General features: G+C 67.9%; 53 protein-coding genes (2 of these 53 cut by a window edge). 34 read left to right on the top strand and 19 right to left on the bottom strand.

The window, feature by feature from the left end; genetic code table 11:
* Window positions 1-516: the 3' portion of an amino acid ABC transporter permease gene (locus AB0B96_RS00515; protein WP_362895252.1), read on the top strand. The gene continues 333 nt to the left of window position 1, outside the view; only the last 516 of its 849 coding nucleotides appear in the window; the start codon falls outside the window, past its left edge; its stop codon occupies window positions 514-516.
* A 2-nt stretch (window positions 517-518) separates the two neighbouring features.
* Window positions 519-1,307 carry an amino acid ABC transporter ATP-binding protein gene (locus AB0B96_RS00510; RefSeq protein ID WP_350948200.1) on the top strand — a complete coding sequence of 263 codons (789 nt, stop codon included), beginning with the start codon at window positions 519-521 and terminating at the stop codon, window positions 1,305-1,307.
* A gap of 294 nt (window positions 1,308-1,601) precedes the next feature.
* Here the strand turns inward: AB0B96_RS00510 and AB0B96_RS00505 are convergent, their stop codons facing one another.
* Window positions 1,602-1,946, bottom strand: a complete 345-nt coding sequence (locus tag AB0B96_RS00505; RefSeq protein WP_362895818.1) for a hotdog fold thioesterase — start codon at window positions 1,944-1,946, stop codon at window positions 1,602-1,604.
* 146 nt (window positions 1,947-2,092) lie between these two features.
* On the opposite strand from AB0B96_RS00505, the gene polA reads away from it, so the two are divergent.
* From polA to AB0B96_RS00440, 13 genes are all read left to right on the top strand, one after another.
* Complete coding sequence (polA, locus tag AB0B96_RS00500; protein ID WP_362895249.1) at window positions 2,093-4,828, top strand: DNA polymerase I; 2,736 nt, start codon at window positions 2,093-2,095, stop codon at window positions 4,826-4,828.
* 475 nt (window positions 4,829-5,303) lie between these two features.
* Window positions 5,304-6,422, top strand: a complete 1,119-nt coding sequence (locus AB0B96_RS00495; RefSeq protein WP_362895247.1) for a polysaccharide deacetylase family protein — start codon at window positions 5,304-5,306, stop codon at window positions 6,420-6,422.
* Window positions 6,423-6,643: 221 nt separating this feature from the next.
* A complete protein-coding gene (rpsA, locus tag AB0B96_RS00490; protein WP_350948203.1) occupies window positions 6,644-8,152 on the top strand; it encodes a 30S ribosomal protein S1 in 1,509 nt (502 codons plus the stop codon).
* A gap of 134 nt (window positions 8,153-8,286) precedes the next feature.
* Window positions 8,287-8,736 (top strand): GNAT family N-acetyltransferase, encoded by a 450-nt coding sequence (locus AB0B96_RS00485; protein WP_362895816.1) that lies wholly within the window; start codon window positions 8,287-8,289, stop codon window positions 8,734-8,736.
* A gap of 153 nt (window positions 8,737-8,889) precedes the next feature.
* The gene (gene coaE / locus AB0B96_RS00480) at window positions 8,890-9,489 is read left to right on the top strand and encodes a dephospho-CoA kinase (RefSeq protein WP_362895244.1); all 600 of its coding nucleotides are present in this window, start codon (window positions 8,890-8,892) and stop codon (window positions 9,487-9,489) included.
* A gap of 58 nt (window positions 9,490-9,547) precedes the next feature.
* Window positions 9,548-10,726 (top strand): SLC13 family permease, encoded by a 1,179-nt coding sequence (locus AB0B96_RS00475; protein WP_362895242.1) that lies wholly within the window; start codon window positions 9,548-9,550, stop codon window positions 10,724-10,726.
* Window positions 10,727-10,875: 149 nt separating this feature from the next.
* Window positions 10,876-11,028 (top strand): hypothetical protein, encoded by a 153-nt coding sequence (locus tag AB0B96_RS00470; RefSeq protein WP_362895240.1) that lies wholly within the window; start codon window positions 10,876-10,878, stop codon window positions 11,026-11,028.
* Between the two features lie 727 nt (window positions 11,029-11,755).
* Window positions 11,756-17,242, top strand: coding sequence for a LamG-like jellyroll fold domain-containing protein (locus tag AB0B96_RS00465; RefSeq protein WP_362895238.1), 5,487 nt, complete (start codon window positions 11,756-11,758; stop codon window positions 17,240-17,242).
* A gap of 93 nt (window positions 17,243-17,335) precedes the next feature.
* The gene (locus AB0B96_RS00460; RefSeq protein WP_362895236.1) at window positions 17,336-17,548 is read left to right on the top strand and encodes a hypothetical protein; all 213 of its coding nucleotides are present in this window, start codon (window positions 17,336-17,338) and stop codon (window positions 17,546-17,548) included.
* Window positions 17,549-18,857: 1,309 nt separating this feature from the next.
* Window positions 18,858-20,174, top strand: a complete 1,317-nt coding sequence (locus AB0B96_RS00455; protein ID WP_362895234.1) for a cellulose binding domain-containing protein — start codon at window positions 18,858-18,860, stop codon at window positions 20,172-20,174.
* A 361-nt stretch (window positions 20,175-20,535) separates the two neighbouring features.
* Window positions 20,536-21,762 carry a cellulose binding domain-containing protein gene (locus AB0B96_RS00450; RefSeq protein WP_362895232.1) on the top strand — a complete coding sequence of 409 codons (1,227 nt, stop codon included), beginning with the start codon at window positions 20,536-20,538 and terminating at the stop codon, window positions 21,760-21,762.
* Between the two features lie 157 nt (window positions 21,763-21,919).
* On the top strand, window positions 21,920-23,305 hold the full coding sequence (locus AB0B96_RS00445) for an endo-1,4-beta-xylanase (RefSeq protein WP_362895230.1): 1,386 nt from the start codon (window positions 21,920-21,922) through the stop codon (window positions 23,303-23,305).
* 315 nt (window positions 23,306-23,620) lie between these two features.
* On the top strand, window positions 23,621-24,478 hold the full coding sequence (locus AB0B96_RS00440) for an SAM-dependent methyltransferase (RefSeq protein WP_362895228.1): 858 nt from the start codon (window positions 23,621-23,623) through the stop codon (window positions 24,476-24,478).
* A 128-nt stretch (window positions 24,479-24,606) separates the two neighbouring features.
* On the opposite strand, the gene AB0B96_RS00435 is transcribed toward AB0B96_RS00440, so the two are convergent.
* Entirely contained in the window at window positions 24,607-24,825 is a 219-nt protein-coding gene (locus tag AB0B96_RS00435) for a DUF397 domain-containing protein (protein WP_362895226.1), read from the bottom strand.
* A complete protein-coding gene (locus tag AB0B96_RS00430; protein ID WP_362895224.1) occupies window positions 24,807-25,634 on the bottom strand; it encodes a helix-turn-helix transcriptional regulator in 828 nt (275 codons plus the stop codon). The genes AB0B96_RS00435 and AB0B96_RS00430 overlap by 19 nt, the downstream gene beginning before the upstream one ends.
* 252 nt (window positions 25,635-25,886) lie before the next feature.
* On the opposite strand from AB0B96_RS00430, the gene AB0B96_RS00425 reads away from it, so the two are divergent.
* Complete coding sequence (locus tag AB0B96_RS00425) at window positions 25,887-26,306, top strand: ATP-binding protein (protein ID WP_362895222.1); 420 nt, start codon at window positions 25,887-25,889, stop codon at window positions 26,304-26,306.
* Window positions 26,303-26,521, top strand: a complete 219-nt coding sequence (locus tag AB0B96_RS00420; RefSeq protein WP_362895220.1) for a hypothetical protein — start codon at window positions 26,303-26,305, stop codon at window positions 26,519-26,521. Before AB0B96_RS00425 ends, AB0B96_RS00420 begins: the two co-directional genes overlap by 4 nt.
* A 290-nt stretch (window positions 26,522-26,811) precedes the next feature.
* Here AB0B96_RS00420 and AB0B96_RS00415 read toward each other — a convergent pair whose 3' ends face one another.
* From AB0B96_RS00415 to AB0B96_RS00370, 10 genes are all read right to left on the bottom strand, one after another.
* Window positions 26,812-27,609, bottom strand: coding sequence for a hypothetical protein (locus AB0B96_RS00415; protein WP_362895218.1), 798 nt, complete (start codon window positions 27,607-27,609; stop codon window positions 26,812-26,814).
* A gap of 130 nt (window positions 27,610-27,739) precedes the next feature.
* The gene (locus AB0B96_RS00410; protein WP_362895216.1) at window positions 27,740-28,558 is read right to left on the bottom strand and encodes a DUF4259 domain-containing protein; all 819 of its coding nucleotides are present in this window, start codon (window positions 28,556-28,558) and stop codon (window positions 27,740-27,742) included.
* A 109-nt stretch (window positions 28,559-28,667) separates the two neighbouring features.
* Complete coding sequence (locus tag AB0B96_RS00405) at window positions 28,668-29,555, bottom strand: alpha/beta hydrolase (RefSeq protein WP_362895214.1); 888 nt, start codon at window positions 29,553-29,555, stop codon at window positions 28,668-28,670.
* A 6-nt stretch (window positions 29,556-29,561) separates the two neighbouring features.
* Window positions 29,562-30,020 (bottom strand): Clp protease N-terminal domain-containing protein, encoded by a 459-nt coding sequence (locus tag AB0B96_RS00400; protein ID WP_362895212.1) that lies wholly within the window; start codon window positions 30,018-30,020, stop codon window positions 29,562-29,564.
* A gap of 7 nt (window positions 30,021-30,027) precedes the next feature.
* Window positions 30,028-30,231: a hypothetical protein gene (locus AB0B96_RS00395; RefSeq protein ID WP_362895210.1), complete on the bottom strand. Its 204-nt coding sequence runs from the start codon at window positions 30,229-30,231 to the stop codon at window positions 30,028-30,030.
* Between the two features lie 163 nt (window positions 30,232-30,394).
* Window positions 30,395-30,937 (bottom strand): dihydrofolate reductase family protein, encoded by a 543-nt coding sequence (locus AB0B96_RS00390; protein WP_362895208.1) that lies wholly within the window; start codon window positions 30,935-30,937, stop codon window positions 30,395-30,397.
* A gap of 63 nt (window positions 30,938-31,000) precedes the next feature.
* The gene (locus AB0B96_RS00385) at window positions 31,001-32,182 is read right to left on the bottom strand and encodes a sigma-70 family RNA polymerase sigma factor (protein WP_362895206.1); all 1,182 of its coding nucleotides are present in this window, start codon (window positions 32,180-32,182) and stop codon (window positions 31,001-31,003) included.
* 55 nt (window positions 32,183-32,237) lie between these two features.
* The gene (locus AB0B96_RS00380; RefSeq protein WP_362506650.1) at window positions 32,238-33,011 is read right to left on the bottom strand and encodes a sporulation protein; all 774 of its coding nucleotides are present in this window, start codon (window positions 33,009-33,011) and stop codon (window positions 32,238-32,240) included.
* A gap of 30 nt (window positions 33,012-33,041) precedes the next feature.
* Entirely contained in the window at window positions 33,042-34,292 is a 1,251-nt protein-coding gene (locus AB0B96_RS00375; protein ID WP_362895204.1) for an SPFH domain-containing protein, read from the bottom strand.
* Entirely contained in the window at window positions 34,292-35,917 is a 1,626-nt protein-coding gene (locus tag AB0B96_RS00370; RefSeq protein WP_362895202.1) for an SPFH domain-containing protein, read from the bottom strand. Before AB0B96_RS00370 ends, AB0B96_RS00375 begins: the two co-directional genes overlap by 1 nt.
* Window positions 35,918-36,116: 199 nt before the next feature.
* Between AB0B96_RS00370 and uvrB the strand changes: the two genes are divergently transcribed.
* Complete coding sequence (uvrB, locus tag AB0B96_RS00365) at window positions 36,117-38,228, top strand: excinuclease ABC subunit UvrB (protein ID WP_362895200.1); 2,112 nt, start codon at window positions 36,117-36,119, stop codon at window positions 38,226-38,228.
* Window positions 38,229-38,487: 259 nt separating this feature from the next.
* Window positions 38,488-39,129, top strand: coding sequence for a hypothetical protein (locus AB0B96_RS00360; protein ID WP_362895198.1), 642 nt, complete (start codon window positions 38,488-38,490; stop codon window positions 39,127-39,129).
* Window positions 39,130-39,183: 54 nt separating this feature from the next.
* On the opposite strand, the gene AB0B96_RS00355 is transcribed toward AB0B96_RS00360, so the two are convergent.
* The 4 genes from AB0B96_RS00355 to AB0B96_RS00340 all read right to left on the bottom strand — a co-directional run bounded on the left by AB0B96_RS00355 (window position 39,184) and on the right by AB0B96_RS00340 (window position 42,072).
* Window positions 39,184-39,765, bottom strand: a complete 582-nt coding sequence (locus AB0B96_RS00355) for a Uma2 family endonuclease (protein ID WP_362895196.1) — start codon at window positions 39,763-39,765, stop codon at window positions 39,184-39,186.
* A 178-nt stretch (window positions 39,766-39,943) separates the two neighbouring features.
* Entirely contained in the window at window positions 39,944-40,558 is a 615-nt protein-coding gene (locus AB0B96_RS00350; RefSeq protein ID WP_362895194.1) for a hypothetical protein, read from the bottom strand.
* 76 nt (window positions 40,559-40,634) lie between these two features.
* Window positions 40,635-41,228, bottom strand: coding sequence for a DUF4126 domain-containing protein (locus AB0B96_RS00345; protein ID WP_362895192.1), 594 nt, complete (start codon window positions 41,226-41,228; stop codon window positions 40,635-40,637).
* Window positions 41,229-41,256: 28 nt separating this feature from the next.
* Window positions 41,257-42,072 (bottom strand): acyltransferase, encoded by an 816-nt coding sequence (locus tag AB0B96_RS00340; protein WP_362895190.1) that lies wholly within the window; start codon window positions 42,070-42,072, stop codon window positions 41,257-41,259.
* Window positions 42,073-42,258: 186 nt separating this feature from the next.
* On the opposite strand from AB0B96_RS00340, the gene AB0B96_RS00335 reads away from it, so the two are divergent.
* The 11 genes from AB0B96_RS00335 to der all read left to right on the top strand — a co-directional run bounded on the left by AB0B96_RS00335 (window position 42,259) and on the right by der (window position 54,021).
* Window positions 42,259-43,929: a CTP synthase gene (locus tag AB0B96_RS00335; protein ID WP_350948231.1), complete on the top strand. Its 1,671-nt coding sequence runs from the start codon at window positions 42,259-42,261 to the stop codon at window positions 43,927-43,929.
* Window positions 43,930-44,021: 92 nt separating this feature from the next.
* Window positions 44,022-44,633, top strand: coding sequence for an NUDIX hydrolase (locus AB0B96_RS00330; protein WP_350948286.1), 612 nt, complete (start codon window positions 44,022-44,024; stop codon window positions 44,631-44,633).
* Between the two features lie 12 nt (window positions 44,634-44,645).
* On the top strand, window positions 44,646-45,572 hold the full coding sequence (locus AB0B96_RS00325; protein ID WP_362895814.1) for a tyrosine recombinase: 927 nt from the start codon (window positions 44,646-44,648) through the stop codon (window positions 45,570-45,572).
* Between the two features lie 99 nt (window positions 45,573-45,671).
* Entirely contained in the window at window positions 45,672-46,619 is a 948-nt protein-coding gene (locus tag AB0B96_RS00320) for a ParA family protein (RefSeq protein ID WP_350948232.1), read from the top strand.
* A 30-nt stretch (window positions 46,620-46,649) separates the two neighbouring features.
* Window positions 46,650-47,483: a segregation/condensation protein A gene (locus AB0B96_RS00315; RefSeq protein ID WP_350948233.1), complete on the top strand. Its 834-nt coding sequence runs from the start codon at window positions 46,650-46,652 to the stop codon at window positions 47,481-47,483.
* Window positions 47,476-48,195 carry an SMC-Scp complex subunit ScpB gene (scpB, locus tag AB0B96_RS00310; protein WP_362895187.1) on the top strand — a complete coding sequence of 240 codons (720 nt, stop codon included), beginning with the start codon at window positions 47,476-47,478 and terminating at the stop codon, window positions 48,193-48,195. The genes AB0B96_RS00315 and scpB overlap by 8 nt, the downstream gene beginning before the upstream one ends.
* Entirely contained in the window at window positions 48,195-50,129 is a 1,935-nt protein-coding gene (locus AB0B96_RS00305) for a pseudouridine synthase (RefSeq protein ID WP_362895185.1), read from the top strand. The genes scpB and AB0B96_RS00305 overlap by 1 nt, the downstream gene beginning before the upstream one ends.
* Window positions 50,130-50,204: 75 nt before the next feature.
* Window positions 50,205-50,564: a chorismate mutase gene (aroH, locus tag AB0B96_RS00300; protein ID WP_362895183.1), complete on the top strand. Its 360-nt coding sequence runs from the start codon at window positions 50,205-50,207 to the stop codon at window positions 50,562-50,564.
* Window positions 50,565-50,598: 34 nt separating this feature from the next.
* Window positions 50,599-51,681 carry a prephenate dehydrogenase gene (locus AB0B96_RS00295; RefSeq protein WP_362895181.1) on the top strand — a complete coding sequence of 361 codons (1,083 nt, stop codon included), beginning with the start codon at window positions 50,599-50,601 and terminating at the stop codon, window positions 51,679-51,681.
* 262 nt (window positions 51,682-51,943) lie between these two features.
* The gene (gene cmk, locus AB0B96_RS00290) at window positions 51,944-52,600 is read left to right on the top strand and encodes a (d)CMP kinase (RefSeq protein WP_362895179.1); all 657 of its coding nucleotides are present in this window, start codon (window positions 51,944-51,946) and stop codon (window positions 52,598-52,600) included.
* On the top strand, window positions 52,597-54,021 hold the full coding sequence (der, locus tag AB0B96_RS00285) for a ribosome biogenesis GTPase Der (RefSeq protein WP_350948239.1): 1,425 nt from the start codon (window positions 52,597-52,599) through the stop codon (window positions 54,019-54,021). The genes cmk and der overlap by 4 nt, the downstream gene beginning before the upstream one ends.
* A 55-nt stretch (window positions 54,022-54,076) precedes the next feature.
* Here der and AB0B96_RS00280 read toward each other — a convergent pair whose 3' ends face one another.
* Together AB0B96_RS00280 and AB0B96_RS00275 are read right to left on the bottom strand one after the other, a co-directional pair.
* A complete protein-coding gene (locus tag AB0B96_RS00280) occupies window positions 54,077-54,772 on the bottom strand; it encodes a response regulator transcription factor (protein ID WP_350948241.1) in 696 nt (231 codons plus the stop codon).
* Window positions 54,769-55,773 carry a histidine kinase gene (locus tag AB0B96_RS00275; RefSeq protein ID WP_350948242.1) on the bottom strand — a complete coding sequence of 335 codons (1,005 nt, stop codon included), beginning with the start codon at window positions 55,771-55,773 and terminating at the stop codon, window positions 54,769-54,771. Before AB0B96_RS00275 ends, AB0B96_RS00280 begins: the two co-directional genes overlap by 4 nt.
* 173 nt (window positions 55,774-55,946) lie before the next feature.
* Between AB0B96_RS00275 and AB0B96_RS00270 the strand changes: the two genes are divergently transcribed.
* The 4 genes in view from AB0B96_RS00270 to AB0B96_RS00255 are tightly spaced (at most 44 nt apart) and all read left to right on the top strand, a layout consistent with a single transcriptional unit that may run on beyond the window.
* Entirely contained in the window at window positions 55,947-56,291 is a 345-nt protein-coding gene (locus AB0B96_RS00270; RefSeq protein WP_362895176.1) for a hypothetical protein, read from the top strand.
* 34 nt (window positions 56,292-56,325) lie between these two features.
* Window positions 56,326-56,628 carry a hypothetical protein gene (locus tag AB0B96_RS00265; RefSeq protein WP_350948244.1) on the top strand — a complete coding sequence of 101 codons (303 nt, stop codon included), beginning with the start codon at window positions 56,326-56,328 and terminating at the stop codon, window positions 56,626-56,628.
* A 44-nt stretch (window positions 56,629-56,672) separates the two neighbouring features.
* A complete protein-coding gene (locus AB0B96_RS00260) occupies window positions 56,673-57,134 on the top strand; it encodes a CBS domain-containing protein (protein ID WP_350948245.1) in 462 nt (153 codons plus the stop codon).
* Window positions 57,131-57,303, top strand: partial view of an ArsB/NhaD family transporter gene (locus tag AB0B96_RS00255; protein ID WP_362895173.1) — the 5' end (the start) only. It continues 1,114 nt past the right edge of the window; the window shows 173 of its 1,287 coding nt (coding positions 1-173); its start codon is at window positions 57,131-57,133; its stop codon lies off the right edge, out of view. The genes AB0B96_RS00260 and AB0B96_RS00255 overlap by 4 nt, the downstream gene beginning before the upstream one ends.

Here is a 57,303-nt window from a genome sequence, read left to right as displayed (position 1 = left end):
ATCGCGGTCGCCTACATCGAGATCTTCCGCGGCCTGCCCGCGCTGTTGATCTTCCTGCTCATCCTGTTCCTGCCGCTCGCCATCACCGGCCTGGAGATCCCCGGCGGCACGTACGGCCAGGGCATCCTGGGCCTGACGATCGTCGGCTCGGCCTACATGGCCGAGACGCTCCGCGCCGGACTCCAGGCGGTGCCCAAGGGGCAGATGGAGGCGGCGCGCTCGCTGGGCATGTCGTACACGCGGGCCATGGTCTCCATCGTCATCCCGCAGGCCGTTCGCATCGTCATCCCGCCGACGACCAACCAGTTCGTGTCCCTGCTCAAGGACTCCTCGCTGGTGTTGTTCCTCGGCGTCTCCGGCGACTACGTCGAGCTCACCAAGTTCGGCAACGACACGGCCTCGACCTATGCCAACGCCACGCCCATCCTGGTCGTAGGCGTGACGTATCTACTGGTCACCATCCCGCTGGGCTACCTCGCGTCCCGGCTGGAGAGGCGACAGGCGAGGGGACGGTGACAGTGAGCTCAGCGAATCCGGAAACCTCGGAGGCCCCGGCGAACCACGCGGTCGAGATCCGTGACCTGCACAAGTACTTCGGCAAGAACGAAGTCCTGCGGGGCATCGACTTCGCCGTCGAACCCGGCCAGGTGGTCTGCGTGATCGGCCCCTCGGGGTCGGGCAAGTCCACGCTGCTGCGCTGCGTGAACCTCCTGGAACAACCCACGTCGGGCAAGGTCGTCGTCCACGGCGTGGAGCTGACCGACCGCGACGTCGACATCGACGCCGCCCGCCGGGGCGTCGGCATGGTCTTCCAGCAGTTCAACCTGTTCCCGCACATGACCGTCCTGCAGAACGTGATGATCTCGCAGCGCCGGGTGCTGAAGCGGGGCAAGGCGGAGGCCGAGCGGATCGCGAGGGAGAACCTGGAGAAGGTCGGCATCGGCGAGAAGTGCGACGCCTTCCCCGCCCAGCTCTCCGGCGGGCAGCAGCAGCGCGTGGCCATCGCGAGGGCACTCGCGATGAGCCCGGCGCTGATGCTCTTCGACGAGCCCACCTCGGCGCTCGACCCCGAGCTCGTCGGAGACGTGCTCACGGTCATGCGCAAACTCGCCGAGGAGGGGATGACCATGCTCGTGGTCACCCACGAGATGGCGTTCGCGCGCGACGTGGCCGACCGGGTCGTGTTCATGGACGGCGGCGTGATCGTGGAGGACGGCAGCCCCGAGCAGGTGATCGGCGCCCCCCAGCACGAGCGTACGAAGACCTTCCTGCGCCGCGTGCTCGACCCGACGCACACCGACATCTGACGCGCGTCGGCGGCCGGCACCGCCCCCGTACGGCCCGCGCCCGCCCGGCGCGGGCCGCACGGCAGGCCCGCGAACCCCAGGGCGTGTGGACCCGGTGAGCCCGGGGGAGACCTTTGGCGCCATACGGAGCTTCCCCGACCCCGTACGTTTTCTACTCGGCATCCCCACGGACATCACCGTCACCCACCGTAGCGGACCGGTTGCGCGAGGAAGGCAAAAAGGCGGTCGGAATATGATCGAGGACGAGATGTGATCAGGTGATCGGCGGACGTGATCGGGTCCGATTCGGACGCCTCAGGCGTCGCGGAGCATGCACGTGAGGCGCGAGGTGCACACCCTGCGGCCCTGCTCGTCAAGGATCTCGACGTCGTAGGTGGCGAGCGTACGGCCGCCGTGGATCCGGGTGGCGACCCCGGTGACCAGCCCCGACGTGGCCGCGCGGTGGTGGGTGGCGTTGATCTCGATACCCATCGCGACCCGCCCGGGACCCGCGTGGAGGGTCGCTCCCGTCGACCCCAGGGTCTCCGCCAGCACGCACGAGGCACCGCCGTGCAGCAGACCGAAGGGCTGGATGTTGCCCTTGACCGGCATCGTGCCCACCACCCGCTCGGCATCGGCCTCGGTGATGACGATGCCCATCAGCTCCACCAGCGTGTTCTTGTACGAGGCGCCGAGCGCCTCCTCGATCCGCCGAGCGGCTTCCTCGGGGTCTGTCACGGTCAAAGGGAAGTCTCCTGTCGTGCGAGGCCAGGTTTTCTGTCGCACCAGGAGACTAGGCTTTCTTTGTGCCGAAGAGCGAAGCGACCCCCACTCGACCGTGTCTCCTGCTGCTGGATGGGCATTCACTGGCCTATCGGGCGTTCTATGCCCTGCCGGAGGAGAACTTCTCCACCAGCACGGGCCAGACGACCAACGCGGTCTACGGTTTCACCTCGATGCTGGTCAACGTGCTCCGCGACGAGCGGCCGACCCACGTGGCGGTCTGCTTCGACCGCTCCGAGCCGACGTTCCGCCACGAGGAATACGCCGACTACAAGGCGAACCGGAGCGCGAGCCCCGACAGTTTCCGCAGCCAGATGAGCCTGATCCACGAGGTGCTCGACGCGATGGGCGTGCCGCACCTGTCGCTCGCCGGATACGAGGCCGACGACCTGATCGCCACCCTCGCCACCCGCGCCGCCGAGCAGGGCATGAACGTGCTCGTCGTCACCGGCGACCGCGACGCGCTGCAGCTCGTCGACGAGCGGATCACCGTGCTGATGACCCGCGTCGGCATCAGCAACATGACCCGCTTCACCCCCGAGGCGGTGCTGGAGAAGTACGAGCTCACCCCGGCCCAATATCCGGACTTCGCGGCCATCCGCGGCGACTCCAGCGACAACCTGAAGAACATCCCCGGCGTGGGCGAGAAGACCGCGGCCAAGTGGATTCGCGAGTTCGGGTCGCTGGAGGAGCTGGTCAACCGCGTCGACGAGGTCAAGGGCAAGGTCGGCGACAAGCTCCGCGACCACCTCGACCAGGTGCTGATGAACCGGCGCCTCACCCAGCTGATCCGCGACGTGCCGCTGGAGCGCGAGGTCACCAGCCTGGAGATCGGCACGGCCGACCGCGACGAGATCAACAAGATCCTCGACACGCTGGAGTTCCGCGGCGAGATCCGCGACCGGGTGTTCAAGACGATCGGCTCGCCCGAGGCCGAGGCCGAGGAGGGCTTCGAGGTCGAGGTCGTCACCCTGGGCCCCGACGAGGTGGCTCCGTGGCTGCGCGCGCTGCCCGAGGGCCGCGCCGGCCTCGCCTTCAAGGGCACGTACGGCAGCGGCACCGGTCGCGTCGACAGCATCGCCGTCGCGGCGGCCGGAGCGGGAGCCGGCGCGGGGGAGGGGAAGGCGGCCCCGGGCGGTCCCGGCGCCGCGTTCATCGACCCGACCACGCTGACCGAGGCCGACGAGGCGGCCCTGCGCGAGTGGCTCGCCGACCCGTCGAAGCCCAAGGCCGTGCACGACGCCAAGGGCCCGATGCTCGCGCTGTGGGCGCAGGGCATGGAGCTGCGCGGCCTCACCTGCGACACCGCGCTCGCGGCTTACCTCGCGATGCCGGGGCAGCGCTCGTTCCCGCTGGAAGACCTCGTGCGGGTCTACCTACGCCGCGAGCTGCGCGGTGAGACCGACAACGGCGGCCAGGCGAGCCTCTTCGACGACCAGGACGACGACGGCTCCCACGACCTCGCCCTGCGGGCGCTCGCGGTCGGCGAGCTCGCCGACGCGCTGGAGACGTTCCTGGAGCCGTTGGGCGGCACCCACCTCATGCGCGACGTGGAGCTGCCGCTCGTCACCGTGCTGGCCGAGCTGGAGCGGGCCGGCATCGCCGCCGACAGGGAGTATCTCAGCGGGCTGGAGGCCGAGTTCGGCGCCGCGGTCAAGCAGGCGATCGAGGCGGCGCACGCGTCCGTGGGCGGCGAGCAGTTCAACCTGGGCTCGCCCAAGCAGCTCCAGGAGATCCTGTTCGTCAAGCTCAACCTGCCCAAGACGAAGAAGACCAAGACGGGTTACACCACCGACGCCTCCGCGCTGGCCTGGCTCGCCGCCCAGACCGAGCACGAGCTGCCGACGATCATGCTGCGCCACCGCGACCAGGCCAAGCTGAAGGTCACGGTCGAGGGCCTGATCAAGGAGATCGCCGACGACGGCCGCATCCACACCACGTTCAACCAGATCGTCGCCGTCACCGGCCGGCTCAGCTCGGAGAAGCCCAACCTGCAGAACATCCCGATCCGCACCGCGGAGGGCCGCCGCATCCGGCAGGGCTTCGTGGTCGGCAAGGGCTTCGAGACCCTGCTCACCGCCGACTACAGCCAGATCGAGCTGCGCGTCATGGCCCACCTGTCCGGTGACGAGGCGCTCATCGCCTCCTTCGAGTCCGGGCACGACTTCCACATGGCCACCGCGGCGAGGGTCTTCGACGTCGAGCCGGAGAAGGTCACCGGGGAGATGCGGGCCAAGATCAAGGCGATGAACTACGGCCTCGCCTACGGCCTGTCCGACTTCGGGCTCTCCGAGCAGCTCAACATCCCGGTCTCCGAGGCACGGGCGCTCAAGGAGGAATACTTCGAGGAGTTCGGCGGCGTCCGCGACTTCCTCAACGCGATCGTCGCGCAGGCCAGGAACGACGGCTACACCGAGACCATCCTCGGCCGCCGCCGCTACCTGCCCGACCTCAACAGCGACAACCGCCAGCGCCGCGAGATCGCCGAGCGGATGGCGCTCAACGCGCCCATCCAGGGGTCGGCCGCCGACATCATCAAGGTCGCGATGCTCAACGTGCAGAGTGCGCTGAAGGAGGCGGCCCTCGGCTCCCGGATGCTGCTGCAGGTCCACGACGAACTCGTGTTCGAGGTGGCCCCCGGCGAGCTGGAGACCCTGCGGGAGCTGGTCACCGACCGGATGAACGCCGCATACTCCCTGCGCGTCCCGCTCGCCGTCTCGGTGGGCGTCGGCCGCACCTGGGAGGACGCCGGCCACTGACGGGCCACTGACGGGGCCCTGGGCGGCTCCTGGGATGGCCGGCGGGCACCGACGGCCTCCGGAGTCGCCCGGAGTCGCCCGGAGACCGCCGCGTGCCCGCCGCGTGCCCGCCGCGTGCCCGCCGACCGCTCTCGGTCGCACCTGGGAGGACTCCGGACGCCGACGGTCCCGGGACCCCCATCCGGTGGGCGCCGTCCGGATCGGCTCTCGGCCGCCCCTGCGGGGACTCCGGGCGCCGACGGCCCCGGCCCGTTCGGCGGCCACCGTCCCACAGGCTCTCTCACGAACTTGTGAGGACGCCGACCGTCGAGAGCCTCACCGGTCCCACCTGGGAGGACGCCGGGTCCTGGCGATCACCTCCCGGGCGGGGAGAGACCGTTTCCGCCCCGTCGGGCCCATCGATCGGCCAGGCCTGTCCGAAGCCTGTTCTAAGGTGGTGATCCAAGCCGAAAAGCTCGACGGGCACGGGAGTTCAGTGCGGAGTACGACCCCCCTGACGAAGATCATCATGCTGGCCAACGTGCTGGTCGTCGCGGTGGCGCTGATAGGGCTCCTGGTCCTCCCGTCCGCCTCGGCGCCGCCCGGCGCTCCCCGGCAGGGAGTGGCGGTGAGTGGCCCGTCCCCGACCTCCTCCGCGTCCCCCTCGCCGACACCCGACCTGCCCTCGGCCGAGCTGCCGCCGCCGATCACCGCCTCGGCGGAGTTCGCGCGGCAGGTGAAGGCGAACGAGGCCGGAGTGGTCCCGATCCTGATGTACCACCGGATCACCCGCAAGCGGCTGGCGTCGATCGACCGCACCCCCGCCCAGGTACGCAAGGAGCTGGAGAGGCTCGCCAGGGACGGCTACGTGCCGGTCACCGCCCGGGAGTTCGCCACCGGCAGGATGGACATCCCGGCGGGCAAGTATCCGGTCGTGCTCACCTTCGACGACGGCCATCCCAGCCACTTCGCCCTCGAGGCGGACGGCACCCCGGTCAAGGACACCGCGGTCGGCATCATCTACCAGGTCGCCGTGAAGTATCCCGGCTTCCGGCCCGTCGCCACCTTCTGGGTCAACCAGCACCCGTTCGGCCTGCGGGAGGAGAAGGACCAGGAGCGGGCCGTGCAGTGGCTGGTCTCGCGGGGCTTCGAGGTGGCCAACCACACCTGGAGCCACCCCCACCTGCCGAGCCTGCCCAAGAAGAAGATCGCCGAGCAGCTCGCCAGGGTCGAGCGGCTGCTGAAGAGGCTCGGCGTGCCCCCCTCGGAGACGATGGCGCTGCCGTTCGGTGCGATGCCCCGCAAAAGATCTACCGTGCAGTCGGGAAAATGGCGTGACGTTTCCTATCGGTTCAAGGGCGTCTTCCTGGCCGGCGCCGAACCGTCGGTCTCGCCGTTCGTCAAGGGCCACGACTGGCGCGCGATCCAGCGGATCCAGAGCAACGGCAAAAAGGGGGAGTGCCGCAAGTGGTGTTCGGACTACTGGCTCGGGTGGTTGGACAAGCATCCCGGCGAGCGTTACACGGCCGACGGCGACCCCGAACGCATCTCCATCCCGGACAGGCTTCGGGGTAGTATCAGGGCGGACCAGAGGAAGAAGATCAACGCTTATTGAGCGAGATCGTTATCCTTCTGGCACGTGGGCGCGTAGAGTCGTTGGATTGACCATACCCGTCTGGTCTCATATGCTGATCGCTGCGTTGTGGGCTCGCGCGTGTCTCGGACGGAGTGGGCTCGCGCTCGATCACGCCGATACTTTTTTCTTCGGCTGACGGTAAGAAGCCTGCCGCGCGTTCGCCACATCGACATCTGTCCGCGTTCGGAGCAACTCCACACATGACGAGCAGCACTGAGGCCACCTCGAGCACCCCGCAGGTAGCGGTCAACGACATCGGCTCCGAGGAAGAGTTCCTCGCAGCGATCGACCTGACCATCAAGTACTTCAACGACGGCGACATCGTCGAGGGCACCGTCGTCAAGGTCGATCGAGACGAAGTTTTGCTCGACATCGGCTACAAGACCGAGGGTGTCATCCCCTCGCGAGAGCTCTCGATCAAGCACGATGTCGACCCGGCGGATGTCGTCGAGGTTGGCGAGCACGTCGAGGCCCTTGTTCTCCAGAAGGAAGACAAGGAAGGCCGCCTGATCCTGTCCAAGAAGCGCGCTCAGTACGAGCGGGCCTGGGGCACGATCGAGAAGATCAAGGACGAGGACGGCATCGTCACCGGCACGGTCATCGAGGTCGTCAAGGGTGGTCTCATCCTCGACATCGGCCTGCGCGGCTTCCTGCCGGCGTCCCTGGTCGAGATGCGGCGCGTCCGCGACCTCCAGCCGTACGTGGGCCGCGAGCTCGAAGCGAAGATCATCGAGCTCGACAAGAACCGCAACAACGTGGTTCTCTCCCGCCGCGCCTGGCTTGAGCAGACCCAGTCCGAGGTTCGCCAGACGTTCCTCAACACCCTGCAGAAGGGTCAGGTCCGCAAGGGCGTCGTCTCCTCGATCGTCAACTTCGGTGCGTTCGTCGATCTCGGCGGCGTCGACGGTCTGGTCCACGTCTCCGAGCTCTCCTGGAAGCACATCGACCACCCCTCCGAGGTCGTCGAGGTCGGCCAGGAGGTCACCGTCGAGGTGCTCGACGTCGACATGGAGCGCGAGCGCGTCTCCCTGTCGCTCAAGGCGACGCAGGAAGACCCCTGGCAGCAGTTCGCCCGCACCCACCAGATCGGTCAGGTCGTTCCGGGCCGCGTCACCAAGCTGGTGCCGTTCGGTGCGTTCGTCCGCGTCGAGGAGGGCATCGAGGGCCTGGTCCACATCTCCGAGCTGGCCGAGCGCCACGTCGAGATCCCCGAGCAGGTCGTCCAGGTCGGCGACGAGATCTTCGTGAAGATCATCGACATCGACCTTGAGCGCCGCCGGATCTCGCTCTCGCTCAAGCAGGCGAACGAGGGTGCGATCGGCGCCGACGTCGAGTTCGACCCCACGCTGTACGGCATGGCGGCGACCTACGACGACTCGGGCAACTACATCTACCCCGAGGGTTTCGACTCCGAGACCGGCGAGTGGCTCGAAGGCTTCGACAAGCAGCGCGAGGAGTGGGAGCGGCAGTACGCCGAGGCTCAGACCCGCTTCGAGGCTCACAAGAAGCAGGTCGAGGAGGCCCGCAAGGCCGAGGCCGAGGCGGGCGAGGCGGCCCCCACGTCCTACTCCGGCGAGACCCCGTCCTCGGGTTCCACCGGTGCCTCCACCAGCGGCAGCAGCGGCTCCTCCGCTCCGGCGGCGGGCGCCCTCGCCTCCGACGAGGCTCTCGCGGCCCTGCGCGAGAAGCTCGCGGGCGGCCAGAGCTGACCCGGTGCCGACGGCGCTGACAACGCGGTAGAAGATCGAAGGAAGGGCCCCGCTCCGGCGGGGCCCTTTCCGCGTTCCCGGAGTGCTTCCCCTGCCGGGGGCTCTCGCCCGGCCGCTAGGGTGGCGCCGTGACCATGATCGAGTGGGCGGAGCCCGAGGACGCGGGCGAGATCCTGACCGTGCAGCGCGCCGCCTACGTGAGCGAGGCCCAGCTCTACGGCGACCCGTTCATCGCGCCGCTCGTGGAGTCGATCGCCCAGGTCCGTCAGGCCGTCGAGACGGCCACCGTGCTCGTCGCCCGCGACGGAGCGCGGATCGTGGGCGCGGTCCGCGGCCGGATGTCCGGAACGACCTGCCTGGTCGGTCGCCTGGTGGTCGCCCCCGACCGGCAGGGCGAGGGCATCGGCGGAGCCCTGCTGGTAGCCCTGCACGAGGAGGCCGCCACGGCACTCGCCTTCGACCTGTTCACCGGCCACCTGTCGGAGGGCAACCTGCGTCTCTACCGCCGCCACGGCTACCGCGAGACGCGCAGGGAGCGGATGACCGACCACCTCACCCTGGTGCACATGCGCAGGGAGCTCTGAGGGCACCCAGGAGCGTCTTCGTGCGCGAATCGATCCGTTGGAGCGTTCTGCGCCTGAAGGGCGGCAGGCGTGACCTCCGGCGCCGAGAGGGGCGACTCCGGCTTCCGAGCCGACCATGCCGCAGCACGGCCGGTACGGCGTATGCTGCGGATCATGTTGATGGTGGGGCTTACCGGTGGCATCGGGTCGGGCAAGAGCGAGGTCTCCCGGAGGCTGGGCGCCCGCGGCGCCGTGATCATCGACGCCGACAAGATCGCCAGAGAGGTGGTCGAGCCGGGAACCCCCGGACTGGCACGCGTGACCGGGGTCTTCGGCACGGGCATCCTGCGCGAGGACGGCTCGCTCGACCGGGAGAAGCTCGGCTCGATCGTCTTCTCCGACTCCGAGAAGCTCGCCTCGCTCAACGCCATCGTCCACCCCCTCGTCGGCGCGCGGGTCGCCGAGCTGCAGGAGCAGACGGCCCCCGGCAGCATCGTGATCTACGACGTGCCGCTGCTGGCGGAGAACAAGCTCGCCCCCATGTACGAGGTGGTGATCGTCGTCGACGCCTCCGACGAGGTGCGCCTCGCCCGGCTGGTCGAGCTGCGCGGCATGAGCGAGCAGGACGCGAGGGCGAGGCTCGCGGCCCAGGCGACCCGCGAGGAGCGGCTGGAGATCGCCGACATCGTGGTGCCGAACGAGGGCACCCTGGAGGAGCTGGAGGCCCGGATGGACGGCCTCTGGTCCGACCTGAAGGCCCGCGCCACCGACTGAGCCCCCTCCCCCCCTCCTGGAGCGATCCGCCCAGGTGAGGCGTGCGATCATTTCCGATGTGCTGCGACGACTGACCCTCCTGGACTGGATCCGGCTCGCGCTGCTGGGCCTCGGACTCCTGTTCGTCGCGACCGGCCTGCTTCCCCTGCGGGAGGCCGAGAGCCAGATGGAGCGGATCGCCCCCATCCTGCTCTTCCTCGCCGCGGTGGTCGTCCTCGCCGACCTCGTCAAGGAGGCCGGGCTCTTCGACGTGATCGCGACCCGGCTGGCGATGCTGGGCGGCGGTGGGTACGCCGTGCTCTTCCTGCTCTGCACGGCCTTCGCGTCGCTGGTCACGATCTTCCTGAACCTGGACACCACCGCGGTACTACTGACGCCCGTGATGCTCGCCCTCGCGGCCAGGACCGGGATCGCCGCACTGCCGCTGGCCATGACGACCCTCTGGCTGGCCAACACCGCCAGCCTGCTACTGCCGGTCTCGAACCTGACGAACCTGCTGGTCCTGGGACGGGTGGAGATGTCCACCCGCGAGTTCGCGGGAAGGCTCTGGATCCCCCAGCTCGTCGCGATCGCGATCACCATGCTCTTCCTGTGGGTCTTCTTCTGGCGCCGGGGCCGGCGCGGCGCCGACCGCTACACCCCGCCGATTCCCGAGCCGGTCGCGGATCGGGCGCTGTTCGCAATCGCGGCCGGGGTCTGTGCGCTTTTCGTCGCCGCGATCCTCCTGGAACTGCCGATCCAGTTCGCCGCCCTGGCCGGGGCGGCCCTGATGGTCGCCGCCTTCGCCTGGCGGGACCGCGCCAAGCTCACCTTCGCCCTGTTCCCCTGGCAACTGCTCGTCTTCGTGGTGGGCCTGTTCCTGGTGGTGCCCACGCTGAGCCGGCACGGCCTGGCCTCGGTGATGGGCACCCTGATCGGAACCCACACGGGTGACGGGGCCTACGGAGTGGCGGCCGTCGGCGCGGTGCTGTCCAACCTGATCAACAACCTGCCCGCCTACACCGCGGTGGAGCAGGTCATCCCCGTCGGCGACCGGGAGGCGCTGTTCGCCCTGCTCATCGGCACCAACGTCGGCGCGGTGATCACCCCGTGGGCCTCCCTCGCCACCCTGCTCTGGTTCGAGTGGTGCCGCCGCAGGGGAGTACGGGTGCCGATACGCACCTTCCTGCTGGCCGGGACCGCACTGGTCGTGGTGGCCGTCCCGGCCACCGTGGCGGCCCTGCTGCTCACCGCCTGAACGGCGTACGGCTTGCCGACACCGCCTGCGCGCTCTCGGCGGTCGGCCTCTGCCGGCGCGGCGCCCAGGCCGTGCGGCGCGCTGAACGAGTCGTTCGTCATCGAGGCGAGTGGAAATTGCGCACTAAATCATGGCCCTAAAGTGGTCGGATGGTCTACATCCGTACGGTGAAGATCGCCTCCGGAGCGCGTACGGTGCAGATCGTTCACTCCTCCCGCCAGATTTCCCGGAATATCGAGCATATCGGCTCGGTCCATAACGAGGTCCAACTCGAACTGCTCAAGACCGTGGCTCGGCAATGACTCGCCGCCGGGCAGGGAGAACTCGACCTAGGTCTGGACACCCCGCTCTAGACTGACGGCCCATTATCGATCATCGCTTCCCGTAGGGGCACCCAGGGGATGCCCTGAGCGCCGCTCATGAGACCCTCGGGTTCGATAACGCAAGCGGCGGTAATGAGGTCTTCCGGCACCTGGTCCTGGCCCGGATCATCGAGCCGATCAGCAAGTTGAATTCGTTACGCGTACCGGCCGACAGGGGCATCGACGAGCAGGTCCGTGCTATCGCAAGATCGAGATCCAAGCCGGCGATCACATCATCACGGCAGCCGACCCGCTACCGACCGACATCCGGTCGGCCATCGAGGCGATCAAGGCCTGAGCCGCTGCGCACTAAATTGGCCTAACTCGGGTTAGCTATCTGCGTAACCCGACAGAATCATTCAGTGATGTTGCAAATCAATTAACAGGGAATCAACTCGTCATAGATATAAATCTGTAACATTTGCCCCTCTTGCTAGATTTTGCTGGTGCGGATAAAACTTTTCTGACTGATCATCCGAACATCCGGTGAATGAGAGGGTTTGTGAACGAATTAAAAATTCGGCCCATCTTCCGGATTGGCAGGCCATCCGGACGACTGGCGATTGCGACCGTACTCATAATGGCGGCATCGCTGTTGGTGTCCGCGGCCACAGTGGCGTCAGCCGATCCCGAACCTACTCCTACCGTGAAATCCGCTCCACCATCGATGACGACTTTTCCTAAACCGGAAGACCCGGACGCTCCGCTGCGGGCGGCGGTGGAGCAGGCGCGTCAGGCTGGCCGACCGGTGCCGGTGGAAGACGCCTTCACGGAGACCTCGCGGGTGTGGGCACTCCCTGACGGGCGTCTCACCACGCATGCCTACGGCGGGCCGGTGCAGCTCAAACAGGCCGATGGCACGTGGGGCTGGGTCGATACCAGCCTCGTGGAGCAGAACGGCGTGCTGAAGCCAAAACTGGCCAAGGCGGATGTGAGCTTCTCTCTGGGCGGCGACGGACCCTTCGCCTCGCTGACACGGGGTGACAAGCAGAGTCTCGCCCTGTCCTGGGATGCGCCGCTGCCGCGCCCCGAGATCACCGGCAACGTCGCCCGGTACATCGACGCGGCCGGCCCCGGTGCCGATCTTGTCGTGACGGCCCTGCCCTCGGGGTTCCAGCATGACGTGGTGTTGCGGGAGCGGCCTGCCAAGCCGGTGGAGTTCCGCCTGCCCGTGCAGACCGAGGGGTTGACGCTCTCAACGACGAAGGGGGGCGGACTGGCACTCAAGGACACGAAGGGTAAGACCACTTTGTCGGCACCGGCGCCTCGGATGTGGGATGCCGTCGCGGCCAACGCCGCCGACAACCAGCCGGGCCGTGAGGCCAAGGTCAAGACGAGCGTGGAGACCAAGGACGGCCAGACCGTCCTGGTGCTCAGGCCGGACGCGGCATGGCTGGCCGACCCGGCCACCCGGTATCCGGTGACCGTGGATCCCACCACCACGCTGGGTGTCACCCAGGAAGTGGGGATCCTCTCCCCGAACGGCCAGACCGCTCCCGGCACCGTCGCCCGGAAGAACTACCAACGATGCACGGGAACCTGGCCGAACCAGACGTGCGCCTACCAGCCGGAGGCCTGGCGCGCGCTGATGGCTTTCGACACCGCTCCGATCACCGGACGTCAGGTGGTCAAGGCCACCATGCAGCTGACGCTTCGCGCGGACGCCGACGCCTGTCAGGTCGACTACCAGTCGATTTTCGCCAACCGCATCACCCGCGCGTGGGTGGCCGACGACACATTCTGGAGCAACCAGCCTTCCACGACCGCGGAGGGACGCACCTCCATCAGCGCCTGTTCCCTGCCCCGTACCAGCGGTTCGGTGTGGAGCTGGGATCTGACCGCGATGACCCAGGCGTGGGCCGGGGGAACTGCCAACCACGGCCTGATGCTCCAGTTGACCAACGAATCCGCAGCATCCCAGAACACCACGGAAATCTTCGCCTTCTGGGGGCAGCTGTGGGGCCAGAACGTACCGAGGCTGAGTGTGGACTGGGTGCTGCCGCCGCAGATCCCGACCGTGACAGCGGAGTCGATCGACTCGCTGAACGGTAACGACGCGATCGCCCGCTCCACCGCGGTCAAGGTCACCTACAAGTCCAGCGTGCCGGAGGCCACTCCGCTGGACTACACCGTCAGCGTCAACGACTCCACGATGGCGCCCCCGCCCACGCAGCTGCCCACCGGTGAGGCCGCATACTGGAAGCTGGACGAGACCGCCGGTGCCACCGCGGCCGACGCCTCTGGAAACAACCGACCCGTCACTCTCTCGGGCGGCTACAGCCGCATCGCGGGACAAGTCGGCCAAGCCCTGGACCTCAACGGAGGGTCCGGTTCGACCTCCGGTCCCGTGCTCAACACCAATCAGAGCTACACGGTGACCTCCTGGGTCCGTCTCGACGACAGCACCAAAGACCAGGTGATCTTCTCCCAGCGGGGCGTCAACCAGCCCGCCTTCACCCTCGCCTTCGCCGCCTCCGGCTATTCGGGAGTGGACCAGCGGTGGGTCTTCGACCAGGTCACCCAGGACATCCCCAACACTATCTACGAGCGATGGGCGGTCTCCAAGAACGTCGCCCGAGTCGGCTTGTGGACCCATCTGGCCGTCCAGTACGACCAGTCGGCTCACAAGATCCGCCTGTTCGTCGATGGTGAACTGGCCGACGAACGCGACCACACCGTGGACTGGAACGCCCGTGGCTCCTTCCAGTTCGGCCGCGGCCAGATCGCCGGCATCACCACCCCTTTCACCGGCGCGATCGACGACGTCCACGTCTACCAGCGCGTGCTGTCGCCCGCCGACCTGCGCACGATGGTCACTGCCCCAGGTACCACCACCAACAACAACGTGCCCGCCAACCGGACCCCGGAGAGGATCTTCTCCCTCGACAACCCGGCCAGCTTCAAGTTCGTGGTCAAGGCCTGCCGCACCGGTGTCGTGCCGCCCTCCTGCAACGAGAGCCCGGCCTACCGCATCACCTCCGACGCGGCGACGCTGCCCACCGACACCGAAACCGGCATGGCCGACCCGACCCAACCCATCCTGAGCGGCATGGTCAACCGCCCCTCTGGCGGGTCGGTCACGGGCAAGTACTATCTCTACAAGCAGGACGGCACACCGGTCGGCACCGTGCCGCTAGGCACCCGCACCGTCAACGGCGGCGAGCGTGCTTCCCTGCAGATCCCCGCAAACACCGTGCAACCCGGCACCACCTACACCTGGCAGATGACCGCCTGCGCCGTCGGCCAAGGCGAGACCACGACCCCCAACCCGCAACCCACCCCCACACCCACACCGACCCCCACGCCGACACGCCCCGCGGGGCTGATCGCCGGCTACGGGATGAACGAGGGCACCGGCACCACTGTCGCCGACCCTGCGGCCACCACGCTCAACGGCACCGCGCAGAACACCACCTGGGTGGACGGCAAGTACGGCAAGGCGCTGTCGTTCAACGGCACCTCAAGCAAGGTGACCATCCCGCACCGGGCGGCGCTTGCCCTGCCTTCGGGCCACACGCTGTCGGCCTGGGTCAAGCCCGACGATCTCTCCTCCTGGAGCAGCATCGCCTTCAAGGGCCACACCAGCGGCGTCAGCTACGGCCTGTACGCTGCCAACGGCAGCGGCGTCCCGTCCAGTTGGATGCGCTCCGGTGCCAGCCACCTGAACGTGGACGGCACCAGCCCGCTACCCACCGGTTCCTGGACGCATGTGGCCGTCACCCACAACGGCACCACCGCCCGGCTGTACATCAACGGCACCCAGGTCGCCAGCGCCAACATCGGCACCTTGGAAGACAGCGGCACCGCCTTCACCATCGGCGCCAACACCTACTGGGGCGAACACTTCAGCGGCGTCATCGACGAACTGCGCCTCTACAACCGCGCGCAGACCAGGGCCGAGATCCAGGCGGACATGAACACCCCGCTCAACGCCCCGGCCCCGATAGCAACCCCTACCCCCACACCGACCCCGACAAGCACCACCCCCCCGGCCGCTAGTGGTGGCCTGGAGGAGATCTGCACTTCCAAGACTGCCCCGGTCTCCTTCACTACCCCCGGCACGCCCCCGGCGGACCCGGTCGAAGACGTCCACCACCTCACCTTGGGCAAGGACAACTTCGTCATCAAGACCGCCAAGGTCGATCCCACCGCCTGCGATGGTTCGCCCTGTACAGTGACCGACTCGACCACCATGCAGATCGGCGGCAGTGGCGCCGACAAGACGGTAGCGGTGATCGGGTTCAGGCTCGACGAACTCCCTGACGGCGCCAGGGTGTCCGAGGGCGTTCTCAAACTCGGCACTCCCACCTGTTCGACGGGTACGTGTCCAACCGACACCGTGATCACCATGACGACTCTGAAGAACCCGGTGACCGATGCGAGCAAGGGGGCGGATCTGGCAGGTGACGCCGACACGACGGATACGCCGTACTCGCTGCCGCTGACGGCTCTTCAGGCTGACATCGCAGGCAACGCGTACCAGTGGCTGCTGCTCACCTCCAACAAGAACGAGGTCATCACTTTCGGCGAGGCAGCATCAGCCGAGCAGCCGTCTTTGGCGCTCACCTATGTCCCGGCCGGGCCACCGAGTAAGGTGCTCAACCTCGCTGTACAGGCCGGGGATGGCGGAGCCAGCGCAAGTTGGGGTCTACCTGAATCCAATGGCAGTCTCGCGATGCTCGACGGCTACGACGTCGAGGTAACCGAAAGCAGCGGTACGGTCGTCAAAACCCTCGACGTCAAAGACCCGTATGTCGCGATCACCGGGTTGACGAACGGTTCGGCCTACTCGGTGAAGGTACGCGCCAAGACGGCTTTCGGCGTCGGCGAGTGGGAAGCCGCTTCGGTCACTCCTAAGGCGGTGCCGCCGCCACCGGTCAAGGGCGCGGGCGAGACGTGCGTGCTTGAAAGCGGCCAGTCACCGCAGATGAAGACCACTTCTGTGGCGTCCGGTGCGCAAGAGTACCTCCAGCGCATCACAGCCTATTATCAGGCGCAGGACGCCGTCCTGGAAGGTCGCGCGGAAACGGTGTGGGACGCCCCCGGGATAACGCCCGAAGCATCGAGCACCGCTAAACTTTCCCTTCTGAACACCAATCTGGTTCGCCTCCGGGAGGCGATGCAGGATGGTGGCATCACCCGGAGTAATTCCACGGTGGAGTTGTCCGACAGCGTGGTGCTGGCCCGGCCGGACGGTAGCGTCATGGTCTTCACCAAGGTGAAGCGCACCTGGACGGAAATCGATGGCTCCACGGATGGCACTGGACAGAGCAGACGCTCGGTGACGTCGACGGCAGCGGCCGCAGGAGGGCAGGTGGAGCCGAGTGAGCCGAGTATCGATGTGTTCGTGTTCGACCGCTGCGGAGACATCACGATCATCAACGTCCCGCTGCCGCAGTATGAGGACCAGACGGATTATTTCGATGCCTGCGGCGGTAACCTCATCCCAGGAGATTCTGGCGGAACCCTCAGAGTGGCAGCAGATGACCCGCCCACCAGTGCATGCGTTTCAGCCCCGTCCAACGAGCACCTCTGTGCGAGCATTCGCGCGAAGGGGAACAACTGCGTGACGTTGGAGGCGCAGCCCGGGTTCGAGACGGATCCGTTCGACAAGAAGACCGTCAAGCCCATGAAGGGTTTGACGTTCCGAGGGTCGGGTGTTGTGGCATGGCGGGATCATGAATACGAGATCGTCTCCGTGCTGAACATAGCGAAAAGCCGCATCTGGGTGCAGGCGTACATGACCAAGGCCTTCATTAAGAAGTATGGGATGGAGGATTTCGTCAGGAAGATGAAGATATCCGCCAAGGCGCGCTGGTGTGGTGTGGTCCTAAATGGCAGTATCGGCGTCACGTATCCTCCGGAGTTCACGCCTTCAACTGCGGAGGACTGCAGGGAGAAGGTAGTGAGCGATAATCCTGAAGGTGTTCAGTTGCTGCATTATCCAACGGGCGGCAACGACAGTGCGCGTATTACCTGTGCCGGCACGTGTGATATCCGGAGGTTCAAGTTCGCCTTCACTGCGGAACTTTTCCTTCCTTACGCGGACAAGAAGATCCGGCCCGGAAGGGTGCCCATCGGCTGCGAAACCCGATGGTTGCTCCCGCTCGAAAGAAACCCATCTCCGATGCCTGGCCCGGAGCCTAAGCCATAGCTGTAAGGTATGAGTAGGGTAAAGGGCCGCATCTCCGATTCGATGCGGGGTGCGGCCCTTGTCCGTCACGCGAACTAGGATCGAGGACAGAAGATGTCTGAGCAACGTTCACTTGTCGGTTGTGGCGTGCTTATTCTTCTCGGAGCCGCCGCATTGCTCTTTTTGGCAGCCATTCTGGCGTTGTCAAGTAAGACGCTGATCGTGTTCGTGCTGGGTATAGCATGCATTGGCGCCATGATTATCTGGTCGACCCTTATGATCACGTCCGCGATTGACAGCCAGTCGAAGAAGGCTGATCGGCCATGACTTTGCAGGGCCGGTCCCTCTGGGGATGGGCCCCCTCGGCCTGGGCGGTCAGCTCGGAGCGAGGCTGATTGGCCAACGTGTGAGGGAGTTCAATAGCGTCGAGCGTCGCGGGGAACTCACAGGAGTCAAGGGGCGGAGAGATCTGAAACGGAATCTGGCGTTAACGATGGTTCGCGCTGTTCATGTAATTTATCCGCTCATCCTCTGATGTCGGGGTAAACGCCGGATCCCGCATCCATCACATGGGCTCATGAATACTGCGGCGTGGTCTACGGCGAAAGCGAGGCGGCCGATACGTGCTACGTGATCGCGGCGCTGAGTAGGCTGCACTTCTGGACCCGTGGGGGGTACGGAGACTGGCGTTTCCGAGGTGACTACGATGCGCGGGCCTGCGCGCCTCCCGAACCCACTTGGATATATGTCGCGTGGGGGTTGAATTTCTCGAAACGGGGGCCGGGTGAATGCGAGCTTCTCCGTGAATAGCTGTGGTTTCTGATCAGATTCTGTAATCCTCGACTCAAGGTTGAAACAGCTGTCTTAGTATTGGGTTTCTCCGCTCGAAGAGAGTGATGCGCCTGCCCCCGAGGCAGTCGAACCTCGACCTGCGAAGGTGTAGAGCCGGGGCCTGCAGGTACAGGCCGCGGAGCAGGCGGGATGCGGGGTCGGCGGGAGGTGGGAGAATAATCTCGATTGTCATTGCTGGCGCTTTGTTGGTCAATCCGCTCTCGCGACCGCTCCTATAAAAGACGGTTTCGCGAAGTGCATCCAATGATGTCGGGCCTATCGACATAAGCGCATCCATCGGGATAACGACTCGTGGCGCTCCAACGCCGTGACCTGCGTTCTCGCTGCTGATCCGAGTCGCCCGTCGGCGCCTTCGCGATGAAAGTTTCACCCTGTCGACTGGATCCACGCATGAGCCCCACCCCCTTACTTGACAGCCCGGCTTTCGCGCGCCTACCGTAACGCGCAATCCGACGCGCTGAAATGCTAGCGTTAACAATCGCCGACCTTACTTTGGAGATATAGCCAGGACTGTGATCGGCTGGTGCGTCGATTTGCCGATGGCGCATGCCGAATCATGATGTCGGTGCTGCTTTCTCCGACGATTGCCGCCGTGTGCGAGAAACATGCGGCAAAGGTTCGACGGCCGATTCGGTCCGCCGGGCTGAACCCCCCCACCACAGGCCGGCGACGGCCTGCGCGCAGACCCTGGTGTGCCCCCCCATCGGCACTCCCGTGCCTGGTCCGAGAGGAAGGAGTGAGGGTTCCCAGCCACGTCGTCGAGACCAACTTCAGAGAAGGCAACGTGATCTCACGAACTCAGTCCATTTTCGCCGCGGCCGGCATCGCGGCGCTCCTCGTCCTGACTCAAGTTCATGCGGCGCTGAGCCACAGCGCCGGCACCACCTCGTCCGGAAGCCTGGCCGCGATGGCCCCGACCGCCGGGTGCGGCAAGGCGCCGACCCTGCGCAGCGGCACCTACTCGATCCAGAACAACGGCAAGAACCGCTCCTACATCCTGCGGATTCCCGACGGCTACGACAACAACCGTCCCTACCGGCTGATCTTCGGGTTCCACTGGCTGGGTGGCACCGCCACCGACGTGGCGACCGGGCAGACCGTCCAGCGCGACGTATGGGCCTACTACGGGTTGCAGAGGCTGGCCAACAACAGCGCCATCTTCGTCGCTCCCCAGGGGCTCAACAACGGATGGGCCAACTCCGGTGGTGAGGATGTCGCCCTGGTCGACAACATCCTTCGGCAAATCGAAGCCGATCTGTGCGTCGACACCTCCCAGCGTTTCGCGCTGGGGTTCAGCTACGGCGGGGCGATGTCCTACTCGCTGGCGTGTTCCCGTCCCACCGTCTTCCGCGCCGTCGCGGTGCAGTCCGGCGGGCTGCTCAGCGGCTGTAGCGGCGGCACCCAGCCCATCGCCTACCTGGGAATTCACGGGATCAGGGATTCGGTCCTCGGTGTCGGCAGCGGCCGGTCTCTGCGGGACACGTTCGTCCGCAACAACGGATGCACCGCGCAGAACCCTCCCGAGCCCAGCCAGGGCAGTCTGACGCACCGCGTCACCACCTACTCCGGGTGCCGGGCAGGTTATCCGGTCGCCTGGGCCGCCTTCGACGAAGGCCACATCGCCGCCCCGCAGGACGGCGCCCCCGGTGACAGCGGCTCCAGGACATGGGTGCCGGCAGAGGTGTGGAAGTTCTTCACGCAGTTCTCCTCCACCACCACTCCCTCACCAAGTCCGTCGCCGAGCGCCACCCCAAGCCCGTCACCGAGCCCCACACCCGGGACGGGGGCGTGCCGGGTGGCGTACACGATGAACAGCTGGAACAACGGTTTCACCACCGCCATCAGCATCACCAACACCGGCTCGACGGCGTTGAACGGCTGGTCCCTGAGCTTCACCCTGCCTTCGGGCCAGGCCATCACCAGCGGCTGGAACGCCACCTACAGTCCCACCACCGGCACCGTGAACGCCACTAACGTCGGCTACAACGCCGCCCTGGCCCCCGGGGCCAGCCTTGAGATCGGCTTCCAGGCCACTCATACCGGCAACACTTCCAAACCCAGTTCCTTCACCCTCAACGGCAATACCTGCACCACCGCCTGACCCGGTCACCAGCGGCGAGGGGATGGGAGCCAACGCTCCCATCCCCTCGCCGGGACACCGCGGCAGGCCGGGGTGACCGTTCATCGCGACGACGCATGGCCTCGCCTTCCGGCCGGGCGAGGGAACCCCGTACCACGTGGAACAGCCCGCCCTCCCGGTCGCCGGGCGGCCCGCAGGCGAGCAGCGGAACCTCGGCCACCGCCGTAGCGAGTCCTCGGCCGGGGTTCCGCGATGACGCTTTCTTCCTGCGGAACGCCATGTCTCGAGATTGGAATGATCGATGCGACACCTCACTTCCCTCCGCCTGCGGTTAAAGCCGTCGGCAGCCGTCGCAGCCGCGCTGTTGATGGTCGGTGCCGGTGTGGCCGGTACACACATCGCGTCGGCGTCGGCGTCGGCGGCCGGATGCCGGGTCAATTACACGGTCACCAACCAGTGGCAGGGCGGCTTCGGCGCGAGTGTGAACGTCGACAACCTCGGGGACCCGATCAATGGCTGGAAGCTGACCTGGTCGTTCCCCGCGGGACAGACCATCACCCAGCTGTGGAACGGCACCGTTGCCCAGTCCGGGGCGCAGGTCACGGTGACGAACGCCCCCTACAACGGCGGCATCCCCAGTGGAGGCAGCACGAGCTTCGGGTTCAACGGAAGTTGGAACGGCTCCAACCCGGTGCCGTCCAGTTTTGCCTTGAACGGCGTGACCTGCACCGGCGTCATCGCCTCACCCACCCCGACGCCCACTCCTTCTCCCTCTCCGACGCCGACCCCCACACCGACGCCGACCCCCACGCCGACTCCCGATCCTTCCAACCGGCCGCTCATCGAGAACAACTTCCCGGTCACGCGGGAGGGGGCGTACGGCACCAACCGCTACACGGTGTACAGGCCGACGAATCCGGCGGCCCTCGGGCGCGCCATGCCCGTGCTGCTCTTCGGTAACGGGGCGTGCGCCCACACCAACGGGAGCGAGGTCGTCCGAGCGCTGACGTTCGTCGCGGCCCGCGGAATCGTCGTGGTGAACACCGCGTCGGTCGACAACTCGCCGAACGGGGTGGCGAGCGGGTCTCCGATCCCGTCGCTGCTGACCGACGGGATCGGCTGGGCCGAACGGGAGAACGCCCGCGCCGGCTCACCGCTCTACCAGCGCCTCGACCTGTCCAGGGTCGCCACGGCCGGCCACTCCTGCGGAGGGCTGGAAGCGCTGATCGCCGCCCAGGACCAGCGGGTCAAGAGTGTCGTCTCACTGGACAGCGGACTCTTCGCGGACGGCTCGTTCGGGTATCCGCGTTCGGAACTGTCCAAGCTGCACACCCCGGCGATGTTCATGCACGGCGGACCCTCCGACATCGCCTACGACAACAGCCGGGCCAACTACGACCTCGCGCGGGTACCGTCCGTGCTGGCCGAGCATCCGCAGGCCGGTCACGTCGGGTTCATCACCGGCGCGCAGATGAACGAGGGCATGACCGCGGTGGTCCAGTTCCTGGACATGACCCTCAACGGCAACGCCACGGCACGCGCCTACATCCTCAGCCCCTCGGGACTGGCGGCGAGGGCCCCCTGGACGGTCCGCACCAAGAATTTCTGACCCGCGTATCCGCACCGTCGACCACCGATCCTCAAGGGAGCGAGAGTGAGAATTCGGCCCCGGCCGCCGATGGATCCGGCGGCCGGGGCCGAGAGGCCGTACACGCGAACGCTCCCGTGACCTCCCGCATCGTCGGTCCAGCCATGGAGGCTCAGGCATGAGTTCGCACGCGTCACCCCCTTTCCGAACCTGCGGACGTTCCCGTGGCCTTCGACGTGCGCTGCTGGCCACAGCTGTCGGAATCCTCGGCATCGTCTCCGCGCAGACGATGCCACTCCCGGCCGACGCGGCCGCGTCCACGCTGGCCGCGGCGGCCCAGCAGAGCGGGCGATACTTCGGCACCGCGATCAGTGCCGGCAAACTCGGTGACTCGGCGTACACCACGATCGCGAACCGTGAGTTCGACATGATCACCGCCGAGAACGAGATGAAGATCGACGCCACCGAGCCGAGGCGGGGCCAGTTCACCTTCACCGGCGGCGACCGCATCCACGACTGGGCGGTGCAGAACGGCAAGCGGGTGCGCGGACACACCCTGCTCTGGCACCCCGGCCAGCCGGCCTGGATGCAGTCGCTCTCGGGCAGCAGCCTTCGTCAGGCGATGATCGACCACATCAACGGTGTGATGAACCACTACAAGGGCAAGATCTACGCCTGGGACGTGGTGAACGAGGCCTTCGCCGACGGCAACTCCGGCGGACGGCGTGACTCCAACTTCCAGCGCACCGGCAACGACTGGATCGAGGTCGCCTTTCGCACCGCGCGCGCCGCCGACCCGGCCGCCAAGCTCTGCTACAACGACTACAACATCGACAACTGGAGCTGGGCCAAGACCCAGGCCGTCTACAACATGGTCCGCGACTTCAAGGCGCGCGGCGTGCCGATCGACTGCGTCGGCCTGCAGGCCCACTTCAACAGCGGCAGCCCGTACGACAGCAATTTCCGCACCACCATCTCCAGCTTCGCCGCCCTGGGTGTGGACGTGCAGATCACCGAGTTGGACATCCAGGGTGCCCCCGCTCAGACCTATGCCAACGTGGTCAACGACTGTCTGGCGGTGGCGCGCTGCACCGGTATCACCGTGTGGGGTGTGCGCGACCAGGACTCCTGGCGTTCGAGTGACACCCCGCTGCTGTTCAGCGGCAGCGACAAGAAGCCGGCCTACAACGCCGTGCTGGACGCGCTCAACGCCGCGAGCCCGAACCCCACCCCGACCCCGAAATCCACACCGACCCCCCGGACCGGCGAGTGCTCGGCGACGATGCGGACGAACAATGTCTGGCCGGGTGGCTTCCAGTCGACGGTGACGGTGAGCGCGGGCAGCGCGCCGATCAACGGGTGGACCGTGCGGTGGACCTGGCCGGGCGGGCAGAGCATCAGCAGCCTGTGGAGCGGTGAGCACACCGTATCCGGCTCCAACGTGACCGTCCGCAACGTCGACTACAACGGTTCCGTCGCGGCGGGAGCCTCGACCACCTTCGGCTTCATCGCTCACGGCACGGCGGCCACCCCGTCGATCACCTGCGACGGCCTGACGGGATGAACCCCGGCCCGGCGGGGAGAGCACGCCTTCACCGGAGACGAAACCGTTTCAATGGTCACGCGCCGTATCCCGCGAACAATGAAATGGTTCATCGAATCGCGAAGGATGGCATTTTTTGAGAGCTTGATGTGGATATGAGCTGTATGCGCCGGAGATAGGTTCATCGGGTCGCCACGCACATTAGTCATGAGCATCGACACAGGCCATCAGTCGATACGCATAAGCGGCGAACTGGTTGGTAACGGGCTACAGTGTGCGATGTCGCGTTCTGTATCGACGGACGTATCGGTACAGTCACATCTTCGAGGAGCATCAATGGCCGATTCCATCAACCGATTAAGTGCGCAGGCGGCCGATGCCAATGCGCCCGGCGCACGAATCGACCCGACGATCCCTCATCCGGCACGCGTATATGACTATCTTCTGGGCGGTAAAGACCACTTCGCCGCCGACCGCGAGGTGGGGGAGCAACTCGTCAAACTCTCACCCGGCACGCGGGAAGGGGTACGCGCCCATCGGGCGTTTCTCGGCCGAGGCGTACGCTATCTGGCCGCCGACGCCAAAATCACCCAGTTTCTGGACATCGGCACCGGCATCCCCACGCAGGGGAACACCCACGAGATCGCTCAGCAGGTCAACCCAGCAGCTCGCGTGGCGTATGTGGACAACGATCCCATCGTCCTGGTGCATGGGCGCGCTCTGCTGGCGAGCAGCGAAGAAGGTATGACCACGGTGATCGAGGCCGATCTGCGGGATCCGGACCGGATCCTGTCGCATCCCGAGATCACCGAAGTCATCGACTTCACCCGGCCGGTGGCGCTCATCTTGGCCGGTGTCCTGCACTTCATCACCGAGGAAGAAAAGCCCCACGAGCTGGTCGAGCGATACAAGTCCGCCGTCCCCTCGGGCAGCCAACTGCTGCTGTCGCACGTCACGCTCGACTTCGCACCGAAAGGGCCAGAAGAGCAGTTCACCAAGCCCTTCGACAAGGGGGCGGCGCCCATGGTCCCGCGAAGCCACGCGCAGGTGACGGAATTCTTCCAAGGCTGGACGATGGCGGCTCCCGGACTCGTCGAAGTGGTCACCTGGCGACCGGACGAGGACGAATACCAAGAACCGATTCCCGGCGGCGGCCACGCATGGGCCTACGGTGGCCTGGCCGTAAAACCGTAAGACCTCGCGGGCGGTCACCTCGCACGACCGCCCGCCCATCGACCCACGCCGCCATCTGCCGACCGTCGTTCTGGACGCTTTCTGCCGTTGGCGTGTTCGGAGGCGAGAGCCGGGGATGGCTCTGCCGGTCAGTCGAACCGGCCCGACTTCACGGCGGACAGGAAAGCACCCCATTCGCCCGGAGAGAGGATGAGGGCCGGGGCAGTGGGGTTTTTGCTGTCGCGGATGGCGATGGTTCGGGGGAGGTTGGCGACTTCGACGCAGTTTCCGCCGCTTCCGCCGCTGAGGGAGCTCTTCTTCCAGGTGGCGTTGGAGAGGTCGGGGCCGTTCAGGTCTGTTGCTTCCATTGGTCCCTCGCTTCTTTGATCATTTCTAGCGACAGGCTAGAACGAAGTGCCTCTGCCCGGAGCCGGTCATATCTGTCCCATACGGTGGTTACCAGATTGTGCTCCGCTGACACTTCGCCTTCCCCGGCAGACTCTATGGAGACGGTGGTCGGTGCGTCCGGCATTTGGGCGAGTACGAATCCGGACATCAGACCCGCAGTGCAGAAGGTGTCGTGAGGGACGAGTTGCACTTTCACGTTCTGCCGACCGGCGACGGTAGCGAGATGGTCGAGCTGTTCGTACATGACCTCCCGGCCTCCGATCGGGCGACGGAGGATCCACTCGTCGAGAAGCGCCCATAGCATGGGCGGACCGTCCTTTGTGAGGATGATTTGCCGTCGCATACGGGCGCTGACCTGGTCTTCGACCTCCTGTTCCGAAGTGGCCAAGTCGCCACGGAAGACGGCTCGCGCGTAGTTCTCCGTCTGGAGCAGGCCGGGGACCAGGAACGGGTCCCAGCAGCGCAGCACGCGGGCGCGGGGCTCGATCTCCTCGGACCATCTGACGTACCAGCGTGGCCCGGTGGGGGCGGTGATGTTTCGGCAGAGATGGGTGAAGTGGTCGTCCGTCTTGAAGAGCTCGTCGCAGCGGGCCGCCATGTCGAGGCCGGGCTTCCGGTTGCCGGTCTCGATGTGTCCGATGAGCGATGTCGAGACGCCCAGGTGGATGCCGAGCCGCTCCTGTGACAGGCCCGCCTCCCTGCGGGCTCGGCCGAGCTCGCGGCCGAAGCGTTGGGTCGGGGTCAGATGTGGGTCGAAGCCGTTTCCCATGTCATCACTCCAGCATTTCGATGACGTCGGCCGTCGAATAAACGACAAATTACTACACCGGTTGTAGGAGTTAGTCGCTTATTTGTCGGTCGATTCTTTCTGTAACGGCAGCCTAACTCTGCGCACTCTATGGTGCCAAGCTTTTATCCGGACGATGTCAAAGAACTAAATGGACAATTCGCCCGGTTAGCGGAGAGATTGTGACAGGTGAATTTATGGCGCCTGGCACCTCGCAGGAATGGCGGTGGTCGAATGGATGCCGAAGCGGTTCCCGTGCTCGGTCTGCTGGGCAGTGTCGAGCTGCCAGGGGTGGCCGAGTCGGTCGGTGCGGCCCGGCGATATGTCAGAGGCGTGCTGGAGAACTCGGGGCGACGGGATACCTATGACGCCGAGCTTCTGGTCAGCGAGCTGGTGTCGAACGCGGTGAGGCACTCCGAGTCGGGACGCGCCGGTGGGCTGGTGACGGTCGTGGTCGCGAACTGCGGTGAGACCATCCAGATAGCGGTGGCAGACAAGGGCTCCGCCACCTGCGCACCCGAGATCCCGGCCGAGCCGGACGAGGAGGCCGAGGGAGGCCGTGGGCTCTGGCTGGTGAGTGAGGTGGCCCTGTCCTGGGGCTGGCACGAGGGGGCGGCGGGCCGGATCGTCTGGTTCCGACTGGCGCGGCGGTGACCGGGGGGCCGGGGGAGATCGCCATCCTCGTCGCCAGGTACGGCAGGCACTGGCTCATCTCAGAGGCGGCTGAAGGCGGATATCACGCGGTACGCCGACACGGCCTGTCCGAGGAGAGCGGCCTGTCCAACGTACTGTGCGCGGCCACCCTCGGTGAAATGGCGCGCCGCCTGGCGGCCGAGAACGAGCGTGAGATTCGGCTGTCGGCGCAATGACCCGAGAACCGGCAGGGAAACCGGCGCGGGCGGGCTCTTCTCCGGCTCCGGTCGCGGTTCTTCGCATGCGGATGAGGCGAATTGTGATCAACGATCGTTCGAATGTCCGAGGAGGATTCCGAGAACGCCGATCCTCGCCTGCCGGATTTAATCCGCTCTCAGAAAAGGCGAGATCCCCGAGAGGCCGGCCTGGATTCCGGAGAACGGAAGCCGGGCCGGTCGCGCGGGGTGGCGTGAGACGCCGCCGTGATGGCGGAGACCTCGGAACCTCAGAGAGTCCAGGAAGTCGGTTACGAGACCTTGGCGGAAGGGGCCGTCCAGGTCTTGCAGGATCCGGGGTTGGCGGTGGAATAGCCCCGCTTGGTCCAGTGGACGAGATTGGCGCCCTTGCCGAAGTAACGGGGCTTGCCCTTGGGGTCGGCCTCGGCCTTGGCGAGGTCCAGCAGGCGGCGGGCGTCCTTGGCGGGGTAGCCGAGGGCGGACCACATGCTCCTCGCGGTCACTCCGCCCAGACACTTCGCCTGCAGGTTGAAGCGGCGGAGCTGCTCCAGGATCTCGTCGCCGTTGTCGGCGTGCAGGGCGTTGTAGCCCTCGGTGATGTCGACCAGGCTCAGCACGTGCTCGGCGTAGGCGGAACTCAACTCCGCGAAGATCGGGACGTCGTCGGAAGATTTGATCCAGTCGGGACGGATATGCACGGAGAGGAAGGTCCCGAAGCAGTGGACCACCTCCGACTTGGCGGGATTCATTTTGGCCCCGAAGCAGTAGCGCTCGTACTTCTTCTCCAGGGTGGTTCCGTACATCTCCACCTTGGGCGCTACGAACGACAGGTCGGCCTGCTTCAAGTAGGGATCCCAGGTGTCGTTCATGCAGGTGACGAGCGCTTTGACGTGCCTCTTCACCGAGGCGAGGCTCTTGCCCTTGGCGGGTTTCCTCGCGCAGCTCGCGGCGGGGAGCTTGCCGGCGGAGTAAAGGGGGTTGCCGGTCAGGAGCGGGGCGTCCTCGACCGGATATGCGAAGGCGGTGGCCGTACCGGGGAAAAGCAGAACGAAGGCGACGGCCATCGCCATGATCGTGCGAATTTTCATAGTCACCGACATTAGGGCATATAGCAGCACTTGATTAGCTAATTTACGGCTTATCTGGGCAAGCGGGACAATGCCTCGCGCCTGGCTTCCCTACGCCGGTCGGCCCCGACTGGCGGACGAAAACCTGGCGTCACCCCGGCAGGGTGGGAAGCGGGGGGACGGGATCGAGGCGGAGATAGCGGCTCACGGCGGCCAGAGCCTTGCGGACATCGCCGAAGACCTGCTGGGTGACGGATTCCCCGAAGTCCTCGTGGGAGTGGCCGAAGTCGATCCAGGCTTCGGCCGTGGTGCGGCCACGAGAGATCCGCTCCGTGTACGCCCCTGGCGTGAGATGACCGAAAACAGTGAGTTCCTGCAGGTTGGCGGGACGCCACCATGCGAGCCAGGCCGGTGCCTCGTTGACGGCCAGGACGAGGCGTTTCGCCGCGTCCGCGTAGGCGGTGTCGTCCGGCAGTCCTTGGGCACCGATATCCCAGTACGCCTGCAGCCACTGGTTTTCCTGACGGGAGAGGTCCGGGACGAACGGGATCGGCAGGTTCTGCGGCTCACCGTGGAGGGCCTTGCCGTAGGGTTCCAGGTGCTCCAAGAACACCTGCCAGTCTCCGGCCCGGACCTCGTGGAGCCAGTTGTCCCGCGAACGGGTGGTCAGGGTGAACGCAGCGCGGGCCAGCAGACGCAGGTCCTCGGAGACGGTGAAGGGGATGCGGTCCAGCCAGTGATGGGCGGCCTCGTCGGGGGCGATGCCGGAGATCCGGGCGGCGACCAGGCATGCGAACGCCAGCGCCTCATCCGCGGCTCCCTCTTCGGCGTACTCCTCGTTTTCGCGCACGAACGCGTCGAGTGCCTCGGCCATCGTCGCGGCGGCGTCCTCTCTGCCCTCCAGCTCCGCGATGGCGTCAGAGCCCTCGTCGCTGTCGAAAGGGCCCTCGAAGAAGGGGGAACTGTCCATGCCGCAGGTCCTTTCCGGAAGGTTCGGCCAGGACGAGGTCGTGTTCGTCACTGTGGAGCGTGTGAATTCTTTTGGAAGAGACCTGGGAAATCGCTACTGCGCCGGCGCGTCATCGGCTCCGTGGCGGCATGTGGTCGTTGGTGAAAAAGTCGGCCAAGGCGTGGGCGACGCGGTCGGGGTGCCCACCGTTGTCCGCGGCCAGGTGGCCCAGATGGGGCAATTCCACCCGGAGGGCATGCGGGATCACGGTGTGCAGCGCGGTGAGCGCATCCTTGAAAGGGCGTGCGCTTCTGCTACCACCGAGTAGAAGGACCTCGGCTCGTACGGTGGTGGACGACGAGATCAGATCGGTCGCGTCGAGAACGAGGCGGGCCTCCTGCTGCATGGTGGGGACGAGGTCCTTGAGGGGGACGTCGCCGTCGGCCTGCCGGGCTTGAGCGCGCATCCCCAGGCCCATGAGCGGCACCAGGACGGCTCGGGGCAGCATCCTGATCACGCGCGAGTCGTCGTTGGTGCCCTTGGCGACGGTCACCAGCGCGGCCGCGGTCCGTCCCCGTGCCATTTCCCGCTCGTAGCGGGGCAGCCACGCCACCGGCGAGTGGTCGCCGACCGGCAGCGGCGGCTCGTACAGAGCGATCTTGTATTCCTCGGGACAGGTCAGCGCCCACCGCAGGACCGGGATCGCGCCGGCGCTGAGTCCGAAGACATTGCGCGCCCCGGTCTGCTCCATCAGGGCCTGCACATCCTCTGCGGCGTGCCGCAGCGTGAAGTCGGGGCCGTACGGGCCGCTCATTCCCCGGCCACGGCGATCGGGCAGGTAGACGGTGAAGTCGCCGCTGAGCGTCGCGCCCAGCCGCATGAAGTTGTGGCAGGCCATCATCGAACCGTGCATCAGCACGACTCCTGGCCCTGCCCCGAACCGGCGGTAGCCGATGATGGTGCCGTCCCCGGAGATGACCTTGCCGGTATCGTAGGAAACTGTCTTGGCATCACTCATCAGGTCTCAGCCCTTTCCCAGCCGGGTGCGGACCACGGTGCGATCCACGCTGAGTGTGTCCAGCAGCACGGCCGCCGGGTCAGGGTGTTTGTGGGACAGCAGGCCGAGCAGCACGTGATGGATGCCGATCCGCTCCCGGCCCGCCTGTTTTCCCAGGCCGGTGAAGACCGCCTTGGCCGCCGGAGTCAGCGGGAGGCGATCACGTTCGCGGCCGGGGAAGACCGGCCCTGGAGACGTCGCCTCGATTCCCATCGACTCCAACGCGTCCTGGTCCAGGCGCTCCAGTGCTTCGCGGGCGGCGTCCAGGCTCACTCCCAGCGCATGGGCGGTGTTCGAATCAGAGTCGATCAGCAGCGCCAGGAGCACGTGCTCGGTGCTGACCTTGCGGTCACCTCTGCGCAGGGCCTCGGTGTTGGCGTCCAGGTATACCTGGCCCATGCCGAACGGCGGCTTCAGTCTCACCACCGCTGCCTCACTTTCCGTACTTGGTGTGGATGGATTGGCGGGTGACGCCCAAAGCGTCCCCGATCTGCTGCCAGGACCAGCCCGCGCGACGGGCGGCGGCCACCTGATTGGCCTCTAACCGCTCGGCGAGCCGTCGCAGTGCCAGCACTGCCCGAAGGCCCTTCGCTGGGTCATCGGACGTCAATGCGGGTGACGGATGATTCACAGGCATGTTTGTCAGTTTGGTTTGACATATCCAGGATGTCAAACCAAACTGACAAACATGCGATGAGAAACCAATGTCATGGCCGACAGCGCCAAGCTCGATCCCCGTGGCGTGCTGCCCGCGAAGTAGGCGCCCGACGCGCTCTTCGAGCTTGTGAGCCGGAAACGGCTCAGCCGACGACGCGGAACCGGATGCTCGTCGCGTGCGGCACGTGGGTCAGCTCGATACGTTCCAGCCTGATGTTGGTCCCGCCCGGGTGGTCGAACAGCCGGACACCGTCGCCCAGCAGGACGGGCGCCACGAACACGAGGATCTCGTCGAGCAGCCCCGCTTCAAGGCACTGCCGGGCGATGTCGGCGCCGAGGATGTTGACGTACTTCTCACCCGCGGCGGCCTTGGCCGCGGTGACGCCACCGCCGAGGTCGTCGACGAAGGTGATCCCCGGTACCGGCATGTCCGGGATGTGATGGGTGAGCACGAACTGCGGTCCGCTCCACCCTCCGCCGAACGCCTTGCCCTCGCTGTCCGTACCCTTGTGAGGGTCGTCGCCGCCGAAGGTGCGGTTGCCGACGAGAAGCGCGCCGATCTCACCGATGAGCCTGTCGACCGTTGGGTTGGGGCCGAGGTGCTCGGTCAGCCAGGACATGTCACCGCCAGGACCGGCGATGAAGCCGTCCAGCGACATGGTGACCGAATACAGCGTCTTGCCCATGAGGTGCCTCCGTCAGGATCGGTTTTGGGTGACCTGTCCTGAGACGGGGGATCGCGCGAAAACTCATCGGTGTTCTGGAGAGAGCGTCGTGGGCAGGGCGAACGTCGCGAACAGGCCGGGGTCGTGGAAGGCGACGATCTCCGCGATCCGGTCGTCCTCGATCCGCAGCACGGAGATCCCGAAAGCGCGGTGGGCGGGCTCGCCGAGCCCTCGTACGTAGGCCGCCACGGCCGGTTGCCGGTTGGCCCGGACGGGGAGCATCCGGAACCGGCCCACGTATTCGGGCGAGCCTGCGTCCCAGCTCGCCGCCAGTGCCGCCACGACCGCGTCACGACCCCTGAACCACGTGGGCCACGGCGGCATCTCCGTCCGTACGTCCTCGGCGAGCAGGTCGGCGATCGCGACGAGGTCGGCGCGTTCCATCGCGTCCATGTAGCGCCGCAGCACCGCCCGCTCCCGCTCGGTCGGCTCGGCCGACGGCGCCCAGTCCAGGCGGCGTTCCGGCAGATGCTCCTTGAGCGTCGCCCTGGCCCGCTGCAGCGCGCTGTTCACCGAGGCCACGCTGCCCTCCAGCAGCGCCGCGACCCGCTTGGCGGGCCAGCCGAGCACGTCGCGCAGGATCAGCGCCGCCCGCTGCCGGGGCGGCAGGTGCTGGAGCGCGGCGAGGAACGCCAGCTCGATCGTCTCCCGGGTGACGGCCACGGAGTCAGGCTCGGCCTCGCTGGGCGCGACCGGCTCCCAGAGCCGGTCGGGGTACGGTTGCAGCCACGCGATGTCGGCCGGGGGCGAGAGTGCGGCGCTCGGATCCGAGGGCCCGGCCAGGTGGCGGGGGAGCACCCGGTGGGCCCGGCCGTCGAGGGCGTCGAGGCACGCGTTCGTCGCGATCCGGTACAGCCAGGTCCGGAGCGTCGAGCGCCCCTCGAAACCGCCGAGGCTCTTCCAGGCGCGCAGGAATGTCTCCTGCACCAGGTCCTCCGCCTCGTCGAACGAGCCCAGCATCCGGTAGCAGTGCACGCGCAGCTCACCCCGGTGACGCTCGACGAGCGCGGTGAACGCGGACTCGTCGCCCGCCCGTGCGGCGGCCACCGTCTCGTCGCCGTCACCCGCGCCCACCCGACCGCCCTTCGTTCCCGTCCCGGCCGTCGGCCGGTCTTTGGCGGGAACCCTACGCCAGGTGGGACGACGTCGCGGCTCGGCGCTTCCCGCGCTGCGTACGAAGCGCCCCCACGCGTTCCGTACGAACACGCGAAACGGGTGTGCCCCGGCGGACCGGAACACACCCGCACGTGCGCGAGGGAGGCTAGAACCAGCCGCGCCGCTGGGCCATGGCCTGCAGGCCGGCGCGCAGCGACTGCTCGACCTGGCCGGGGTGGTCGTTGTAGTGGACGGTGAAGCGGCTGTAGGTGTCGTGGCTGGAGGACAGGAAGCCGCCGCGCTTGTCGGCCTCCAGGATGACGTCCATCGACTGGGGGCCGGAGATGAAGGTGAGCTCAAGCTCGTTGAAGTGACGGTGGTACTCGCCGCCGGCGTAGTACTCGATCTCCTGGAAGAACGGCATCCGCGAGCCGTGCAGGGTGCCCCGCTCCAGGTCGGCCTTCTTGAAGCGGAAGCCCATCCGGTCCAGCGCGCCGAGCAGGTGGTCCTGGGCGGGCAGCGGGTTGACGAACAGCGGGTCGAGGTCACCCTTGTCGAGCGCGCCGGCGAGGGCGAGCTCGGTGGAGACGCCGAGCTTCATACCGTGCAGCGGGTGGCCGCCGACGGCGCTGATCGGGGTCTCCCAGGGGACCTGGATCTGGAAGGGGGCCGACTGCGGGGCGCCCGCGGCGAGGTGGAACGGCCCGGTGATCTGCTGGCGCAGGAAGCTGTACGTCGACTTGTACTCGTTGTCGCCGCTCTCGACCTCGACCACGGCGGTGAAGTCGATGAATATGCCCTCCACCTTGTAGTCGGAGCCGCCTCCGCGGAAGTTGACCTGCCCGCGCAGGACCTCGCCGGGCCGCACGTGCGAGTTCTGCAGCACGGTGTCGACCTCGACACCGGCGCCGAACGCGGCCATCAGCTTACGGAACACCATCTGGACTCCTGGGGTCTGGAGAATTTCTCATCAGGGGGTTTGACTCTGTGGCTTGGTCTGGCCGTTGCCGCTGCTCAACTCGGGCAGGATCTGGGCCAGAAGCATGGTGGACAGGATGGAGGGGTCGCCGGAGGCGCCGGAGGTGCGGACGACGACGGGACGCGGGGCGCTGTCGGCGAGTTTGGCGCCCACGTCGAGCCTGCGGCGGGCCAGCTCGTACTGGAGCACCGCGCGGTTGTCGCGGTAGGAGTCGGCGAGCCTGCGCAGCCCCTTCGCCTCGTTCTCGGCGGAGGTGAGCTCGGCCCGGCCCTTCGCCTCGATCTCCCAGCGCACCCGCTGCGCCTCGGTCTCGTGCTCCTCCAGCATGCGGGCGACGTCCTTACGCGCGGTGTTGGCGGCTGCTCTGACCTCGACGATACGCGCGTCCCGCGTCTTTTTGGAACGTTCGATCTCCATCAGCAGGGTGTCGATCCTGCGCTTGCGGGTGAGCTCCCACTCGCGCTCGAACGCCGACAGCTCCTTGGCGACCTTCTCGCGGGTGGCGAGGTGCTGCTGGTACTGGTCGGGCAGCTGCACGTCGGGGATGTTGGCGCCGGTGATGCGCACGCCGTACCGGCCGAGCTGGCGGGTGAGGAGCTCCTGCATGTCGCCGACGTCGGAGCCGCGCAGGTCGTAGGCGCGCTCGGTGTTCACCCGGCGGCTGCGCTGGCGGATGGCGTCCTGTACGGCGCTGCTGAGCACCAGGTCGAAGTTGCCGGCGCCGATCGTACGGACGAAGGCCACCGGGTCGACGATGCGGAACTTCAGGAAGAACTCGATCGACTTGAGCGGGACGTTCTCCGCCGTCGGGCAGGCCACGATCGGCGCGGAGTAGGGGATCTCGGTGGAGGTGTCGACCACCGCGTCCACCCGGTCCCACGGCAGCCACAGGTAGTGGCGCCCGGGGGGCAGCGTGCCGACGATGGCGCCCCACCGGCTGCGCACGCCCGTGGTGCCCTCCTCGATCTCGATGATCGCCCGGCGCCACAGCCACACCAGCGCCGCGATCAGCGAGAACACCGCTCCGATCGCGGCCAGGAAGGAGAGTGCCCCTCCGGCGAACGCCGCCGTACCGGCGAGGTACAGGGAGAAGAAAAGGAGCGTCACCCAGGCGAAGCCGCGGCGGTCCTTGGGGATCACCACGGGGACCAGCTGGCCGGACTCGCCGCCGCGCAGCAGCTGGCGGATCTCCGACCAGGAGGCGAGGGATTCCTTGATCTTGGAGAACTCTCTGCCGCTCATCAGACCTCATCTTCCTGCGCGACGCGTCCCGCGACGGGGACGGGAATGGGGACGGTGGTGTCGGCGGGCGGGTTGAGAAGGGAGCTGATCTCCGCCCCGCGCCTCTCGACACGGTCGCCGATCTCGATCATCCGTGCCCTGATCGCGGCCATGTCCGCCTGGGAGAACAGCTGGGCCTCGGGGTTGCCGACCAGCTGCCTGGCGAGGGTGAGCAGGTCGATGTCGACGGTGTCGCCGACCTGCACCAGGCGGGGCAGGTGCGAGGCGACGGACTCCAGCTTGTCGAGCAGATCCTGCTGGAAGCGGTAGTCGAGGATCTCCGGCGCCTCGGCGGCGCTCAGCGAGCGGATGTCCAGCGCCTGGGCCTCCAGCAGCGCCGCGTTCGCCTTCGCGATGGACTCCGCCTCCACCAGCCGCTGGCCGCCCTGGGCCTTGGCCTGGTGGGAGGCACGCTCCAACGCGGTGTCGATCCTGGCCTGGTGCCCGGCGATCTCGGCGTGGATGGCCGACAGCTGCTCCTGCAGCCCGGCGAGCTCCCTGATCAGGTCGCCCTCGTTCTGCTCCTTGCGCAGCTGCAGCTCGTACTCGTAGGTGTACGCCTCCTTCGCCACCCTGATCATCTCGGGGGCGGCGAGGTCCATCCGGTACTCCTGGCTGGAGGGCTCGGCGTGCGTGATGTTGACGTCGGTGAGCCGCACGGCGGGCATGAACTGCTGGTTGAGGTTGTCCAGCATGCCCATGGTGCTCTCGCCCACCAGGTCGTAGATCTCCTCGGCGCGCTGGGCGTAGATGAGGGAGCGGGTGACCTCGCTGACGGCGTTCTGCAGCTTGGCCTGGAAACCGCTCACCGAGCCGAGCACGAAGATGAACTCGGCGGGGTTCTCGATCCGGAACTGCAGGAACAGGTCGACGCTCGCCTTGACGCCCTGCTGGGTGGGAGCCTCGCGGATGGGGGCGTTGAAGGGATACTCGCGGGTGGTGTTGACGATGTAGCTGACCCGCTTCCACGGGTTGAACAGCGTCACCCGGCCGGGCTCGGCGATGGTCACGAGCTTGCCGAACTTCGTGATCAGAGCCTTGCACCCCTCGGGCACCATGACCACGCTCCTGCGCCACCACAGGAACGCCGCGGCGAGCACCAGCACGGCCCAGTAGTGCGGGCCGAACAGCACGCGGAAACCGTCGGGCAGCCCGGTGGCGACGAGCCCGACCAGTCCGAGCCCGGCCAGCACGACGAGCGGGACGACCACCCTGGCGGTGGTGCTCTTGGGGATGACCACGGGGGAGATGACGTGGACCGGCTCCCCGGCGGGGCCCCTGCCGCTGAAGCTCTGGTTGACGATCTCCCCGGCCTCGTTGAGGGCGGCGCTGCGGGCCTCGATGATCGTGCCCATGGAGGAACCCTGATCACGGGCGGCCATGAAGTCGGAGGGGTCGAGGGAGAAGCTCCCGTCACCGGCGGACCTGGTGCCCCTGGCCTGCCCCTGTCCGGTGACCTGCTCGGCCACCTGCCCGGCGTACTGCCCCGCGGACTGGCCGGCGTACTGCCCCACGGCCTGCCCGACCATCTGGCGTACGTCGCCCCCCTGTCCTATGGCTTGCGCCGCGGCTCTCGCGTACTGCATGGCTTCTCTTGGGCGGGACATCACACCTCCAGGTTCGGGATACGTCGAGAGCTCGATATATCACGCTTTGTGATCGTTGGCACGCGGGACAGTAAAGGGGATCCGACTTGCGGATCGCTTGCCACGCGGTTGACACCTGCCCACTCGTACGTGGACCTGTGAGGAAGAATTGTCGGTCACGCCGCCTACAGTGGGACAGGTGAGGCCGGTAACAGATTTGCAGCGCAAGGTGGCACCCTTCGAGGTCGTCACCGACATGACCCCCTCGGGCGATCAGCCCGCCGCGATCGCCGAGCTCGAACGGCGCGTCAAGGCCGGTGACAGGGACAACGTCCTGCTGGGTGCCACGGGCACGGGCAAGACCGCCACCGTCGCCTGGCTGATCGAGCGCCTCCAGCGGCCCACCCTGGTCATCCAGCCCAACAAGACGCTCGCCGCCCAGTTCGCCAACGAGCTGCGCGAGATGATGCCCAACAACGCGGTCGAATACTTCGTCTCCTACTACGACTACTACCAGCCCGAGGCGTACGTCCCGCAGAGCGACACCTACATCGAGAAGGACTCCTCGATCAACGAGGAGGTCGAGCGGCTGCGCCACTCGGCGACCAACTCGCTGCTGACCCGCCGCGACACGGTCGTGGTGGCCTCCGTCTCCTGCATCTACGGCCTGGGCACCCCGCAGGAGTACGTCGACCGCATGGTGAGGCTCAAGGTCGGCCAGGAGATCGACCGCGACACCCTGCTGCGCCGCCTGGTCGACATGCAGTACACCCGCAACGACATGGCCTTCACCCGGGGCACCTTCCGGGTGCGCGGCGACACCGTCGAGATCATCCCCAAGTACGAGGAGCTCGCCGTCCGGATCGAGATGTTCGGCGACGAGATCGAGAAGCTCGCGACCATGCACCCGCTCACCGGCGAGGTGATCACCGAGGACACCGAGCTCTACATCTTCCCCGCCTCCCACTACGTCGCGGGCGCCGAGCGGATGGAGAGCGCGATCCGGGGCATCGAGGCCGAGCTCGCCGAGACCCTGGAGACGATGGAGCGCCAGGGCAAGCTCCTGGAGGCCCAGCGGCTGCGCATGCGCACCACCTACGACCTGGAGATGATGCGCCAGATCGGCACCTGCTCCGGCATCGAGAACTACTCGCGCCACATGGACGGGCGCACCCCGGGCAGCGCACCCAACACCCTGCTCGACTACTTCCCCGAAGACTTCATGCTGGTCCTGGACGAGTCCCACCAGACCGTCCCGCAGATCGGCGCGATGTACGAGGGAGACGCCTCCCGTAAGCGCACGCTCGTCGACCACGGCTTCCGCCTGCCCTCCGCGATGGACAACCGCCCGCTGAAGTGGGAGGAGTTCCTGGAGCGGATCGGCCAGACGGTCTACCTGTCGGCCACGCCGGGCTCCTATGAGCTGGGCCGTTCCAAGGGCGACGTGGTCGAGCAGGTCATCCGGCCGACCGGGCTGATCGACCCCGAGGTGATCGTGAAGCCGACCAAGTCGCAGATCGACGACTTGGTCCACGAGATCCGCACCCGCACGGAGAAGGACGAGCGGGTCCTGGTCACCACGCTGACCAAGAAGATGTCGGAAGACCTCACCGACTACCTGCTGGAGCTCGGCATCCGGGTCCGCTACCTGCACAGCGAGGTCGACACCCTGCGCCGCATCGAGCTGCTGCGCGAGCTGCGGATGGGCGAGTTCGACGTGCTGGTCGGCATCAACCTGCTCCGCGAGGGCCTCGACCTGCCCGAGGTCTCGCTGGTGGCCATCCTCGACGCCGACAAGGAGGGCTTCCTGCGCTCGGAGACCTCCCTGATCCAGACCATCGGCCGCGCGGCCAGAAACGTCTCCGGCCAGGTGCACATGTACGCCGACCGGGTCACCCCCTCCATGGAGCGGGCGATCGACGAGACCAACCGCCGCCGGGCCAAGCAGATCGCCTACAACGAGGCCAACGGCATCGACCCGCAGCCGCTCCGCAAGAAGATCGCCGACATCCTCGACTCGCTCAACCGCGAGGACGCCGACACCGCCCAGCTCCTCGGCGGCAGCGGCCGTCAGCAGTCGCGCGGCAAGGCCCCCGTCCCGGGCTTCGCGGTCAAGCAGGCCGGCCAGCACGCCAGGGCGATCGCCGGAGAGATGCCCAGGGCTCAGCTGGAGGCGCTGATGGAGTCGCTCACCGAGCAGATGCACCAGGCCGCCACCGACCTGCAGTTCGAGGTCGCCGCCCGGCTCCGCGACGAGATCAAGGAGCTCAAGCGCGAGGTGCGCGACATGCGCGAGGCGGGAGTCTCCTGACCCGGTCGCTTTCGGGGTGATCCGATATGCCGTGGGGGCGACCGGCGGCCGAGGGCGACGGGGGACCGGGGACCACGCGGAGATTCCGGAAACCATGTGAGGACTCCGGGGATCACCCGGGGAGCGAGAAGCGTTCGGTGGACGGTGCGGCCGGGCCGGGAGGCCAGGCGGAGGAGCGAAAAGCGAAGCGTTCAGGGAGGGGCGGGGCCGGAGTGAAAACGGCTCGCCCGTCACGGGCGCGGCCGGATACGGTCGCCTGATGCGACGATGCGACGACTGCGGCTGCTGGGAGTACGGCGGGGCGCCCGACTGTGCCCGATGCGCGGCGTTGGTCGACCGGATCGTCGAGGACGGCTGGCGGAGGTTCCTGCGAGAGCGGTTCGGTGCGGCCGAGCCGTCCGCCGAGCCTGGCGAGGCCAGGCCGTCCGCGAGACATGGCCGATCAGGCCGGCCCACCGGATCCGATGCGGCGGGAGTGCCCGGTGAGGTCGGGCTGTCCGCCGAGGAGGAGTCGGCGATCGCCGAGATGGTCGCCGAAGAGCCCGACCGGCACGACTGGCGGGTCGTCGACGCCGCCCTCGACCGGCTGGTCTGCCCCGACTGCGGGGCCCGGCTGGGCAGGGGGCCGCTGGGCTGCCCGCCCTGTGACCTCGCCGACGGTTTCCGCTACTCGGCAGTCGAGACCGACCGCCCGAACGTCCCGCCCGGCAACGAGCACGCGATCAGGGTCGGCGTCTCGGTGATCCGCGCCGGACACCGGCAGTCGCCCGCGGCCCTGCTCGGTTGGCGCGTCGGTCTCCCCGCCCTGCTCGAAGGCTTCCTGCCCACCACCGCCCAGGCCCAGGCCATGCGGGCCCGCATCAACGCCGGAGCCACCTACGACGACCTCGTGGGGAGCTGACCTCGTCACACATGCCCGGCGCGGAGGCTCTCGGCTTTGACCGCCGAGAGCGTGTCAGGCACCGATGAACTTTCCGAGGTCGAGATCGATGTCGACGTCGAAGCCGATGTCCGTCTTCAACCGCCCCCGGTGAATGCCCGTCGGGACGTAGGCCTTGACGGAGGGTTCCAGCTCGAAGGTGTAGACGACGGGTTTGTCGTCCTCCTGCTCCACGCGCCAGAGGTGCCTGATCCCGGCGCCGGAGTATTTGATCGGCTTGGTGGTGCGGTCTCGCTCCAGCGACTCGGGGGAGACCACCTCGACCACCAGGTGCACGTCCTCGGGCTTGAACGAGGTCGTTCTCAGGCTGGTCAGGGCGGAACTCGCCACCACCATGATGTCGGGCTCGGGTCGCTGCCTCATCCCCAGGGTCACGGTCATCTCACGGACGACGGCGAGATCGCTAGGAGGCGTGAGCTCTCTTTCGAGAAGTCTGAGCATGAGCATGTGAAAAGTGGTCTGCGGAGACATCATGATGAGCGACCCGTCGATCAGTTCGACATGCCGGGGCGCACCGGGGGGGAGATGATCGAGCATGTCGGCGGTCCACCCGCCTGCCGGCCCCGGGTAGAACCACTCGGGGAAAACGGCTGCCATCAGAGAACCTCCTTCGGTGACATCCGGAAACATTACCTGACGGAGTCATCCTGACACTCACCGTGTCTGGTGTGTGGGGTGTTCGAGACGCGGCGACCTCCAGGGGCCGCCGACGGTTTTCGCCGATGGTCTGCCCGGCTGTGGTCCCTTCACGAAGGGACCACAGTGAGGGGACTGCTCAGCGGGAGTCGTCGGGGTGGGCGCGGTTGACCATCGTGCGGTTGTAGAGCTCGTCGATCTGTTCCAGGGGGTCGGGGGCGCGGCGGCGCGCCTCGATCTCCAGGTCGGTGCGGCCCTGGATCGCGTCGATGCTCCCGGCCGAGTGCGCCATCTGGTCGTTGCGCAGGTCGGCCCTGATCCTGGCGCAGGAGGTGGTGAGCTTGGCGTGGTGCTCGCGCAGGCGGTCCAGCGCCGTGTGGTCGATGTAGGGCGAGACCCGGCGCTCCTGGGCGTAGTGGGCGAGCTGGGCGTCGAGCTGCTCGGCGTGCACCGCGATCTCGGCCACGAGGTGGGGCAGGTCGCCCAGGCCCCAGCCGTCGCGCAGCGCGTGGTCGACGGCCTGGCGGGTGAGAGAGACCTCGCGTCGCAGGTCGAGGCGCATCCGCTCGGTCTCCGCGGCGTCGCCGGTGCCCATCGCCGCCACGTGACTGGCGACCCTGGTGGAGACGGTCCTGGCCTTCTTCGTGGCCTTCTTGCCGATCTTGACCAGCAGGTAGATCCCGGCCGCTCCCAGGAGAAGGAAGAACAGCAGGATCACCATCAGGACGATGAGGAAATCGCCGATCGGAGCCACCTCCCTGCGGGGACTGGACGGGATGTTTCGAGCATAGCCCGCGCCGCGATCCTCGCGCGGGCGCGCGGACGCGGTCTCATCGTGGGCTCGGGACGGCCACTCGCCGCCGTCGTCGTATCCTGCGGGTCGCCCACCAGGCGAACAGCGCCAGTCCCGCCACCATCACGATGACCAGGACCGGTAGGAAGATCGCCACCAGGGCGATGCCCAGTGATCCGGCGTCCTCGACCGTGCTGGCCACGGGGGCGCCCACCCCGGCCGTGGTGGTGTTCACCACGGGCCTGGTGACCGCCTTCATGGTGTGCACGGCCAGGGCGATCGCGATCCCCAGGACCCAGCTGAGCCAGGGGTTGTGGCTCATCCAGGTCGAGCCGTCCAGCCGGGCCGCGGCCTCGGTGGCGCTGAAGACCACGCCGCCGGAGGCGGGGCGGACGACGGTCTGGATCATGTCGTTGACGCTGTCGACCACCGGGACCTTGTCGAGCACGAACTCCGCCAGGAGCAGCACGCCGATGATCCCCAGCACCCAGCCGTTGGACAGCCAGGCGAACTCCTGCGGCAGCCGTACCTGGTCGGTGAAGTTGGCGAGCAGGCCGACCACCAGCAGCGGGATGTAGGCGTTGAGCCCGGCCGCCGTGGAGAGTCCAAGGCCCGTCAGTGCCGCGAGCATCGCACCTCCGTAGTGTCTCTCTCCCCCTTCAACGGTTACCGGCCGTCGATCGATCCCGATCCGTCCCCTCGCGGGGTATCACTCCGGTCTCGGTGTCGATGCCCTCCGCCGCCCCCGAGGCCCCGAGGTCCATGACCTCCGTGCCCTCTGTGCCCTCCACGACCTCCGCGACCCTCGTGACCTCCACGGTCCTCGCCGTTTCCACGGCGTCCACTGTTTCCGCGGTCTCCACGGTGTCCAGGTGGGGCGGCAGCCAGCCCTGGCCGGGGACGTAGTGGCGCACCACCTTGGCGGGGATGCCCGCGATCACGCTGTGGTCGGGGAACTCCCCGCGCACCACCGCCCCGCCCGCCACCACGCTCTGCCTGCCGATCCGGGTGCCGGGCAGGATGATCGCGCCGGTGCCCAGCCACGATCCCGACCCGATGGACACCGGGTTGTTGCGCGGCCACTGGCGGCCGATCGGTGCCTCGGGGTCGTCGTAGACGTGGTTCTGGTCGGTGATGTAGACGTACGGGCCGGTGAAGACGTCGTCGCCGATGTCGATCGACTGGTGGCCCACGATGTGGGTGCCCCTGCCGATGGAGCAGCTTCCGCCGATCCGTACGATCGAGTCCGGGCCCAGGTCCACCCCGGGGCCCATCCCCGCGGAGATGGAGACCCGCTCGCCGATCAGGGTGTGGTCGCCGATCTCGATCCAGGCCTCGCCGAAGATGGCTCCGGGCGGGAACGACAGGCAGGCGCCCTCGCCGAGGCGCCTGAAGCGGTATCCGGCGGGGCTGACGGGGGTGATGGTGCCGGCCGCGCGAACAGCTGCCCAGAGCCGGTGCACGAGGCTGCCCATGGCCCGCCTTACCACACCATGAAGTGACATAACGGATCAAATTACCGCTTGGTTGGGTTTGAGAAAAATGCGGGTGGGGGGTTGTTCGGGCAGTTCGCCTGCACCGTTTGATATTCTGAGAGCCCGTGGACCTGTAGGCCATTCACAAGGGTGAGCCGACGATCTGTAACGACCACGGGAGCCTTCTTGCGCAGCGCCGCACACACCAAGCATCTGTTCGTCACCGGCGGCGTCGCCTCCAGTCTCGGGAAGGGACTGACGGCCTCCAGCCTCGGGCGCCTTCTCAAGCTGCGCGGCCTGCGGGTCACCATGCAGAAACTCGACCCCTACCTCAACGTCGACCCCGGCACCATGAACCCGTTCCAGCACGGTGAGGTGTTCGTCACCGACGACGGCGCGGAGACCGACCTCGACGTCGGCCACTACGAGCGCTTCCTCGACACCGAGCTGCACGGCTCGGCCAACGTGACCACCGGCCAGGTCTACTCCAACGTCATCGCCAAGGAGCGCCGCGGCGAGTATCTCGGCGACACCGTGCAGGTCATCCCGCACATCACCAACGAGATCAAGGACCGCATCCGGTCGATGGCCGGGCCCGACGTGGACGTGGTCATCACCGAGGTCGGCGGCACCGTGGGCGACATCGAGTCGCTGCCCTTCCTGGAGGCCGTCCGTCAGGTCCGCCACGAGGTCGGCCGTGACAACGTGTTCTTTCTCCACGTCTCGCTGCTGCCGTACATCGGGCCGAGCGGCGAGCTGAAGACCAAGCCGACCCAGCACTCGGTCGCCGCGCTGCGCAGCATCGGCATCCAGCCCGACGCGATCGTGTGCCGCTCCGACCGGCCGATCACCAACTCGCTCAAGCGCAAGATCAGCCTGATGTGCGACGTGGACGAGGACGCGGTCGTCTCCGCCATCGACGCCGCCAGCATCTACGACATCCCCAAGGTCCTGCACTCCGAGGGCCTGGACGCCTACGTGGTGCGCCGCCTGGGCCTGCCCTTCAGGGACGTCGACTGGAAGGAGTGGGAGCAGCTCCTGCGCCGGGTGCACCGCCCGGCCAACGAGGTCACGATCGCGCTCGTCGGCAAGTACATCGACCTGCCCGACGCCTACCTGTCGGTCACCGAGGCGCTGCGCGCGGGCGGCTTCGCCAACGACGCCCGCGTCAACATCCGCTGGGTGAAGAGCGACGACTGCGAGACCCCCGAGGGCGCGGCCCGCGAGCTCGACGGCGTCGACGGAGTCCTGGTCCCCGGCGGCTTCGGCGTACGCGGGATCGAGGGCAAGGTCGGCGCGATCCGGCACGTCAGGGAGAACAAGATCCCGCTGCTCGGCATCTGCCTCGGCATGCAGTGCATGGTCATCGAGGCCGCCCGCAACCTGGCGGGCATCGAGGACGCGGGAAGCACCGAGTTCGACACGGAGACCACCCACCCGGTCATCTCCACCATGGCCGACCAGGAGGACGTCGTCTCCGGCGAGCGCGACATGGGCGGCACCATGAGGCTGGGCCTCTACCCGGCCAGGCTCGGGGAGGACACGCTCGCCCGCCGGCTGTACGGCATGGCGAAGGTGGACGAGCGCCACCGCCACCGCTACGAGGTCAACAACTCCTACCGCGAGCAGTTGGAGAAGGCCGGCATGGTCTTCTCCGGCCTCTCGCCCGACGGACGCCTGGTGGAGTACGCCGAGCTGCCCGCCGACATCCATCCCTTCTTCATCGGCACCCAGGCGCACCCGGAGTTCCGTTCCCGGCCGACCCGGGCGCACCCGCTGTTCAAGGGCCTGATCGGTGCCGCCCTCACGTACGCCGACATCCGCGGCACCGTCGCCAAGGCGGGGCGGGGAAAGTGAGCAGTTCGCGAGCGGGTGCCGGGGAGGACCGGAAGGCCCACGAGGTCGACAGGAGACAGGACATCCCGGTGGCTCAGGAGGTGAGGGACGATCTGGAGGTCGTGGACGCCTGCGAGGAATGGAAGGTCGTCTCCTCCACCGAGCACTTCCGTGCCCGTGTCATCACCGGGGTCACCGACGCGGTCGTGATGCCGGACGGAGAGGTCGTCAACCGCGACTACGTCCTGCACCCGGGCTCCGTGGCCGTCGTGGCCCTCGACGACAGGGACCGGGTCCTGCTGATCCGCCAGTACCGCCACCCCGTACGGCGGTTGCTGTGGGAGCTGCCCGCGGGGCTGCGCGACGTCGAGGGTGAGCCCCTGCGGGTCGGGGCGGCCCGCGAACTCGCCGAGGAGGCGGGCTACCGGGCGGACACCTGGCACACGCTGGTCGACACCTTCGTCTCGCCGGGAATGAGCGACGAGCGCACCCGGATCTTCCTCGCCAGGGACGTCAGCCCCATCCCCGAAGGGGAGCTCGACTTCGTCCACCGGCATGAGGAGGCCGACATGCCGGTGGTGTGGATTCCCCTGTCCGACGCGGTTCGGCGTGCCATGGCGGGAATGATCCACAATTCCCAAGCCGTGACCGGTATTCTCGCCGCATACGCCGCTTCGGCGGATGGATTCGCCTCACTGCGGCCCGCCGACGCACCGGAGGCATGACAGGAGGACACCCTGAGCGAGACGGAGGCCGTCCTCTCCAGTTACCTCGCCCACCTGGCCGTGGAGCGGGGCCTGGCCGCCAACACCCTGGCCTCCTATCGCCGTGACCTCCTGCGATATGTGGAACATCTCAAGCAGCGCGGCCACGTCACCTTCGGCCAGATCGCCGAGGGTGACGTCGCCGCCTTCGTGGCGGCGCTCAGGGAAGGCGACGGCGAGCACCAGGCCCTCGTCGCCGCCTCGGCGGCGCGGGCCGTCTCCGCGGTGCGCGGCCTGCACCGCTTCGCGCTGAGCCAGGGCGTCTGCCGGCACGACCCGGCCCACGAGGTGCGCTCGCCGCGCCAGCTCAGACGGCTTCCCAAGGCGATCAGCGTCCGCGACGTCGAGCGCCTGATCGCCGCCTCGGGACCGGACGGAGCCCCGCTCACACTGCGTAACCGGGCGCTGCTCGAACTGCTGTACGGCACCGGCGCGCGCATCTCCGAGGCCGTGGGGCTCGCCGTCGACGACGTCGAGCTGGGTGCCGAGGCCCGGCGGGTGTGCCTGCGAGGCAAGGGCGGACGCACCCGCCTGGTGCCGCTGGGAGGCTTCGCGGAGGAGGCGCTGCGCGCCTACCTCACCCGCGCGCGGCCCCGTATCGCCTCACACGGCCGGGGCACCTCGGGGCTCTTCCTCAACGCCAGGGGCGGGCGGCTCACCCGCCAGGGCGCCTGGGAGGTCCTTCAGGGCGCCGCCGAGCGTGGCGGGCTCGAAGGAGTGTCGCCACATATGTTGCGACATTCGTTCGCAACTCACCTCCTTGACGGGGGTGTGGACGTTAGGGTGGTTCAGGAACTACTCGGCCACGCCTCGGTGACCACCACCCAGGTCTACACGCAGGTCACGGTCGACAAGCTCCGCGAGGTCTATGCCGCGGCGCATTCGCGCACGCGGGATTGACCTTGCTTATGTCCGGGCGTGCCGCCTTGCCGCATACGTGTTGACGCCATAGTGTCCGTCCGGACGGTCCGGTTAGAGGCCGTCAGGGAGGTTCGACTGGTGACTGTGACCGCCGACGGTTCTATCCGGGGAGCGACCCCGGCAAACCCCGAGAATCCCTGGGGCGACACCAAGACCGCCGGGACCCCTCGCAGTGGGGGAGTCCTCGGCCCGACCGGACGTCCCCGACCGGTCTTCCCCGACCCGCCCCCGCGCACGGTGCACGGGCCGGCGAGGGTCGTCGCCATGGTCAACCAGAAGGGCGGCGTCGGCAAGACGACCACCACCATCAACCTGGGCGCCGCGCTGGCGGAGGCCGGGCTCAAGGTCCTGCTGGTCGACTTCGACCCGCAGGGCGCCCTCTCGGTCGGCCTCGGGATCAACCCCCTCCAGCTCGACCTGACGGTCTACAACCTCCTCATGGAGCGGCAGATCACCGCAAGGGACGTGCTGCTGGAGACCGGCGTCGAGGGCATGGACCTGCTGCCCAGCAACATCGACCTGTCGGCCGCCGAGGTCCAGCTCGTCACGGAGGTCGCCCGTGAGCAGGTGCTCGGCCGGGTGATCAAACCCCTCCTGCCCGAGTACGACGTGTGCCTGATCGACTGCCAGCCCTCGCTGGGCCTGCTCACGATCAACGCGCTCGCCTGCGCGCACGGCGTCATGGTGCCGCTGGAGTGCGAGTTCTTCGCGTTGCGCGGTGTCGCGCTGCTCATGGACACCATCATCAAGGTGCAGGAGCGCATCAACGACGAGCTGGTCATCGAGGGCCTGCTCGCCACCATGTACGACGCGCGCACCCTGCACGGCCGCGAGGTGCTGGCCCGGGTCGTCGAGGCGTTCGACGACAAGGTCTACCACACGGTGATCAACCGGACGGTTCGCTTCCCCGACGCCACCGTGGCCGGTGAGCCCATCACCAGTTTCGACTCCTCCTCGCTCGGCGCCAGCGCGTACCGCGAACTGGCGAGGGAAGTCCTGGCCAGGTGGGCCGCGCTGGAGCAGTGATCTCGCCTCCGGGTGCGGGACAATGGAGGGATGACCGAGCCGCCGAAGACCGACGATGGCACCTTCAAGGTGCATCTGGAGGTCTTCGAGGGCCCCTTCGACCTCCTGCTCGGCCTGATCTCCAAGCACAAGCTGGACATCACCGAGGTCTCGCTCAGCCAGGTCACCGACGAGTTCATCTCCTACATCCGGGCGAGGGGCCCGGAGTGGGATCTGGACCAGACGAGTCACTTCCTGCTCGTCGCGGCGACCCTGCTCGATCTCAAGGCCGCGAGGCTGCTGCCCTCGGGTGAGGTCGACGACGAGGAGGACCTCGCCCTCCTGGAGGCCCGTGACCTGCTGTTCGCCCGCCTTCTGCAGTACCGGGCCTACAAGGAGGTCGTGAAGGTCTTCTCCGGCCGGATGGCCGAGGAGGCGCTGCGCTTCCCCCGTACGGTGCCGATGGAGGCCGAGTTCGCGAGCCTGCTGCCGGAGTTGATCCTCGGCATCGGCCCCGACCGCCTCGCGGAGATCGCCCGGCGGGCCTTCGCCCCCAAGGCGCCCCCGTCGGTCTCGGTGGCCCACATCTACCAACCGCTCGCCAATGTCCGCGAGCAGGCGGTTATCCTTGTCGAGCGGCTGCGGCGGTTGCGCCGGGCGACTTTCCGGGCCCTCACCTCCGACTGCGCCGGCACCTTCGAGGTCGTCGCGCGTTTCCTGGCCGTCCTGGAGCTCTACCGGGAGGCCGCCGTCTCCTTCGAGCAGGTGGAGCCTCTCGGGGAGTTGCACGTGACCTGGACCGGCAGCGACGACGGCGACGTCGCCGTGGCCGACGACTACGACGAGACCCTGAACAGCCAGAAGGAAGAGCCCGCCGATGACTGACCTGGCACCCGAGGCCGGTCCGCGTGCCGGGGCCGGACCGTACGCCGACCCCGAGGCGCGAGCCGAGCCCGGTTCGCGCGCTGAGGCCGGACCGTTCGGCGAGCCCGGTTCGAATGCCGGGGCGGGGCCGAGCGCAGAGGCCGGTTCGCGTGCCGAGGTCGGCCCGAGTGCCGAGCCGGACCTGCGCGCCGGGCTGGAGGCCATCCTGCTGGTGGTCGACGAGCCCGTCGCGGAGGTGACTCTCGCCCAGGTTCTGGAGCGGCCCGTCCACGAGATCAGCCGGGCGATTCGTGAGCTTTCGGCGGAATATACCGCTTCCGGGCGGGGTTTCGACCTGAGAGAGGTAGCGGGCGGCTGGCGGTTCTACACGCGGGCCGAGTGCGCGCCGCTCGTGGAGCGGTTCGTCCGCGACGGCCAGCAGACGCGCCTCACCCAGGCCGCTCTGGAGACCCTGGCCGTGGTCGCCTACCGGCAGCCGGTGAGCCGGGCCCGGGTGGCGGCCATCCGCGGTGTCAACAGCGACGGCGTCATGCGCACGCTGATGACGAGAGGGCTGGTCGAGGAGGCCGGCACCGAACCGGAGAGCCAAGCCGTGCTCTACCGGACAAGTTCGTATTTTCTCGAGCGGATGGGCCTGCGGGAGCTCGGTGAGCTTCCCGAACTGGCGCCCTTCCTGCCCGACGACATGGAATCCCTAGAGGAGCAGAAGTAGTGAACGACAGGCGCAGTACCCCGTCCGGTGATGGACGCGGTCAAGGCCGTGGCGGAGCCCCGCGCGGTGGCAATCCCCGTGGGGGCTCGCAGTCCGGTGGATTCCGGGGCGGCCCCTCCCGAGGCGGATCCTCCTCCGGCTCCTCCCGTGGAGGCTCCCAGGGCGGTTACCGTTCCGACGGTCCGCGTCGTGACGACCGCGGTGGTTTCCGCGCGGAGCGTGACGGTTCGCGGAGCCGGTACGAGCGGCCCTCCGGCGGCTCCCAGGGGGGTTCGCGGGGCGGTTACCGCTCCGACGCTCCGCGCCGTGACGACCGCGGTGGCTCCCCCTCCGGTGGCTACCGTTCCGACGGCCCGCGTCGCGACGATCGTGGCGGCTCGTCCTCCGGTGGCTACCGTTCGGACGGCCCGCGCCGTGATGACCGTGGTGGTTCGTCCTTCGGTGGTTCGCAGGGCGGTTACCGCTCCGACGCTCCGCGCCGTGACGATCGCGGTGGTTTCCGTGCCGACCGTGACGGTTCGCGGAGCCGGTACGAGCGGCCCTCCGGCGGCTCCCAGGGGGGTTCGCGGGGCGGTTACCGCTCCGACGCTCCGCGCCGTGACGACCGCGGCGGTTCACAGGGTGGCTACCGTTCCGACGCTCCGCGCCGCGATGATCGCGGTGGTTTCCGTGCCGACCGTGACGGTTCGCCGAGCCGGTACGAGCGGCCCTCCGGCGGCTCGCAGGACGGTTACCGCTCCGACGGTCCCCGCCGTGACGACCGCGGCGGTTCACAGGGTGGCTACCGCTCCGACGCTCCGCGCCGCGACGATCGTGGCGGCTCGTCCTCCGGTGGTTCGCAGGGCGGTTACCGTTCCGACGGCCCGCGTCGGGACGACCGCGGTGGCTTCCGCGCGGAGCGCGACGGCTCGCGTGGCAGGCCCGGCTCCGACCGTGGTCGCGGCGGCGCTCCCGCCGGTGGTTCCCGTGGCCGCTTCGGCAGGACCGGGCGCCGGGACGAGATCCAGACCATCGGCGGCAACCGCGCCGAGGCGTACGGCGAGCGCCGTGCACCCTCCGACCGGGCCGCCAGCCGCGCGCCCAAGGCGAAGGCGCCGCTCAGGCCGGGGACGATCGCGAACGACCGGTTCAAGACCTCCCGTCAGCCCAAGCGCGACTCCGACTTCTACGACCGCGACTACACCGACGAGCGCGACACCACCGAGGTCCCCGACGGCATCCGGCTGCAGAAGGTGCTCGCCCAGGCGGGCGTCGCCAGCCGCCGGGCCTGCGAGGACATGATCGGCGAGGGCCGGGTGACGGTCGACGGTCAGGTGGTCCGCCGCTTCGGCGCCCGGGTCGATCCCACCAGGCAGGTCATCCACGTCGACGGCAAGCGCCTGCCGACCATGCCCGACCTGGTCTACCTCGCGATCAACAAGCCGATCGGCGTCGTCAGCACCATGTCCGACCCGGACGGCCGCCCCTCGCTGGCCGACTTCGTGGCCGACCGCACCGAGCGGTTGTTCCACGTGGGCCGCCTCGACACCGAGACCGAGGGCCTCATCCTGCTCACCAACGACGGAGAACTGGCCAACAGGCTCACCCATCCGAGCTACGGTGTCCAGAAGAAGTACTGGGCGAAGGTTCCCGGCCGGATCGAGCGCGACCTCGGCCGCCGCCTGAAGAAGGGCATCGAGCTGGAGGACGGCCTGGCCAAGGCCGACTCCTTCGCCCTGGTCCAGGAGCACGGCCAGCAGGCTCTGGTCGAGATCGTGCTGCACGAGGGTCGCAAGCACATCGTCCGCCGCATGCTGGAGGAGGTCGGGCACCCGGTCATCGACCTGGCACGCATCGAGTTCGGCCCGGTCAAGCTCGGCCGCCTCAAGCCGGGCACCGTCCGGGCACTGACCCTCACGGAAGTCGGAGAGCTCTACGCCGCCGTCGGGTTGTAGCCTTCCTGAAACATGTATTGAGACGCGCCGGATCACCCTGAGGGTGATCCGGCGCGGTGAAGTGGAGGTGCGGCGATGATGCGGGCGATCCGAGGAGCGATCCAGGTCGGTGCCAACGACCGGGACGAGATCCTCTCCGGCGTCACCGAGTTGGTGACGGAGGTGATGGGGCGCAACAGGCTCACCACCGATGACGTGATCAGCGTGATCTTCACGGCCACGCCCGATCTCACCGCGGAGTTTCCCGCTCTGGCCGCCCGCAAGCTCGGCTTTCACGACGTTCCGCTGATCTGCGCCTCCGAGATCGACGTTCCCGGCGCGCTGCCCCGCGTGGTGCGGCTGATGGCACACGTCGACGTCGATCGGCCCCGCCAGGACATCCAGCACGTCTACCTTCGTGGCGCGATCGCCCTTCGCGTGGACATCGCCCAGTGAATCCCACGTGCGTCACCATTTCGGAGGAACGCGCGTGAGCGGTCTCGAAAGCGTCCTGGTCGTCGGTACGGGCCTGATCGGCACCTCGATCGCCCTCGCCCTGCGCGAGCAGGGCGTGGCCGTCCATCTGGCCGATCGTGACGCGGGATCCCTGCGGCTGGCGCGGGAGCTGGGCGCCGGTGTCGAGTGGGCCGAGGGCGTGACCGTGGACATCGCGATCATCGCGGTCCCGCCACAGGCGGTCGCCGGGCAGCTCGCCGCCCTGCAGGGCGCCGGAGCGGCCCGTTTCTACACCGACGTGGCGAGCGTCAAGGCGCTCCCGATCAGGGAGGCCGCGAGCCTCGGCTGCGACCTGACGACCTATGTCGCCGGGCACCCGCTCGCCGGACGTGAGCGTTCCGGCCCGGCCGCGGCGCGGGCGGACCTGTTCCTCGGGCGCCCGTGGGCGCTGTGCCCGACCGAGGAGACCTCGCCGGACGCCGTGGAGGCCCTGCACGGGCTCGTCAAGCTCTGCGGGGGCGAGGCGGTCAGGATCGCCGCCGCGGAGCACGACAGGGCCGTCGCGGTCGTCTCGCACGCCCCTCACGTGGCCGCCTCGGCAGTGGCCGCCCGCCTCGCGGAGGCGCCGGTCACCGCGCTCGGCCTCGCCGGCCCCGGGGTGCGCGACGTCACCCGCGTCGCGGCGAGCGACCCGAGGCTCTGGACCGGGATCCTGTCGGGTAACGCGCTGCCGGTGGCCGAGGTGCTGGAGGCTGTCGCGGCCGACCTAGCCGCCGCTGCGGCCTCTCTGCGTGCCTCGGCGGTCTCCGCCGACTCCGGCGCGATGACCCGGGTCACCGATCTGCTGCACCGGGGCGTCACGGGTACGGGCAGGATTCCCGGCAAGCACGGTGGTCCCGCGCGCACCTACGCGGTCGTCCAGGTCATCATCGGCGACCGTCCCGGCGAGCTCGCCCGGCTGTTCCAGGTGGCCAAGGAGGCAGGCGTCAACATCGAGGACGTCAGGCTTGAGCACGCCCCCGGCCTGCCGCTGGGCGCCGCCGATCTGTGGGTGCAGCCTGAGGCGGTGACGGCGCTGGCCGAGGCCCTGCGCGCGAACGGCTGGCACCTGCCGTGATCCTCGCCCCTGCGTGATCACGCGGTGTTCGCACGACGATCCGTCAAGGGTTCGGCGGAGCCCGCCGCCGAACTCCGGGGTGATCTCTCGTGAGGCCCGCTCATGTCCGGGTGGGCCTCACGCATCCCGCGTCCCGAGCGAGCCTGTCCCGTAAGGCCCGCTCATCTCCGGAGCGGGCGCCCCTGTTCGATGCGCGGTTCCTTCCCGCCTCCCGGTAGCCTCGTACGGACAATTGAAGCGGGCTGTAAGGGAGAGGCGCGTCGTGACCGGACTGGTCGTCGCCATGGATGGTCCTTCGGGATCCGGCAAGTCGAGCGCGTCGCGAGGAGTGGCGCGAGCCCTGGGGCTGCGTTATCTCGATACCGGCGCGATGTACAGGGCGATCACCTGGTGGATGCTCCAGCGGGGCGTCGACCTCGCTGATCCCGAGGCGATCGCCGCCAGGGCGCTCGACCCGGTTCTCACGCTGGGCACCGATCCGGACGCGCCGGTGATCGCGGTCGACGGCGTCGACGCCCTCGCGCCGATCCGCACCGCGGAGGTGACCGCGGCCGTCTCGGCGGTGAGCGCGGTGCCCGAGGTGCGGCGCCGTCTGGTGGCCGAGCAGCGTGAGATCATCGGCGAGGGCGGCATCGTCGTCGAGGGCCGTGACATCGGCACGGTGGTGGCGCCCGACGCCGCGGTCAAGATCTACCTGACCGCGAGCGCGGACGCCAGGGCCCTGCGCCGTACGGCGGAGCTGAGCGGCACCACGGTGGACGCCCAGCGGGCCGCGATGGCCCGCCGCGACACCCTCGACTCGACCAGGAAGGCAGACCCGCTGGCGAAGGCGGCCGACGCCGTCGAGCTCGACACCACGGCGCTGAACCTCGAAGAGGTCATCGCCGAAATACTGCGTGTGATTAAGGAAAAAGCGTGACCGGGGAATACGACGACGACAACGGCTGGATCGACGCGGAGCTCGCCGATTCAGGGACCGATGACAGCTCGCAGCGGGAGGCGGGGCCCGACACCTCCCCGCAGCCGGTCGTGGCCGTGGTGGGCCGCCCCAACGTGGGCAAGTCCACCCTGGTCAACCGGATCATCGGCCGCCGGGAGGCGGTCGTGGAGGACGTGCCGGGGGTGACCCGCGACCGGGTCACCTACGACGCCACCTGGCGGGGGCGCCGGTTCACGGTGGTCGACACCGGAGGCTGGGACCCCGACGCGACCGGCATGGCGCTGAAGATCGCGGAGCAGGCCCAGATCGCGGCCGAGCTGGCCGACGTGATCCTGTTCGTGGTCGACGCCGTCGTGGGCGTGACCGACGCGGACGAGATCGTCGGCCACGTGCTGCGCGGATCGGGCAAGCCGGTCATCCTCGCCGCCAACAAGGTCGACAACCAGCAGATGGAGCTGGAGGCCGCCGGGCTGTGGTCCCTCGGCCTCGGCGAGCCGCAGCCGGTCTCGGCCCTGCACGGCCGCTCCAGCGGTGACCTGCTGGACGTGATCCTCGACAAGCTGCCCGAGACGCCCGAGCAGCGCTTCGGTCCCGAGCGCGGTCCGCGCAGGGTCGCCCTGGTCGGCAAGCCCAACGTGGGCAAGTCCTCGCTGCTGAACAAGCTGGCGGGTGCCGAGCGGGTGCTCGTCGACCCGATGGCGGGCACCACCCGCGACCCGGTGGACGAGCTGATCGAGCTCGGCGGCAAGACCTGGCGCTTCGTCGACACCGCCGGAATCAGGCGGCGCGACCGTGAGCTCAAGGGCGCCGACTTCTACGCGAGCATGCGCACCCGGGGGGCCCTGGAGCGCTCGGAGATCGCGGTCGTGCTCATCGACGCGAGCGAGGTGCTGACCGAGCAGGACCTGCGGATCATCTCCCTGGTGATCGAGTCCGGCCGGTGCATGGTCGTGGCGTTCAACAAGTGGGACCTGCTGGACGAGGACCGCCGCTACTACCTGGAGAAGGAGATCGACCGCCAGCTCGTCCGCGTGCCGTGGGCGCTGCGGATCAACATCTCCGCGAAGAACGGCTGGCACGTCGACCGGATCGTCCCCGCGATCGAGAAGGCGCTCGACTCCTGGTCGACCCGGGTGCCCACCGCCAGGCTCAACGCCTTCCTGACCGACCTGGTCGCGGCGACCCCGCCCCCGGTCCGCAGCGGCAAGCAGCCCAAGATCCTCTTCGCCACGCAGGCGTCGACGGAGCCGCCGAAGTTCGTGCTGTTCACCTCGGGCTTCCTGGAGGAGACCTACCGCCGCTTCATCGAGCGCCGGATCCGCGAGGAGTTCGGCTTCGCCGGGTCGCCCATCGAGGTCACCATGAAGATCCGCGAGAAGCGCCAGGGGCAGAAGAAGTAAGAGCCTCACCGCGAACGGCCCGGCCCACGCCGGGCCGTTCGTCGTTTCCCGAGGGTCAGGGTTCGATCAGGCCGGCGCGGATGGCGTAGCGGGTGAGGTCGAGGCGGTCGCGCATGCCGAGTTTCTGCAGGATGTTGGCGCGATGCCGGTCGACGGTCTTCACGCTGATGAAGAGGGTCTCGGCGACCTGCTTGGCGGAGTTGCCCTCGGCGATCAGCTTGACGATCTCCTCCTCGCGCGGGGTGAGGATGCTGTCGGGCATGCTCTGCCCCATCCTGTCGCGCTGCAGGTAGTGCCTGATCAGGGCGGTGACGGCGCCTGGGTAGAGGAACGGCTCGCCGCGCATCGCCGCCCTGCACGCCTCCAGCAGGTCGCGGTCGGCCACCGACTTCAGCACGTAGCCCGAGGCTCCCGCCTTGAGCGCCTCGAAGAAGTACTGCTCGTTGTCGTACATCGACAGGATCAGCAGCCGGATGCCGGGGGCGCGCCGTGAGATCTCGCGGGCCGCCTGCAGGCCGGTCATGCGAGGCATCGCGATGTCGAGGATGGCGAGGTCGACCCCCTCGGGGGTGGCCGCCTCCACCGCTTCGGCGCCGTTGGCGGCCTCGGCCACCACCGTGAGGTCGGGCTCGGCGTCCAGGATGAGCCGCAGTCCGCGGCGGACCAGGGCGTGGTCGTCGGCGAGCAGGATCCTGGTGGGGCTCGAGACGCTTACAGGGGTCACGGGGGTCCCGGGGGTCACAGTGCTCATGAGGGTCTCCGTTCGGTGTCGGCGACCGGTACGGTGAGGCGGACGTCGGTGCCGCCGTCCTGCGGAGAGGTCACGGTCAGCTGGGCGCCGATGAGCAGGGCGCGCTCCCGCATTCCGCGGATCCCCGCCCCGTCCTGGCGTACGCCGCCGCGGCCGTCGTCGGTGATGCGCAGTTCCAGGAGGCCGGGCCGGACGGTGAGAGACAGCTCGACGCTGGACGCCTTGGCGTGCCTGGCCGCGTTGGTCAGGCCCTCCTGGGCGATGCGGTAGAGGACCAGCTCGACGTCCTCGCTCAGCGAGGGCAGGTCCGCCTCGACCCTGCGTGTCACGGGAACGCCGGTGCTCTGGGAGAAATCGCTGCTCAGCGCGCTGAGGGCGCTCTGCAGGCCGAGGTCTTCCAGGACGCCGGGACGCAGGCGGCGGGCGACCTGCCCCACCTCGTCCAGGCTCGCGCGGACGCTCTCCTGCACCGCGTGCAGGTCCTCTCGCAGATCTTCAGGCGCTCGGTTGGCGGCGTGTTTGAGGCTCAGCAGGACCACGGTCAGGCTCTGGCCGATCTCGTCGTGCAGCTCGCGGGCGATGCGGCGTCGCTCGCCCTCCTGAGCCGCGAGGGCGTGGGCGCTGCTGGCGCTGCGTTCGGCCTCCAGCCGGTCCAGCATCGCGTTGAAGGTGTCGATCAGGTGGGCGAGATCACGATTGCCGCCGCTGGGCAGCCGATCATGGGGATGCAGCAGGTCCACCCGCTGCATGAGGGCGGTGAGCGCGTCGAGCGGTGCCAGACTGGTGCGCAGAAGCAGGGCGTTCGCCGTCAGGATCACCGCCAGGCCGACCGTCAGCACCGGGATCTCGGTCAGGAGCACCGGGGAGGAGACGGTGGCCGGTGAGAGGGCGAGCACCAGCGTACCGACGGTGAAGACCAGCCCGTTGATCGCGAACAGCCGCCTGAACAGGATGCGCCCCGGACTGCGCGCCCCTGCTTGACGGTGGGTGCGTTCGCTCATCTGACCAGCTTCCTCGTTGCGGCACGGGCCTGTCCATTCGGGGTGCCTCCCATACCCCTGTGCCGTTCCTACATGTTTCACCCCTGCTCAGATGGGTGCCGACCCCAATGGCGGAGAAGAGGTGGGACCGATGGGATGAAAGGGCGGCGAGCACCGGCAGACGGGAGAGGGCTATGGGTACGAGCGATGTCGGCATTCTCTGGCTGGACGCCGTCACCCGCGACGGTGTCACGATCACGGTGAACGCGGCCGCCCGAGCCTTCATCGCCGATCCCGTGGCGTGCGCCTCCTACCCGGGCTCACCGGACGCCGCCAAACTCGCCGCCGTCGAGGCGGAGGTCCGCGACTACGTCGGGCGGCGCGACCTGTCCCGGCTGTCCAAGCGGGTCGACCTCGTCTGCGCGGCCGGCGACGAGGCCCGCCACTGGGGCGTCGAGGTGGCACTGGTGGCGATCACCCGCGTCGAGGTGCGGCGCCGAGAGGACCTGATCCGCTGGGCGGAACGACTCGCGTCGTGACGGCGACCACGAGTGGAAGGAAGTGATCGCCGATATGGACATCACCCGCACGACCGTACCCGGTACGGGAACCCTGTTTCACTTCGCCACCCGAGACGGCCAGCGACTCGCGGTCATGGTGGAGGGCGACGGACCGCGGCGGCTTCTGGTGTACGGCGCGGGCGACGAGCCTGCGCAGGCCATCGCGCTGGAGCAGGACGAGGCCGACCAGATCGCGCAGGTCCTGCACAGCCGGTCGGTGGACGACAGGCTCGCCGCCCTCGAACGACGGATGGCCGACATCGCCAGGGCCACGAAGGCCGCAGGGGTCACAGGGAGCACAGGAGGGGCCTCGTGAGCACACCGCCCGCGGTACGCCACCTCCCCCGACGGGAAGGTGCCATGCAAGCGCGCGACATCGCGGTGACCATTCCGACGGTCACCAGGGGTGACTCCGTCGCGAAGGCGGTCAGGATCATGGTGATCGGCCGCCTGCCGGGGCTCATCATCGTGGACGACCTCTCGCGGCCCCGGGTGGTGCTCCCCGGCACCCAGGTGCTGCGGCTCGCCGTGCCCGGTTCCTACCAGGAGGATCCCGCCCTCGCCAGGACCATCGACGAGGACTACGCGGACCAGTTCTGGCAGGATCTGGGCAACCGCACGGTCGGCGACTGCCTGCCGCGCGATGCCACCAGGCCGGTGACCGTCTCCGCGAGCGCGAACCTGCTCGAGGTGGCCGCGCTGATGGCCAGGACGCGCAGCCCGATCGTGGCCGTGGTCGATCGAGACGCCTCACTCATCGGGGCGATCACGCTGGAGCGGCTCCTCACCAGCCTGGCGGTCTTCGGTCTCGGTGAGTCTTGAGCGCCCTGCTCGCTCTGTCGATCTTTCTAGTCGCGTTCTTCTTCATCGCCACCGAGAAGGCCAACAAGGTCAAGGTGGTCCTCATCGCCGCCGGTGTGATGGCGGTCCTGGGGTTGATACCGGGCTCGGAGGTCTTCTTCTCCGAGCACGAGGGCATCGACTGGAACGT

Origin of the sequence: Streptosporangium sp. NPDC049046 (assembly GCF_040649155.1) — a bacterium.
In the GTDB taxonomy this organism is placed as follows: domain Bacteria; phylum Actinomycetota; class Actinomycetes; order Streptosporangiales; family Streptosporangiaceae; genus Streptosporangium.
The sequence above is the reverse complement of the archived record's forward strand: the minus strand, read 5'-3'. Positions and strand labels throughout refer to the sequence as shown.

What these genes read in the sequence shown, in the direction of transcription:
- AB0B96_RS00505 (WP_362895818.1), bottom strand. Translation starts at nt 1,946, where the DNA reads ATGGGCATCGTCATCACCGAGGCCGATGCCGAGCGGGTGGTGGGCACG.
- rpsA (WP_350948203.1), top strand. Translation starts at nt 6,644, where the DNA reads ATGACGAGCAGCACTGAGGCCACCTCGAGCACCCCGCAGGTAGCGGTC.
- AB0B96_RS00485 (WP_362895816.1), top strand. Translation starts at nt 8,287, where the DNA reads ATGATCGAGTGGGCGGAGCCCGAGGACGCGGGCGAGATCCTGACCGTG.
- coaE (WP_362895244.1), top strand. Translation starts at nt 8,890, where the DNA reads ATGTTGATGGTGGGGCTTACCGGTGGCATCGGGTCGGGCAAGAGCGAG.
- AB0B96_RS00470 (WP_362895240.1), top strand. Translation starts at nt 10,876, where the DNA reads ATGGTCTACATCCGTACGGTGAAGATCGCCTCCGGAGCGCGTACGGTG.
- AB0B96_RS00465 (WP_362895238.1), top strand. Translation starts at nt 11,756, where the DNA reads ATGACGACTTTTCCTAAACCGGAAGACCCGGACGCTCCGCTGCGGGCG.
- AB0B96_RS00460 (WP_362895236.1), top strand. Translation starts at nt 17,336, where the DNA reads ATGTCTGAGCAACGTTCACTTGTCGGTTGTGGCGTGCTTATTCTTCTC.
- AB0B96_RS00445 (WP_362895230.1), top strand. Translation starts at nt 21,920, where the DNA reads ATGAGTTCGCACGCGTCACCCCCTTTCCGAACCTGCGGACGTTCCCGT.
- AB0B96_RS00440 (WP_362895228.1), top strand. Translation starts at nt 23,621, where the DNA reads ATGGCCGATTCCATCAACCGATTAAGTGCGCAGGCGGCCGATGCCAAT.
- AB0B96_RS00435 (WP_362895226.1), bottom strand. Translation starts at nt 24,825, where the DNA reads ATGGAAGCAACAGACCTGAACGGCCCCGACCTCTCCAACGCCACCTGG.
- AB0B96_RS00430 (WP_362895224.1), bottom strand. Translation starts at nt 25,634, where the DNA reads ATGGGAAACGGCTTCGACCCACATCTGACCCCGACCCAACGCTTCGGC.
- AB0B96_RS00425 (WP_362895222.1), top strand. Translation starts at nt 25,887, where the DNA reads ATGGATGCCGAAGCGGTTCCCGTGCTCGGTCTGCTGGGCAGTGTCGAG.
- AB0B96_RS00415 (WP_362895218.1), bottom strand. Translation starts at nt 27,609, where the DNA reads ATGAAAATTCGCACGATCATGGCGATGGCCGTCGCCTTCGTTCTGCTT.
- AB0B96_RS00410 (WP_362895216.1), bottom strand. Translation starts at nt 28,558, where the DNA reads ATGGACAGTTCCCCCTTCTTCGAGGGCCCTTTCGACAGCGACGAGGGC.
- AB0B96_RS00405 (WP_362895214.1), bottom strand. Translation starts at nt 29,555, where the DNA reads ATGAGTGATGCCAAGACAGTTTCCTACGATACCGGCAAGGTCATCTCC.
- AB0B96_RS00395 (WP_362895210.1), bottom strand. Translation starts at nt 30,231, where the DNA reads ATGCCTGTGAATCATCCGTCACCCGCATTGACGTCCGATGACCCAGCG.
- AB0B96_RS00390 (WP_362895208.1), bottom strand. Translation starts at nt 30,937, where the DNA reads ATGGGCAAGACGCTGTATTCGGTCACCATGTCGCTGGACGGCTTCATC.
- AB0B96_RS00380 (WP_362506650.1), bottom strand. Translation starts at nt 33,011, where the DNA reads ATGGTGTTCCGTAAGCTGATGGCCGCGTTCGGCGCCGGTGTCGAGGTC.
- AB0B96_RS00375 (WP_362895204.1), bottom strand. Translation starts at nt 34,292, where the DNA reads ATGAGCGGCAGAGAGTTCTCCAAGATCAAGGAATCCCTCGCCTCCTGG.
- AB0B96_RS00370 (WP_362895202.1), bottom strand. Translation starts at nt 35,917, where the DNA reads ATGCAGTACGCGAGAGCCGCGGCGCAAGCCATAGGACAGGGGGGCGAC.
- AB0B96_RS00360 (WP_362895198.1), top strand. Translation starts at nt 38,488, where the DNA reads ATGCGACGATGCGACGACTGCGGCTGCTGGGAGTACGGCGGGGCGCCC.
- AB0B96_RS00355 (WP_362895196.1), bottom strand. Translation starts at nt 39,765, where the DNA reads ATGGCAGCCGTTTTCCCCGAGTGGTTCTACCCGGGGCCGGCAGGCGGG.
- AB0B96_RS00345 (WP_362895192.1), bottom strand. Translation starts at nt 41,228, where the DNA reads ATGCTCGCGGCACTGACGGGCCTTGGACTCTCCACGGCGGCCGGGCTC.
- AB0B96_RS00340 (WP_362895190.1), bottom strand. Translation starts at nt 42,072, where the DNA reads ATGGGCAGCCTCGTGCACCGGCTCTGGGCAGCTGTTCGCGCGGCCGGC.
- AB0B96_RS00315 (WP_350948233.1), top strand. Translation starts at nt 46,650, where the DNA reads ATGACCGAGCCGCCGAAGACCGACGATGGCACCTTCAAGGTGCATCTG.
- scpB (WP_362895187.1), top strand. Translation starts at nt 47,476, where the DNA reads ATGACTGACCTGGCACCCGAGGCCGGTCCGCGTGCCGGGGCCGGACCG.
- aroH (WP_362895183.1), top strand. Translation starts at nt 50,205, where the DNA reads ATGATGCGGGCGATCCGAGGAGCGATCCAGGTCGGTGCCAACGACCGG.
- AB0B96_RS00280 (WP_350948241.1), bottom strand. Translation starts at nt 54,772, where the DNA reads ATGAGCACTGTGACCCCCGGGACCCCCGTGACCCCTGTAAGCGTCTCG.
- AB0B96_RS00275 (WP_350948242.1), bottom strand. Translation starts at nt 55,773, where the DNA reads ATGAGCGAACGCACCCACCGTCAAGCAGGGGCGCGCAGTCCGGGGCGC.
- AB0B96_RS00270 (WP_362895176.1), top strand. Translation starts at nt 55,947, where the DNA reads ATGGGTACGAGCGATGTCGGCATTCTCTGGCTGGACGCCGTCACCCGC.
- AB0B96_RS00265 (WP_350948244.1), top strand. Translation starts at nt 56,326, where the DNA reads ATGGACATCACCCGCACGACCGTACCCGGTACGGGAACCCTGTTTCAC.
- AB0B96_RS00260 (WP_350948245.1), top strand. Translation starts at nt 56,673, where the DNA reads ATGCAAGCGCGCGACATCGCGGTGACCATTCCGACGGTCACCAGGGGT.